At 59.1% G+C, this 54,502-nt stretch carries 55 protein-coding genes and 1 pseudogene; 25 read left to right on the top strand and 31 right to left on the bottom strand.

What is annotated here, in order from left to right; translation table 11 throughout:
• Positions 1-395: 395 nt before the first annotated feature.
• The 4 genes from ACSQ83_RS32620 to ACSQ83_RS32605 all read right to left on the bottom strand — a co-directional run bounded on the left by ACSQ83_RS32620 (position 396) and on the right by ACSQ83_RS32605 (position 3,609).
• Positions 396-713 carry an AzlD domain-containing protein gene (locus tag ACSQ83_RS32620; RefSeq protein ID WP_414949816.1) on the bottom strand — a complete coding sequence of 106 codons (318 nt, stop codon included), beginning with the start codon at positions 711-713 and terminating at the stop codon, positions 396-398.
• On the bottom strand, positions 710-1,408 hold the full coding sequence (locus ACSQ83_RS32615) for an AzlC family ABC transporter permease (RefSeq protein WP_436230953.1): 699 nt from the start codon (positions 1,406-1,408) through the stop codon (positions 710-712). Before ACSQ83_RS32615 ends, ACSQ83_RS32620 begins: the two co-directional genes overlap by 4 nt.
• Positions 1,409-1,608: 200 nt before the next feature.
• Positions 1,609-2,430 (bottom strand): helix-turn-helix transcriptional regulator, encoded by an 822-nt coding sequence (locus ACSQ83_RS32610; protein WP_414949815.1) that lies wholly within the window; start codon positions 2,428-2,430, stop codon positions 1,609-1,611.
• A gap of 105 nt (positions 2,431-2,535) precedes the next feature.
• Positions 2,536-3,609, bottom strand: a complete 1,074-nt coding sequence (locus tag ACSQ83_RS32605; protein ID WP_414970317.1) for an acyltransferase family protein — start codon at positions 3,607-3,609, stop codon at positions 2,536-2,538.
• 251 nt (positions 3,610-3,860) lie between these two features.
• Between ACSQ83_RS32605 and ACSQ83_RS32600 the strand changes: the two genes are divergently transcribed.
• Entirely contained in the window at positions 3,861-4,256 is a 396-nt protein-coding gene (locus ACSQ83_RS32600) for a GFA family protein (RefSeq protein ID WP_436230951.1), read from the top strand.
• 48 nt (positions 4,257-4,304) lie between these two features.
• Here ACSQ83_RS32600 and ACSQ83_RS32595 read toward each other — a convergent pair whose 3' ends face one another.
• A complete protein-coding gene (locus ACSQ83_RS32595) occupies positions 4,305-4,481 on the bottom strand; it encodes a hypothetical protein (RefSeq protein ID WP_436230950.1) in 177 nt (58 codons plus the stop codon).
• Here ACSQ83_RS32595 and ACSQ83_RS32590 point away from each other — a divergent pair.
• Both ACSQ83_RS32590 and ACSQ83_RS32585 read left to right on the top strand, forming a co-directional pair.
• A complete protein-coding gene (locus ACSQ83_RS32590; protein WP_414970315.1) occupies positions 4,480-5,292 on the top strand; it encodes a transporter substrate-binding domain-containing protein in 813 nt (270 codons plus the stop codon). The two genes, ACSQ83_RS32595 and ACSQ83_RS32590, sit on opposite strands and share 2 nt — an antisense overlap.
• A 108-nt stretch (positions 5,293-5,400) precedes the next feature.
• Positions 5,401-5,862, top strand: coding sequence for a RidA family protein (locus ACSQ83_RS32585; protein ID WP_414949967.1), 462 nt, complete (start codon positions 5,401-5,403; stop codon positions 5,860-5,862).
• A 421-nt stretch (positions 5,863-6,283) separates the two neighbouring features.
• On the opposite strand, the gene ACSQ83_RS32580 is transcribed toward ACSQ83_RS32585, so the two are convergent.
• From ACSQ83_RS32580 to ACSQ83_RS32565, 4 genes are all read right to left on the bottom strand, one after another.
• Complete coding sequence (locus tag ACSQ83_RS32580; RefSeq protein WP_414949811.1) at positions 6,284-7,888, bottom strand: peptide chain release factor 3; 1,605 nt, start codon at positions 7,886-7,888, stop codon at positions 6,284-6,286.
• A 246-nt stretch (positions 7,889-8,134) separates the two neighbouring features.
• The gene (locus tag ACSQ83_RS32575) at positions 8,135-8,359 is read right to left on the bottom strand and encodes a hypothetical protein (protein ID WP_414949809.1); all 225 of its coding nucleotides are present in this window, start codon (positions 8,357-8,359) and stop codon (positions 8,135-8,137) included.
• Positions 8,360-8,636: 277 nt separating this feature from the next.
• Positions 8,637-9,884: a multidrug effflux MFS transporter gene (locus tag ACSQ83_RS32570; RefSeq protein WP_436230949.1), complete on the bottom strand. Its 1,248-nt coding sequence runs from the start codon at positions 9,882-9,884 to the stop codon at positions 8,637-8,639.
• A gap of 4 nt (positions 9,885-9,888) precedes the next feature.
• A complete protein-coding gene (locus ACSQ83_RS32565; RefSeq protein ID WP_436230948.1) occupies positions 9,889-10,854 on the bottom strand; it encodes a quinone oxidoreductase family protein in 966 nt (321 codons plus the stop codon).
• A 137-nt stretch (positions 10,855-10,991) separates the two neighbouring features.
• Here ACSQ83_RS32565 and ACSQ83_RS32560 point away from each other — a divergent pair, with 137 nt between their 5' ends.
• Positions 10,992-11,906 carry a LysR family transcriptional regulator gene (locus ACSQ83_RS32560; protein WP_436230947.1) on the top strand — a complete coding sequence of 305 codons (915 nt, stop codon included), beginning with the start codon at positions 10,992-10,994 and terminating at the stop codon, positions 11,904-11,906.
• A 7-nt stretch (positions 11,907-11,913) separates the two neighbouring features.
• Here ACSQ83_RS32560 and ACSQ83_RS32555 read toward each other — a convergent pair whose 3' ends face one another.
• Positions 11,914-12,117: a hypothetical protein gene (locus tag ACSQ83_RS32555; protein WP_414949805.1), complete on the bottom strand. Its 204-nt coding sequence runs from the start codon at positions 12,115-12,117 to the stop codon at positions 11,914-11,916.
• A 164-nt stretch (positions 12,118-12,281) separates the two neighbouring features.
• On the opposite strand from ACSQ83_RS32555, the gene ACSQ83_RS32550 reads away from it, so the two are divergent.
• Together ACSQ83_RS32550 and ACSQ83_RS32545 are read left to right on the top strand one after the other, a co-directional pair.
• On the top strand, positions 12,282-12,929 hold the full coding sequence (locus tag ACSQ83_RS32550) for a GNAT family N-acetyltransferase (protein WP_436230946.1): 648 nt from the start codon (positions 12,282-12,284) through the stop codon (positions 12,927-12,929).
• A gap of 45 nt (positions 12,930-12,974) precedes the next feature.
• Positions 12,975-13,151: a hypothetical protein gene (locus tag ACSQ83_RS32545; protein WP_436230945.1), complete on the top strand. Its 177-nt coding sequence runs from the start codon at positions 12,975-12,977 to the stop codon at positions 13,149-13,151.
• 64 nt (positions 13,152-13,215) lie between these two features.
• Here ACSQ83_RS32545 and ACSQ83_RS32540 read toward each other — a convergent pair whose 3' ends face one another.
• From ACSQ83_RS32540 to ACSQ83_RS32520, 5 genes are all read right to left on the bottom strand, one after another.
• Positions 13,216-14,247, bottom strand: a complete 1,032-nt coding sequence (locus ACSQ83_RS32540) for an NADP-dependent oxidoreductase (protein WP_436230944.1) — start codon at positions 14,245-14,247, stop codon at positions 13,216-13,218.
• 1,127 nt (positions 14,248-15,374) lie between these two features.
• Positions 15,375-16,031: an acetyltransferase gene (locus tag ACSQ83_RS32535; protein WP_436230943.1), complete on the bottom strand. Its 657-nt coding sequence runs from the start codon at positions 16,029-16,031 to the stop codon at positions 15,375-15,377.
• Positions 16,032-16,129: 98 nt separating this feature from the next.
• Positions 16,130-16,930 (bottom strand): phosphonate ABC transporter, permease protein PhnE, encoded by an 801-nt coding sequence (gene phnE, locus ACSQ83_RS32530; protein ID WP_414949797.1) that lies wholly within the window; start codon positions 16,928-16,930, stop codon positions 16,130-16,132.
• Entirely contained in the window at positions 16,927-17,772 is an 846-nt protein-coding gene (locus ACSQ83_RS32525; RefSeq protein ID WP_436230942.1) for a phosphonate ABC transporter ATP-binding protein, read from the bottom strand. Before ACSQ83_RS32525 ends, phnE begins: the two co-directional genes overlap by 4 nt.
• Entirely contained in the window at positions 17,769-18,668 is a 900-nt protein-coding gene (locus tag ACSQ83_RS32520) for a phosphate/phosphite/phosphonate ABC transporter substrate-binding protein (RefSeq protein ID WP_436230941.1), read from the bottom strand. Before ACSQ83_RS32520 ends, ACSQ83_RS32525 begins: the two co-directional genes overlap by 4 nt.
• Before the next feature lie 355 nt (positions 18,669-19,023).
• On the opposite strand from ACSQ83_RS32520, the pseudogene phnF reads away from it, so the two are divergent.
• The 5 genes and pseudogenes from phnF to ACSQ83_RS32495 all read left to right on the top strand — a co-directional run bounded on the left by phnF (position 19,024) and on the right by ACSQ83_RS32495 (position 23,817).
• Positions 19,024-19,781: pseudogene (gene phnF / locus ACSQ83_RS32515) on the top strand (phosphonate metabolism transcriptional regulator PhnF).
• Positions 19,782-19,992: 211 nt separating this feature from the next.
• Complete coding sequence (locus ACSQ83_RS32510; RefSeq protein ID WP_414949792.1) at positions 19,993-20,583, top strand: RNA polymerase sigma factor; 591 nt, start codon at positions 19,993-19,995, stop codon at positions 20,581-20,583.
• 12 nt (positions 20,584-20,595) lie between these two features.
• Positions 20,596-20,910, top strand: a complete 315-nt coding sequence (locus ACSQ83_RS32505; protein ID WP_414949790.1) for a hypothetical protein — start codon at positions 20,596-20,598, stop codon at positions 20,908-20,910.
• Positions 20,907-21,203, top strand: coding sequence for a 4Fe-4S dicluster domain-containing protein (locus ACSQ83_RS32500; protein ID WP_414968763.1), 297 nt, complete (start codon positions 20,907-20,909; stop codon positions 21,201-21,203). The genes ACSQ83_RS32505 and ACSQ83_RS32500 overlap by 4 nt, the downstream gene beginning before the upstream one ends.
• Before the next feature lie 376 nt (positions 21,204-21,579).
• Entirely contained in the window at positions 21,580-23,817 is a 2,238-nt protein-coding gene (locus ACSQ83_RS32495) for an NADP-dependent isocitrate dehydrogenase (RefSeq protein ID WP_414949786.1), read from the top strand.
• Between the two features lie 160 nt (positions 23,818-23,977).
• On the opposite strand, the gene ACSQ83_RS32490 is transcribed toward ACSQ83_RS32495, so the two are convergent.
• A complete protein-coding gene (locus tag ACSQ83_RS32490; RefSeq protein ID WP_436230952.1) occupies positions 23,978-24,673 on the bottom strand; it encodes a mobilization protein in 696 nt (231 codons plus the stop codon).
• A 703-nt stretch (positions 24,674-25,376) separates the two neighbouring features.
• Here ACSQ83_RS32490 and ACSQ83_RS32485 point away from each other — a divergent pair.
• Entirely contained in the window at positions 25,377-26,960 is a 1,584-nt protein-coding gene (locus tag ACSQ83_RS32485) for a GGDEF domain-containing protein (protein WP_436230940.1), read from the top strand.
• A gap of 31 nt (positions 26,961-26,991) precedes the next feature.
• Here ACSQ83_RS32485 and ACSQ83_RS32480 read toward each other — a convergent pair whose 3' ends face one another.
• On the bottom strand, positions 26,992-27,915 hold the full coding sequence (locus tag ACSQ83_RS32480; RefSeq protein WP_414949783.1) for a LysR family transcriptional regulator: 924 nt from the start codon (positions 27,913-27,915) through the stop codon (positions 26,992-26,994).
• A 92-nt stretch (positions 27,916-28,007) separates the two neighbouring features.
• Between ACSQ83_RS32480 and ACSQ83_RS32475 the strand changes: the two genes are divergently transcribed.
• Positions 28,008-28,688 carry a DsbA family oxidoreductase gene (locus tag ACSQ83_RS32475; RefSeq protein ID WP_436230939.1) on the top strand — a complete coding sequence of 227 codons (681 nt, stop codon included), beginning with the start codon at positions 28,008-28,010 and terminating at the stop codon, positions 28,686-28,688.
• Positions 28,689-28,766: 78 nt separating this feature from the next.
• Positions 28,767-29,981 (top strand): MFS transporter, encoded by a 1,215-nt coding sequence (locus tag ACSQ83_RS32470; protein WP_414949781.1) that lies wholly within the window; start codon positions 28,767-28,769, stop codon positions 29,979-29,981.
• 129 nt (positions 29,982-30,110) lie between these two features.
• Here the strand turns inward: ACSQ83_RS32470 and ACSQ83_RS32465 are convergent, their stop codons facing one another.
• From ACSQ83_RS32465 to ACSQ83_RS32445, 5 genes are all read right to left on the bottom strand, one after another.
• The gene (locus ACSQ83_RS32465) at positions 30,111-30,656 is read right to left on the bottom strand and encodes a glutathione peroxidase (RefSeq protein ID WP_414949780.1); all 546 of its coding nucleotides are present in this window, start codon (positions 30,654-30,656) and stop codon (positions 30,111-30,113) included.
• Positions 30,657-30,833: 177 nt separating this feature from the next.
• Complete coding sequence (locus tag ACSQ83_RS32460) at positions 30,834-31,049, bottom strand: hypothetical protein (RefSeq protein ID WP_414949779.1); 216 nt, start codon at positions 31,047-31,049, stop codon at positions 30,834-30,836.
• Positions 31,050-31,082: 33 nt separating this feature from the next.
• A complete protein-coding gene (locus tag ACSQ83_RS32455) occupies positions 31,083-31,373 on the bottom strand; it encodes a hypothetical protein (RefSeq protein WP_414949778.1) in 291 nt (96 codons plus the stop codon).
• 138 nt (positions 31,374-31,511) lie between these two features.
• Positions 31,512-33,269, bottom strand: a complete 1,758-nt coding sequence (locus tag ACSQ83_RS32450) for a serine hydrolase (protein ID WP_436230938.1) — start codon at positions 33,267-33,269, stop codon at positions 31,512-31,514.
• A gap of 230 nt (positions 33,270-33,499) precedes the next feature.
• On the bottom strand, positions 33,500-34,186 hold the full coding sequence (locus ACSQ83_RS32445; protein ID WP_414949775.1) for a TetR/AcrR family transcriptional regulator: 687 nt from the start codon (positions 34,184-34,186) through the stop codon (positions 33,500-33,502).
• A 97-nt stretch (positions 34,187-34,283) separates the two neighbouring features.
• Here ACSQ83_RS32445 and ACSQ83_RS32440 point away from each other — a divergent pair, with 97 nt between their 5' ends.
• Positions 34,284-34,859 (top strand): NnrU family protein, encoded by a 576-nt coding sequence (locus ACSQ83_RS32440; RefSeq protein WP_414949773.1) that lies wholly within the window; start codon positions 34,284-34,286, stop codon positions 34,857-34,859.
• Positions 34,860-34,872: 13 nt separating this feature from the next.
• On the opposite strand, the gene ACSQ83_RS32435 is transcribed toward ACSQ83_RS32440, so the two are convergent.
• From ACSQ83_RS32435 to ACSQ83_RS32420, 4 genes are all read right to left on the bottom strand, one after another.
• Positions 34,873-36,636, bottom strand: coding sequence for an MOSC domain-containing protein (locus ACSQ83_RS32435; protein WP_436230937.1), 1,764 nt, complete (start codon positions 36,634-36,636; stop codon positions 34,873-34,875).
• Positions 36,637-36,695: 59 nt separating this feature from the next.
• A complete protein-coding gene (locus ACSQ83_RS32430) occupies positions 36,696-37,124 on the bottom strand; it encodes a YciI family protein (protein ID WP_414949770.1) in 429 nt (142 codons plus the stop codon).
• 113 nt (positions 37,125-37,237) lie between these two features.
• On the bottom strand, positions 37,238-37,612 hold the full coding sequence (locus tag ACSQ83_RS32425) for an AEC family transporter (RefSeq protein WP_436230936.1): 375 nt from the start codon (positions 37,610-37,612) through the stop codon (positions 37,238-37,240).
• A 129-nt stretch (positions 37,613-37,741) separates the two neighbouring features.
• Positions 37,742-38,476 carry a hypothetical protein gene (locus ACSQ83_RS32420; protein ID WP_414968753.1) on the bottom strand — a complete coding sequence of 245 codons (735 nt, stop codon included), beginning with the start codon at positions 38,474-38,476 and terminating at the stop codon, positions 37,742-37,744.
• Positions 38,477-38,771: 295 nt separating this feature from the next.
• Between ACSQ83_RS32420 and ACSQ83_RS32415 the strand changes: the two genes are divergently transcribed.
• Positions 38,772-39,521: a nicotinamidase gene (locus tag ACSQ83_RS32415; protein ID WP_436230935.1), complete on the top strand. Its 750-nt coding sequence runs from the start codon at positions 38,772-38,774 to the stop codon at positions 39,519-39,521.
• Positions 39,522-39,592: 71 nt separating this feature from the next.
• Here the strand turns inward: ACSQ83_RS32415 and ACSQ83_RS32410 are convergent, their stop codons facing one another.
• Both ACSQ83_RS32410 and ACSQ83_RS32405 read right to left on the bottom strand, forming a co-directional pair.
• The gene (locus ACSQ83_RS32410) at positions 39,593-40,948 is read right to left on the bottom strand and encodes an epoxide hydrolase family protein (RefSeq protein WP_436230934.1); all 1,356 of its coding nucleotides are present in this window, start codon (positions 40,946-40,948) and stop codon (positions 39,593-39,595) included.
• 73 nt (positions 40,949-41,021) lie between these two features.
• Positions 41,022-41,603, bottom strand: a complete 582-nt coding sequence (locus ACSQ83_RS32405) for a thioredoxin family protein (RefSeq protein WP_436230933.1) — start codon at positions 41,601-41,603, stop codon at positions 41,022-41,024.
• A 175-nt stretch (positions 41,604-41,778) separates the two neighbouring features.
• Between ACSQ83_RS32405 and ACSQ83_RS32400 the strand changes: the two genes are divergently transcribed.
• From ACSQ83_RS32400 to ACSQ83_RS32385, 4 genes are all read left to right on the top strand, one after another.
• Positions 41,779-42,150, top strand: a complete 372-nt coding sequence (locus ACSQ83_RS32400; RefSeq protein WP_436230932.1) for a GFA family protein — start codon at positions 41,779-41,781, stop codon at positions 42,148-42,150.
• 126 nt (positions 42,151-42,276) lie between these two features.
• Entirely contained in the window at positions 42,277-43,017 is a 741-nt protein-coding gene (locus tag ACSQ83_RS32395; RefSeq protein ID WP_414968748.1) for a response regulator, read from the top strand.
• Entirely contained in the window at positions 43,014-44,333 is a 1,320-nt protein-coding gene (locus ACSQ83_RS32390) for an ATP-binding protein (RefSeq protein WP_436230931.1), read from the top strand. Before ACSQ83_RS32395 ends, ACSQ83_RS32390 begins: the two co-directional genes overlap by 4 nt.
• A gap of 216 nt (positions 44,334-44,549) precedes the next feature.
• Positions 44,550-45,593: an alpha/beta fold hydrolase gene (locus ACSQ83_RS32385; RefSeq protein ID WP_436230930.1), complete on the top strand. Its 1,044-nt coding sequence runs from the start codon at positions 44,550-44,552 to the stop codon at positions 45,591-45,593.
• A 65-nt stretch (positions 45,594-45,658) separates the two neighbouring features.
• On the opposite strand, the gene ACSQ83_RS32380 is transcribed toward ACSQ83_RS32385, so the two are convergent.
• A complete protein-coding gene (locus ACSQ83_RS32380) occupies positions 45,659-46,963 on the bottom strand; it encodes an MFS transporter (RefSeq protein WP_414949756.1) in 1,305 nt (434 codons plus the stop codon).
• 95 nt (positions 46,964-47,058) lie between these two features.
• Positions 47,059-48,438 (bottom strand): NAD(P)H-dependent oxidoreductase, encoded by a 1,380-nt coding sequence (locus ACSQ83_RS32375; RefSeq protein WP_436230929.1) that lies wholly within the window; start codon positions 48,436-48,438, stop codon positions 47,059-47,061.
• Between the two features lie 165 nt (positions 48,439-48,603).
• Here ACSQ83_RS32375 and ACSQ83_RS32370 point away from each other — a divergent pair, with 165 nt between their 5' ends.
• The 3 genes from ACSQ83_RS32370 (at position 48,604) to ACSQ83_RS32360 (ending at position 51,529) form a co-directional block, all read left to right on the top strand.
• Complete coding sequence (locus ACSQ83_RS32370; RefSeq protein WP_414949754.1) at positions 48,604-49,497, top strand: LysR family transcriptional regulator; 894 nt, start codon at positions 48,604-48,606, stop codon at positions 49,495-49,497.
• Between the two features lie 542 nt (positions 49,498-50,039).
• Entirely contained in the window at positions 50,040-50,756 is a 717-nt protein-coding gene (locus tag ACSQ83_RS32365; RefSeq protein WP_436230928.1) for a flagellar brake protein, read from the top strand.
• 158 nt (positions 50,757-50,914) lie between these two features.
• The gene (locus ACSQ83_RS32360) at positions 50,915-51,529 is read left to right on the top strand and encodes an HAD family hydrolase (protein WP_436230927.1); all 615 of its coding nucleotides are present in this window, start codon (positions 50,915-50,917) and stop codon (positions 51,527-51,529) included.
• Between the two features lie 46 nt (positions 51,530-51,575).
• Here ACSQ83_RS32360 and ACSQ83_RS32355 read toward each other — a convergent pair whose 3' ends face one another.
• Entirely contained in the window at positions 51,576-52,433 is an 858-nt protein-coding gene (locus ACSQ83_RS32355) for a LysR family transcriptional regulator (RefSeq protein ID WP_414949965.1), read from the bottom strand.
• A 50-nt stretch (positions 52,434-52,483) separates the two neighbouring features.
• Here ACSQ83_RS32355 and ACSQ83_RS32350 point away from each other — a divergent pair, with 50 nt between their 5' ends.
• Both ACSQ83_RS32350 and ACSQ83_RS32345 read left to right on the top strand, forming a co-directional pair.
• Positions 52,484-53,422, top strand: a complete 939-nt coding sequence (locus ACSQ83_RS32350; protein WP_436230926.1) for an NAD(P)-dependent oxidoreductase — start codon at positions 52,484-52,486, stop codon at positions 53,420-53,422.
• Positions 53,419-54,348, top strand: coding sequence for an AEC family transporter (locus ACSQ83_RS32345; RefSeq protein ID WP_414968741.1), 930 nt, complete (start codon positions 53,419-53,421; stop codon positions 54,346-54,348). The genes ACSQ83_RS32350 and ACSQ83_RS32345 overlap by 4 nt, the downstream gene beginning before the upstream one ends.
• Positions 54,349-54,502: the final 154 nt, after the last annotated feature.

Here is a 54,502-nt window from a genome sequence, read left to right as displayed (position 1 = left end):
GTGCTTGCCCGAGAGCGTACGGGGCGAAGCGTTTTACTGTCAGGATTCGCGAGAAGGAGGGGTTCAAACATCGGTGGTTCTAGCGAGCACCGTGCTTTTCGGGTACCAATGAATCAAAACTGCACGCTGTGGACACTTAATTTTTAGAGAGTTGAAAGCGTTTTCTTTGCTTCGTTTCTTTGTCGCTTTGGACAAAGAAATGACGCGCTGCCACGCGCAGTGGCTAATAGTGATAAAGAAAACATCCAACACTAAACGCGCGAAGACCTGGAAAGCAGCAACCCGGTATAGACTCCGACCGCTAACGCAGAACCCGCACAACCCACCACTTGACCCGGCCCCCTAACGCCAGAAACCCGCGCAACCCCAACCGCTAACCCCGTGCGAACAAAAACCTAACCAATCATTTGCCAGCCAAAGAACACGGCTAACGAAACCGCAATAGTCAGCAGAGGCTTACGCGTAATCCCACACACAACCACAGCGACCAACGCCGCGATCAATTGCGAATTTCGCCAGGTGAGTTCGGCAGCACCGCCATGCGGCGCAATCGTCATCGGCACGATGATTGCCGTCAGCACCGTCACCGGCACGAAGTTAAGCGCCATCCGCACAATGGGTGGAAAGCTCAGGCGCTCGCCAAAAACAAAAACCGCAGAACGGATGCCATAGGTAATCACCGCCATCCCCACGATCAAAAGAACGTATTTCATTCAGCGCGCTCCATTTCCCCGGAACGTTGCTTGGATTCGGTGGAGTTAGCAGAATCTTTTGCACGCATCGACAGCAGCATGCCCACCGCCACGCCCACCACCACTGCCGCAAGCAAACCAAGCTTGTAAGGCCAATCATTCCACGCAAACGACAACACGCCAGCGGCCAGCGCAGCAGCCACAAAACGCAACGCAACAAGCTGCGGCACGATGATCGCAATGAACGTGGCGACCATCGCAAAGTCCAGGCCCTTCGACTGAAGACCCGGAAACGCCGAACCGAACAGCAGTCCGGCGACGGTCCATATCTGCCAGTTCACATACATGGAAACGCCCGAGCCCAGGAAGTAATACGGCCCGGTTTCGCCCGGCGCGCGGCGCTGGTAATGCGCGTAGGAGACGGCAAATACTTCATCGGTCATGAACGCGCCGAGCGTCCAGCGCCAGCGCGCAGGCAAGTGCGCGACGTAGGGCGCAAGCGTCGCTGAGTACAAGACATGACGCAGATTGACGATAAACGTGGTTGCCCAGATCACCGCAAAACTCGCATGACCGGCGATCAACCCAAGCGCGATGAATTGCGCCGAGCCGGCAAATACCGCAAGCGACATGAACTGTACCGACCACGCATGCAGCGGACCGGTGGCGGCGAGCGTGCCGAAGATCACGCCAAACGGCGCGGCGCCGACCATCATGGGAATGGTGTCGCGTGCGCCTGCGCCGAATTCGGCGAGATTACCCGGCCGATGGTCTTGATGAGCCTGATGGCCTTGATGCGTTGAGTTCAATGTCTCCTCCGTTGATAGCGAGGATAGAACGCGCCGCCTAGATACGCTTGTACGTTCTTGCGGTCCGGTTATATGCGGGACCTGCGGCGTGTGGAGACACGCTGGCGCTAGCGCCAGCGTCCGGGCGATACACCGAAGGTCTTCTTGAAGTGCCGCGTGAAATGGCTCTGGTCGGTGAAACCGCTCGCCGCCGCCACGTCCGTGACTGGAACGCCCGCACGCAATGCATCGAGTGCGCGATTGACGCGCATCTGGTTGCGCCACGCGTGAGGGGCGAGCCCGGTCTCGCGCGTGAACAAGCGCGCGGCGTGGAAGGTCGAGAGACCCACGGTCTGCGCCAGCTCGGCAAGCGATAACGGCTCGGTCAGGTCATCGGTCAGGCAGGCTTTCATCGTATTCACGCGCACCGAGTCCTGATGCATGCGCTGCGCGAGCGGCCGTTGTCCGGCGTGACGCGCAAGCAGCGTGGATACCGCGTCGAGCAACGCATGCTCCGCGCCGAGCGCATCCAGGTTGGCTTCCATGGCTTGATGCGCGATCTGCACGCGATGGGCGAGATCGGGGTCGCGGATGACATCGGCGGAAAACCATGGCATTGGCTGGACGCTGCCAGCCACTTCGTCAGCGACAGCCTGCACGAAATCGACCGGCAGATAAAACACGCGATACCGCCAGCCCAGGTCCACCGCCCGCGCGCCGGTATGCAGCTCCCCCGGATTGATCACGGGCACCGAGCCGGCTTCCGCCACGAAATTCGACCCACGGTAGTCGTACTGCTCCGCGCCCGCTTCAATGACCGGAATGGTGTACGCGTCGTGCCAATGGGGGGTGAACGTATGGTCGTAATACTCGGCCGTGAGCATTTCCGCGCCGGGCACGAGCGGCGAGCGCCAATAGCGCGCGGAATTGCTGAAACGGGAGGCGATCATGGCTTTACGATGCCGTGGAAGGAAACCGCAAGTTTAGCCCGGGCCACGTTTTCAGCGGATCTTGAATAATCTGCTGATTTTTCCTCACGCTTAAAGACGGCTCGATCAGACCGCGGCGGCCGACGTCTTGGTCTTGATGAAACTCGTCAGCTTCCTCCTGAGCTCCTGATCCGCACGCGCGAGCAACAAGGCCAACACAATCGAGATGCCCGCCACGACCAGCGTCTGGACGACAGGGTTCAGTACCCGGATATCGAACGATTCGAACACCAGGCGATAAATCGGGAAATGGATCACATAGAGCGGATACGAAAGTTCGCCCAGCACCTTGCAGATCCCCTTGCCAATGCCTTCAATTGACACCGAACATAGCAGCGCCACGGACAAAGGAACCAGCGTCAGCGAATTAACGAATGCCACCTTGGGACTGCCAATCGCGAAGCACGCCAGCGCTGCGATCGTGATCACCGCAGTGAATAAGAAGTGCGGCTTTTTAAACTGGAGCCCAGCCGAAAAGATCAATACACCGGCGAAGAATTCGGCAATAACGCGCGGGAATCCCAGCAGGAAACTTTCTGCCCGCCAGCCCGGATTGATTTGCCGAAAGATTACGGTGCAGGCAATAAACGCAATGAATGCAAGCAGCGAATATTTGGCGTTCGGCAGTTTGCGGAATTTGTACAGGTACGCAGCAAAAACGACGTTGACGAATAACTCGAAGAATAACGACCACGACGGATCGTTCAACGGAAACGTCGCACCTACGATTGAGTCCGTGCCAAAAGGCCAGCCGATATTATTGAAGTAAGGCAGCCAAGCCGCGCCCAGCACGGTGGCTGTCGCGAGCTGCGTGCCGGATATTTGCGGCGTGCCGGTTTTTGCCATCGATAGCAACACGGCGCACACGCCGAGCGCCAGCCCCAGCAGGTAGAGAGGCGCTAGCCGGACAAGCCGGACGAAGGCGAACTCGCGAAACGACATGCCGTTCAGGATCTTCTTGCTGTAACTATGCGCGATCACGAAACCGGACAGCACGAAGAACAGGTCGACTGCCACCCATGCCCCGCCGAACCAGTCCCAGCCGGTGTGTTGCGTGTAGTGGTGAAGCATGACGGCGATTGCAGCCACACCTCGCAAGCCGTCGAGCAAATCGAACCGGGTGGATTTTATGGCGCTCATAGTGTCGGACCGTCATTATCGAGCGCTCAGTGTAGGGTGAAAAAAATGCAATCCGGATGAGGAAAAATATCCGTTTGAGTCGTCGAGCCGAGAAAATATTAGAAAATAATTCGTTGGAGGGTTTGTCAACGGGAATGAACGGTTTCAGGTTGTGATAACGCGATTAATTGAATCGATCCACTGGATTCATCCAGTCATTTTCTTTCATTTTCATTACCATACTATCGAGTTAATTCGTTCGCAGAACCACCATGCTTAAAGGCGGTTGCTACTGCGGTAGGGTGCGCTATGAGGTACAGGAACTTCCCTTTTATTCCACACTTTGCCATTGCGCCGACTGCCGGAGTATTGCGGCGGCGCCGGTTGTCGCGTGGTTCAGCACGCCGTCTGCCGGATTTCGTTTTGTAGCGGGAACACCCCGGCGCTTTCCATCCAGCGCAAAGGTCGTCCGAACGTTCTGTCCGAATTGCGGCACTCATTTGACCTACCAGCACGCGGAACTGTCGGACGAGCTCGACATTGCAACCTGCAGCCTGAATGCGCCTGAAACCGTCGGGCCAGACGATCACACGCACACGGCAGAGCAGTTGCCGTGGATTCACTTCGCCGATGGCCTCGATACGTATTCCGGGTCAAAGCCGACCTGAACGAGTAACGGAACGCAGCGCGTACGTGTACGCCGCCCCATTTGAAAGTCACTCACGCCCGTGTTCCTGGATATCGCGCAGCGCGTGAATTTTGAATCGTTTAGAAAACAAAAGACTTGCTAATAGACTTTGCGATGCCGCGCGCCAGCCGCTTTCGCCTCCCGCCGCCGGCAAGTTAAAAAACGATCGACGTTGCCAGACCACACCACGTTTCAGGGGAAACATGAAAACTTCGAAGTTGTTGATGACGTTAGGTCTAGTCGCACTCAGCGCGCTTGCACGTCTGACGCCGGCCCACGCGGAAGCACTGGATGACATCGCGAAGCGCGGTGTACTGCGTGTCGCCGTGCCACAGGATTTCGCGCCGTTTGGATCGGTCGGACCGAGCATGCAACTGGAAGGGCTGGATATCGACGTGTCCGGGCTGCTTGCGAAGAAACTCGGCGCCAAGCTGGAACTCGTGCCGGTCACGAGCGCAAACCGGATTCCGTACCTGCAGACGAACAAGGTCGATCTGGTCATTTCGACGCTGGGCCGCGATGCGGAGCGCGACAAGGTCATCGACTTCTCGCAGTCGTATTCGCCTTACAACAATAGCGTGTACGGTCCCGCGAATATAAAAATCGACGGCCCGGCTGACATGGCTGGGAAGACGGTGGGCGTCGCCCGCGGCACGTTCGAAGACCTGATGCTCACGAAGAGCGTGCCGCCGTCCACCACGATCAAGCGCTTCGAGGACAACAGCGGCATGATCTCCGCCTACCTCGCAGGTCAGGTTCCGTTGGTAGGAACGGGTGATTTCGTGGCGAACAAGATTGCGGCGACTTTGCCGGCGTCGGCGCCGAATAAACCCGCGCTCAAGTATGTGATCCACGAATCGGCATGTCATGTCGGGTTGAACAAGAACGAGCCGAAGCTGATGGCAAAGGTCGATGCAATCCTGACTGAAGCGAAGAAAGACGGTGAGTTGAATGGCATCGTGGAGAAGTGGCTGCATGTGCCACTGCCGCAGAAGATGGTGCAGAGTGTGGATTGAGTTTTTGCTGTCTTGGCTATAGCTGGCAGGTTGTTAAGTGCCGATCATCACGCGGAAATGAAACAGCGTACATACTTGCTGCTTCTCACTAACGTTTTTTTGATTGCCATGGACAACGATATTCAGATCCGCTTAGCGCAGCTTGGCCTTCAATTGCCCGCGCCAATTAATCCGCTCGGATCGTATCGGACGACCGTGACCCTGGGTGACCAGCTTTTTGTTTCAGGCCTGGGCCCGTTTAAGGACGGTAAACCGGTTGTCGGAATTGTCGGCGATGACTTCTCGATCGCTGACGCGCAGGAAGCAGCGCAGCGGACCATGCTGCTGATTCTTGCTTGTGTCGAGGAAGCTTGCGGGCTGGAGAACGTTGAACGCTGCGCGCGGCTGACGGTTTATGTTCGCGCAGAGAGCGGGTTCACAGCGCATCCTAAGGTCGCCGATGGGGCGAGTGATTTGTTGCTAGCTCTTTTTGGACCGGATCGGCTGCCGGCGAGAAGTGCGATAGGTGTTTTTACTCTGCCGATGGGCATTCCCGTGGAAATCGATAGCGTTTTTCAGCTTAAACGCTAGTGGTTCGAGGTATTAGAGGGGAGCGGTCTGGTTCAGTGCCGGGTTGCTGCTTTCCAGGTCTTCGCGCGTTTAGTGCGCGTTTAGTGTTAGCTATTTTCTTTATCACTATTAGCCACTGTGCGTGGCGGCACGTCATTTCTTTGTCCAAAGCGACAAAGAAACGAAGCAAAGAAAACGCTTTCAACTCTCTAAAAATTAAGTGTCCACAGCGTGCGGTTTTCATTCATTGGTACCCGAAAAGCACGGTGCTCGCCAGAGCCACGGATGTGTGAACCCCTCCTTCTCCGAACACGGATACCCACACGCTTCGCCACAAGCGATTGAACCTGCCCGAAGGGCACACCGCGCTATCCGCGAACAACCTGCCGCTAAATTGGCAGGTCCGCCGCACTTCGTCGCAAACCCTTCCTGGCGCCTGCCCTTATAAGATCGACTTCTGGAACGGCGCGCCCGAGTGCTCACGCAGCTCATTGAAAACGATCTTCGGCCATGCCTTCTTCGCCACATCAATTTCCGATACATGCGAAGCAAGATACGTCGGCGCATTCGACGCATCCAACGCAATACGCGCCGAATATGCATCGGTGAAACGGCGCAGTTCAGCAGCGTCGTCACACGTCACCCATCGCGACATCCGATACCGCGCCGGCATGATCCGCACATCCACCTTGTATTCCGCCGATAACCGGTGCGACACCACCTCGAACTGCAACTGCCCGACCGCGCCCAGAATGGTCGAGCCGCCAAGCACCGGTCGGAACACTTGAATCGCGCCCTCATCGCCAAGTTGCCGCAGCGCTTCACCCAACTGCTTCGCGCGGATCGGGTCCACCACTTCCACCGTCTGGAAAATTTCCGGCGCAAAAAACGGCAAGCCCACGAACTGCAACAGCTCACCTTCCGTCAACGTGTCGCCAAGGCTCAGCGTCCCATGATTCGGAATGCCGATGATATCGCCCGGGAACGCTTCACTCACGGTCTCACGACGTTGCGACAGGAACGTCACCACGTTATTCGCGCGGAAAGTCTTATTGGTGCGCGTCACCTTCAACGCCATGCCGCGCTCGAAGTGTCCCGAGCACACACGAATAAACGCCACGCGGTCACGGTGCGCCAGATCCATGTTCGCCTGCACCTTGAACACCACACCGGTAAAGCGCGGCTCTTCCGGCAACACCGGACGTTGGACAGACATCCGCATCGATGGCGGCGGCGCAAGCTCAACCAGCGCGTCCAGAATTTCCTTCACGCCGAAGTTGTTAATCGCCGATCCAAACAACACCGGCGATTGTTCTCCGGCGAGAAACTTGGCGCGATCAAACGCAGGCGTAGCGCCCGTGATCAAATCGATTTCTTCTTTCGCGCGCGCCCAGCTCGGACCAAAGCGACGTTCACCGTCAGCATCATCGAGCGCACGCACGGTTTCAACCGCACCGCCGGCAGTATCTTGTCCCGCGCGAAATACGCGCACCTGATCGTGCGCAATGTCGTAGACGCCCTGGAATTCCTTGCCCATGCCAATAGGCCAGGTGAACGGCACGGCCGCCACACCCAGGTGCTGTTCAATTTCATCGAGCAGATCAAGCGGTTGACGTACTTCCCGGTCAAGCTTGTTAATGAACGTGAGAATTGGCGTGCGGCGGCTGCGGCAGACCTCAAGCAGCTTGAGCGTCTGCGCTTCAACACCGTTGGCGCCGTCGATCACCATCACGGCAGCATCGACTGCCGTTAACACACGATACGTATCTTCAGAGAAGTCTTCGTGGCCCGGCGTATCGAGCAGGTTAATGACACAATCGCCATATTCAAACTGCATGACCGAACTCGCGACCGAAATACCGCGCTGCTTTTCGATTTCCATCCAGTCCGACGTTGCATAGCGGCTGCTCTTGCGCCCCTTCACGGTGCCTGCAATCTGGATCGCGCCCGAAAATAGCAACAGCTTTTCGGTCAGCGTGGTCTTGCCCGCGTCAGGGTGGGATATGACCGCGAAGGTGCGGCGCCGTTTGAGTTCGGAGAGTGACATCTGTACTGGAAAAGAGCTGTGGGGGTGAGCATTCGGGCGGGACTGGCCCGAAAACGGCCCGAAAAAGCCGCGTGGTGTGGATGATACACGAGGGGGGGTCCACTCGTGGCCGGGCCGGGGCCACGGCCGGGCACGCTTGCACAAACAAGAAAGGCCCCGATTGGATCGGGGCCTTTCTCAAACCGCTAAAACCTGAAGCCGGGCAAGAACCTTAAAGCTTGAAGCTTGAAGCCCAGGGCTTAAAGCTTAGGGCTTCGGTGCCGACGACGGGATCGTCGTAGTCGCGGTCGTGTTCTTGTGATGCTTCTTGTGGTGATGCTTCTTGGCCTTGTGCGTGCCGCTAGCCGGTGTTGCATCGGCAGCCGTAGCAGCCGGAGCCATGGCAGCTGCCGGAGCAGGTGCCGAAGCTTGCGCGAATGCACCAGCGGAGAACAAAGCGACGAGCGTCGCGGCAACGAGTTGCTTTTTCATGGCAGTAAGATCCTTGAGGTTGATGTCGAGGTTTGTTATCGACAACGCGGCGACGACGTCGCGTGTACCCGTTTAACGTCTCATCGCGAAGTGTGTTGACACGAACTCAAAGAAAAACTGACTGCAGCCAAATAATTTTTCGTGCAAAGGATTCCACGCGTTAACGCATTTAGATGCACCCTGTACCCCGTATATTCCACTGCGTGAAATTCAGCGCCAGTACATAACCTTATTTGACAATCATTGGGCCGCTCACTCGACCCGCGTCTCATCACGCTTAAATTGCCGAAGTCGAGTTTGCATCGGCGACATTAGAAGGTGTCTCGACTCCGCCGCGCTGCCCGAGCCAGATCCAGACCATTCCTGCAAGTAACGCGCAGGCGATCATCACGCCGCTCATCGAAAAAATGCCGAGTACCGGAAACAGCAACGCGACGAATGAGCTCGACGCCGCGCCACACAGCATCTGTATGGATGTCAGCAAGCCGCCCGCCACGCCCGCCAACTCGGGAACGGGATCGAGCGCGCCGCGTGCAGCACTGGGAGCCGCGAGCCCGAAGCAAAAAGTACTGGCCACGAGCAAGGGCATGATGGTGAGCAACGACGCGCGATGCAATACGCTCAGCGCAATCAACCCGAGTGTCGCGACGAGTGTCGTGCAAATAGCGGTCGCGAGAATGCGCCGCGATTCAAAACCGCGCGCAGCGATAAAACCATTCACCGTTGCACCCGCGACAATACCGGCGCCGGTCATGGCGAACATCGCGGCATAGATGATTGGCCTGACGTGCAGGATATGCAGCAGCACAAGCGGCGAGCCCGCGACGTACGCGAACATCCAGCCAAACCCAAAACCGTTGATGAGGATGTGCCCCAGCACCGCGCGATGTGTCAGCACGCGCCTGTACCCATCGCGGAGCCCGGACATCGCGAAGCTGCCGCTGCGCTGCGGCGCGGATTCCGTCAGGGCAGCCCACGTAGCGAGTCCGGCCACCAGTCCGCAGACCGCCATGACGCCGTAGATCCCTCGCCACTGAATTGCCGCCAGCAGGCCGACGCCAATAGAAGGTGCCACAATCGGCGCAACGTTCGCCACTACGGTGATGGCCGCGAGACGGTGCTGCATCGCGTTGCCTTCGAACAGGTCGCGCACGATCGCGAGCGCCACCGTCATCCCCGCGCCCGCCCCAATGCCCTGCACTAATCGCGCGCCAAGCAACACGCCAATGCTGGGTGCCGCCGCCGAAACAATCCCGCCGGCCGTGAACAGCGCGAGGCCGAGCAGGAGCGTAGGCTTGCGGCCTTTTGCATCGGAAAGAGGGCCGTAGACGATCGGACCCACCGCGAAACCTGCCGTGAACAGACTCAGCGTGAGCCCGGCCTGACTCGCGCTCGCATGCAACGTGCTCGCAATATCGACGAGCGCGGGCAACGCCATATCGATGGAAATAGGCGGCAATGCAGCCAGCGCGCCGAGAAAAACAGCGAACAGGATGGATTGCGGCGCGAGTCGCCAGCGTTGCATCACGTCAGCTCCGCTTAGCTTGCGGTGTCAGCACCACGCGGCCTTTCGTTCCTGCCGCCACCGCCTGGTAGGCCGCTTGTGCATCTTCCAGCGCGAAGGTCTGCGCGACTACCGGCGCCTTGTAGCTGCCATCTTCGAAACCGGGACGCAGCGCTTCCAGCATTTTCGCGGACGCAACCAGGTCGCGCTTCAAGGTATCGACACCAATCAGACGGCTTTCGTTGTGATAGAAATCCGCGAGGTTGAAGGTGACTTCGCGACGATCCGACGCCGATATCTCCACCAGCCGTCCGCCGACCTTCAGCATATGCAAGGCAGTTTCGAACATCGATCCGCCGACGGTATCGAATACGACCGCCGCGCCGCCGTCCGTCGCTTCACGAATGCGCGCGATGGCATCGGGGGCTTGCGAGTCCACCATTGCATCCACGTAGGGACTCGTCGCGGCCGCTCCGCGCGCCACGCCCACCACCTTCGCGCCGATCCGTTTCGCGATCTGCGATGCCGCTCCGCCCACGCCGCCCACTCCGATGATCACCACGCTCTCGCCGGCCTGCAACTGCGCCGCCTCGACCACGGCGCACCACGCAGTGATGAAATTCACGCCAATCGCCGATGCTTCCTCGAACGTCAGGTTGACCGGCTTGCGGCCCAGGCTCGCAACGGGCACGACCACGTGTTCCGCATGCGTCCCGTCGCGTGTGAAACCCACGTCGCCGCCTGAGCCCCACACTTCGGCGCCCAGCCACTCGGCAGGACCGGCGATGACGACGCCCGCATAGTCGCGACCGGGCGTACGCGGCAGCGTGGTCTGGCTCATGCGCCCTGCCACGTTCTTTACGTCGCTCGGATTGATCGATGCCGCGAATACCTGGACGACGGCTTCATCGCCGGACGGCGCGGGCGTGGGCAAATCGCCGGAGAAGAGAACCGATGGATCGCCGTGCTGATTGAAGCGTAGTGCTTTCATGATTGGATTCCTCCGTTGTCATGTCCGCATTATTGCCGCGTCCGACCTTGGCGAAAAGACATCGATCCACATAGAATCGTTGCGCCAAGTGGAAAGATGAACTGGAAAAATGGACGAATTCAAGAGGGACCCAATCCATGCCCGATGAAGTCAACGACCTGCGCCTGTTCGCACAGATGGTGGACGCCGGCAGCCTTTCGGCGGCCGCGCGCCAGACCGATGGATCGACTGCCGCCATGAGCCGGCGGCTGGCCGCGATGGAGAAGCGGCTGGGCGTGCGCCTTGTCACGCGGACGTCGCGACGCTTCGACCTGACGGTGGAAGGCGCGCTGTTTCACGAGCGCGCGCTCGCCATCTTGCAGGCAGTGGACGACGCCGAGGCCGAGATCAGCGCTCAGGCGCGCGTGCCGCAGGGTTTGTTGTGTATCGGCGCGCCATCGGAGATTGGGCGCAAGCAGATCGCGCCGCTGATCGAAGCGTTCTCGGATCGTTATCCGGAGGTCGAGGTTCGGCTTGTACTGTCCGATATCGGGCTGGATGTGATCGACGACAATCTCGACGTCGCGTTGCGTATCGGCTTGCCGGCGGATACCGGTGTGATAGCGAAGAAACTGCTGTCGAGCCGGCGCATTGTGTGCGCGGCGCCGGCGTATCTGGCGCGGAACGGCATGCCGAAAACGCTTGCCGATCTCGCCATGCACGATTGCCTGCGGCTCGTGCGCGGGCAGCGTGTTTTCGACAAATGGTTATTCGTGGAAGATGGCCGGCGCCGTGAGATCCAGGTCCGCGGCACACTCTCGACCGCGAGCGGCGAAGTGCTCCACGACTGGGCGCTCAAGGGCCGTGGCCTTGCGCTGAAGGCGCTATGGGATATAGAAGACGATTTACTCGCGGGCCGGCTGATTGAGTGCCTCGCCCCTTACCACTGCGATGAAATTGAGTTATATGCGGTGTTTGCGAGCCGGCGGCATTTGTCGCCGCGAGTACGGGTCTTTCTGGATTTCGTACAGGAAACGCTTCGCGTGAAAAGCCCGGCGGCAGGCGTGCGTTAGCTGGAAATCAGTTCGAAGCCAGGGGCATCCACGGGTCATTACCGGTTGCCGGATACATGAGCGAAACCTCTTTGCTTACACGAACGATTTCATGAATGTTATCCCTGAAATTCGGGCTCTTTTCGTAGCTGATAAAGCCAGCGTCCGCAACGGCGGACAGGGTCAGCAACGCAAAAGCGATGCGCTCGGCAATGAAGAAGCGGCGGGACATTTCCAAAGTTTCCTAGAATCTTTAATTTCGCGATTATAAGGGTTTTCACCTACTTTTTGCCAGCCAAAATTGGGCGCCGATGATAGAAAACGACATCCGCCGACGCGCTGATCAGGAAAATATTGCCTCTTTTCATCACACGAAATGCCGGCGTTAATTCGTCGATGTATCGTTGTTGGCTCGTCGTTGTATTCACGTTTCAGGAAGGGGTAATACTGCTGATGGCAATCGAAGCCGAGCATCGCGCGATGGCGCAATTCCCGCCGGAGGGCTTGAAAACGGAGCGTGTGGTGCTGCGACCCGCCGGCAGTCAGTACACCGGCGCGTTGCTGATCTACCGGCTTGCCAATCGCGCGCACCTGGACCGCTGGGAACCGTTGCGCGAAGACGCTTTCTTCACGATACAAGCCGCGAATGAACGCATGGCATTAATGGAAAGTGCGATGACGGCCGGCACCGCATTGCATCTGCTGATTTTTACGAGCGAACGCCGCGACGTGCTGATTGGCGACTGCCATTTCACGAACATCGTGCGGGGATCGTTTCAGGCATGTCATCTCGGCTATTCGATCGATCAGCATTACGAGGGACGCGGGCTGATGCGCGAGGCGCTCGTTGCGGCGCTGGGTTTTATCTTCGATGCATACCGGCTGCATCGGGTCATGGCGAGTTACAGGCCGGAAAATGATCGCAGCGGGCGCCTGTTAACCAGCCTTGGGTTCGAGCATGAAGGACTCGCCAAGGCGTATCTCAAGATCGATGGGCAATGGGCGGATCACGTACTGACCTCGCTGGTGAATCCGAAGGATTGAGCGAGGCAAGTATCACGTCCTGCACACTTTGCGGTCAGCCTGCTCGTGCTCATCGCGAGTGTCGACCGTGAAATCCGGCGCGAATCTCGCGAAATTTTCGAGCACGCCAGCCAGCGATCGCCGCACCGGCAGGATGATCAGTTCGTCACCTTCGCGCTCAATCTCAACGTCCAATCCGGTGCGATCGCGGGCGAGTTCATCGGGGATACGAATAGCGTGTGAGTTGCCGATCCGACAGGTTTTTGTGACCTATCTATTGTTCATGACTTGTTCGTACCCCTGTGAATTATGCGTCCCCGGACACCTGCACCAGCACCTTGCCGAAATTGCGGCCATCGATCATATCGAGGAAAGCCTGCGGTGCGTTCCCTAGCCCTACGGTGACGTCCTCCAGATGCTTTACCTGACCTGCCCGCAAATAACCGCCGACATCGCGCAGGAAAGCATCCCGATAGGCAGGCAAAAACTCGTAGTTGATATAACCGCGCACCGTCAGGCTGCGCGTCAAGATTGCGCGCATGGTTGCGGCGAGGCCATCGTCGGCGCCAGCAGTGTTACCCGATGTTTGCGCCATCAATCCGCAGACCGGAACGCGGCCGTATTGGTTGAGCAGAGGCAGCGCAGCCTTCCACACCGCGCCGCCTATGTTCTCGAAATACACGTCGATACCTTTGGGACACGCGTTCGCCAACTGATCGGCGAAGTCGGGCGCGCGATGGTCGATGGCGGCATCGAAACCGAGTTCATCGACTACATAGGCGCACTTCTTCGCGCCGCCGGCAATGCCGACCACGCGCGCGCCGGCGATCTTGCCGAGCTGACCGACAAGCGATCCCACCGGCCCGCTCGCCGCGCCGACCACTACCGTCTCGCCGGACTTCGGTTTGCCGATTGCCGCCATGCCGGCGTAAGCCGTGAAGCCCGGCATGCCGAGCACACCGAGATAGGCGCGTGTTGCAATGCCGTCTGCGGACAGGGGAGTCAGGTCGTGGGCATCGGCTACTGCATGGCTGACCCAGCCTGCTGTCACGAGCACCCGGGTGCTGGCCGGAAGCGTTGTATTGTTGGATTCGATGACCGTGGCCACGCTCTCGCCGGGCATCGCTTCGCCGATCTGCGCGGGTTTTGCGTAAGACCGTGCGTCGTTCATGCGGCCGCGCATGTACGGATCGAGCGATAGATAGTCGACGCGCAGCAGCACTTGGCCTTTCGTTGGAACCGGCATGGGCACGTCCTCCAAACGGAAATCGGAGAGCGCGGCGCGACCGCCAGTGGGACGTGATGCCAACACGATTTGTCGGGCAGTAGGTGAGGTCATGCGGTTTCTCCTGGATCAATCGCGGGGGAACTCAGCATATACGGGCTTGCGGGATTGCGCTTTGATGTGCGGGCGAGGGGGACGAGGCGATGTCGGTTGGCTAGGTTCTCGCGTTAGCGGTCGGATTCAATGCCGGGTTGCTGCTTTCCAGGTCTTCGCGCGTTTTATATTGCTATTTTCTTTATCACTATTAGCCACTGCGCGTGGCGGCGCGTCATTTCTTGGTCCTTAGCGACAAAGAAACGAAGCAAAGAAAACGCTTTTAACAGCTCTACCCTAAGTGTCCACAGCGTGCAGTCCCATTCATGGGTGCCCCAAAAGAATGGTGCTCGCAAGAGCCACGGATGTGTGAACCCCTCTTTCTCCGAACGCAGATACCCCACGCTTCGCCACCAGTGATTGAACCTGCCCGAAGAGCACCCCGCGCTATCCGCCTAGAACCAGCCGCCAATTGGTACGCACGATGAACCACGCCGCCATCCCTCCTCAAAACGAGGCGACCAAATTGCATAAGACCGTAACCGACGAAATAACGACAGCCGACTAACCGGTTCACCAAAATCTGAAGCGGTAGTACACAAGCGGTGATTCACGGATATGACTGCGCAGACCAGGCAGCTAGCGCACGAAGAACCGAAGCATTAGATGCGCGGGAGGTCGTTAAGGTCCCATGGAAAATCGTGTTTGCCCGAGAGCGCGGGCGGTGCCGTGTCGTGTCGCTGTCTGCCGAGAGTACGCGTGAGGCCGTATAGGTCTGTGGGGCACTGGTGCTTGCCCGAGAGCGTACGGGGCGAAGCGTTTTACTGTCAGGATTCGCGAGAAGGAGGGTTTCACACATCCTCCGCTCTGGCGAGCACCGTGCTTTTGGGGCACCAATGAATGAAAACTGCACGCTGTGGACACTTAGGGTAGAGCGGTGAAAGCGTTTTCTTTGCTTCGTTTCTTTTTCGCTTTGGAAAAAGAAATGACGCGCTGCCACGCGCAGTGGCTAATAGTGATAAAGAAATTAGCCAGAATAAAACCCGCGAAGACCTGGAAAGCAGCAACCCGGCAATGAACCAGACCGCTAACGCAGAACCACCCTCCTCAACCCCAACCGCCCCCGCCCCAAGTGCGAACGAAAACCATCACCCACCATATTTCTCAGCAAACTCATCCGCGCTAAGCGAACGAAAATCGGCCAATGCCGCGTCGATCCGCTCAGCATCCCAATCCCACCACGCGATCTGCTGCAAGCGCTCCGCCGTGCGAGCCTCAACCCGAAACCGCAGCACACGCGCAGGCACGCCAACAACAATCGCGAACGGCGGCACGTCCTTGGTCACGACCGCGCCCGAACCAACGGCCGCCCCCGTGCCAATCTTTACCCCAGGCATGACGATCGCATCGTGGCCAATCCACACATCGTGACCCATCTCCACCCTGTCCTGCGCACGCCATTGGAAAATCTCCGTATCGTCGTCGAGCGAGAGACCGTACGACCATGAACGATAAGTAAAGTGGTGATGCGTCGCGCGCCACGTTGGATGGTTAGGCGGATTGATACGAACACCTGTAGCAATATTCGCGAACTTGCCAATATGTGCATGGGCAATCTGGTTGTCGCCCATCGCATAACCGTAATCGCCAATCACCGATGCAGCCACCTGGCTGCGCGGACCTAAATAGGTATAGCGCCCGAAGTCGCTTGCACGAACCACGGCTGTCGGATGAATCTCGGGCTCTATCGATAAGGTTTGGCCAAGCGTCCACGGATCGACGCCGACGCCATGATTAATCAGCATAAAAAATTCTCAGAGGTTCAATGATGAAAAGCTGACGCGGAACATCGACGCGCATCCACGCATATCAAAGCGCATCGATGTCAACGGACGCCCCACGCTCACAAGAAAAGTTTGCGTAAATAAGCGGAACCGCGTTCGGCACATGTGACCAGTACGAAGGTGGCGATCAACAGGAACGACACGGTCTGATACTGGAACAGGTTCATCGCGGTCAACAACTGGAACCCGATCCCGCCCGCGCCAACGAAGCCTAGAACGAGGGACGAGCGCAGGTTTTCATCGAAGCGGAAAAGACCAATGCCAAGCAGTGAAGGCAACACGCCCGGCACCACCGCGTGAGCCAACACCTGCACGCGGCCGGCGCCGGTCAGCGTCAGCGCTTCGACAGGGCCCATATCCATGTCTTCGATCACTTCTGCAAACAACCGCCCCAGCATGCCGACCGAGTGCACCGCCAGCGCGAGCGCGCCGGGGAACGGCCCCAGTCCAACGGCGGTAACGAACAACAGCGCCCACACCAAATCCGGTACCGCCCGGGTCACGCCAATGATCGATCGCGCGGCGTAGTAAAGCGGCAGCGCCGGAGTAAGATTCGCGGCCGCCAGAATCGCCAGCGGGAACGCAAGCAGTATCCCGAACACGGTGCCGAAAATCGCAAGGTCAATCGTCTCAAGCACGGGCCATAGATTCGGGACGAACTGATCGAACGCGGGCGGCATGGCGCGCGACATGATGTCGGCCATGCCATGCGCGCCGGTAATCAGGTCCTGCGGCCTCGCCTGAACAACAATCCATGCCTGGACAAACAACGCGAGCAAGACGAGAGCGGCAAGCACGGACCAAGCCGTGCGTGCACCCGGCGCACCGGGTGGGGTGCGCATTTCCATGACCTTGCTCATGACGCCTCGGCGAGATAAAGACCCGCGATCTGCTGACTGGAAACATCGGATGCCTGACGGTCGAATTCCAGCAGGCCGCCGCGCAGTCCGACCAAGCGGTCCGCATAACGCGCCGCGAGTTCCGGTTGATGCAGCACACATACGACCGCAAGACCGTCCTCAGTGGCGAGGCGGCGCAGCAACCGCATGACCTCATCGGCGGCTTCGGGATCCAGGCTTGCAACCGGTTCGTCCGCCAGCAAGACGTCCGGGCGCTGCGCCAGCGCACGGGCAACAGCCACGCGCTGCGCCTGTCCGCCCGAGAGCGTGCCGGCTCGCTGGCGAGCCAGATGCAGCAAACCGACTTCGTCCAGATAGCTCATTGCCGGTTCAATCTCGTCACGTGGCAGACGCCCGAACGCGCTCATCAGCGTCCGGTGACGGCCCAGCGCTCCGCAGCAGACGTTCGCCAGGACGCTGCGTCGCTTGACGAGATTCGCGCTCTGCGAAATAAGCGCGAGCGGCAAACGCGCTTCCCTGAGGGACTCGCCCGACAGCGTGGCCAGATCCCGACCGGCGACTTTCACGGAGCCCGCAGTGGGCCGGTTTAGTCCCACCACGCACTTCATAAAGGTCGACTTGCCACTGCCGTTACTGCCGAGCACCACCACCATCTCGCCGGCGCTCACCGACAAATTCAGGCTGCGCAGCGCGGTATGACCGTTCGCGTAGCGCATGGTCAGATCGCGGACAGCCAACCTGACGCCGGCCGCGCGCACGGCAGGCTTGGTCGAACCCATCGATGAAAACGCCCCCGCCGGACCCAGCGGAATATCACGCGATGTACTGAAGGGGGTATTCACAGCTTCGCCAGGTCGATGTGGAGCGTCGAGACCAGGTCGCGAATCTGATCGTAGGCCGCGTCCGTCTGGGGCACCGTCTTCAGTTCGGGGTTTTCATTCGATGCCAGGAACTTCTGATCCACCTCCGGCAACTCGTGGAAATCAAGCGAGCTCAACACGCGGGTGAGCCGAGCCTTGAAATCGGCAGGCAAGTCGGCACGCACGGCCAACGGATCGAGCGGGATGGGTTGCGACTTCCACAACGTTACGTAGGCCGAAGGATCGTACTCATTGTGTAACTTGGCGCTCTCGATTTCCTCGCTGTTCAGTTCGCCCACGTCGACCTTATGGTTGCGCAGCGCTTCGAACGATGCAGTGTGACTGCCTGCATAAAGCCCCTTCACGCCCTTGTCCGGATCAATGCCGTTCTTGCTCAGGCCAAACGCGGGAAACAAGTGCCCGGACGTGGAAGCCGGATCGGCGTAGGCAAACGAACGGCCCTTGACGTCCGCCAGCGTCTTGACACCCGAACCCGGCCACGTGACGATGGAAGCGTAATAGGTAGCCGGCTTGCCTTGCTCGCCCGCGAACGTGGCGACGGCTTGCGCATGCGCGACCTGGTGGGCTAGCACATACCCGAGCGGTCCGAACTGGCCGAACTCAAGCTTGTTGCTCCGCATTGCCTCAATTTCAGCGTTGTAGCTGGTCGCTACATAAAGCTGAACGGTGCAGCCCAGCTTGTCGCCGATCATCTTGGCGAGGTCCGTATAGACCGGCAGCATGCGTTGCGCTGATTCGTAGGGCTCGACGCCGAAGCGCACCACACCGTCATTCGGGCAGGCGCTGGCCGCGTGGGCGGTTGCGGAAACGAGACCTGCTGCCAACGACACAGCAACCAGAACTTTGGATACCTTCATATTTTCCTCAACTGAAATTTCGCGAGTGCCGGGCTAACGGCAATTCAAGGTTTCGATCCCGCTCCGTGCAGGTCATCAGTGCGCGTGGACTTCGTGTGGACTTCTGTCGAGCCACGTCACTCTATAAACCTCGTGTGACACATCGATGTACTTATCGAGACGTCTAGATGAATGCGTTACCGTGGGTGCGACTTAGATCAGCCGATACGTAGAATTCATGCGGACATCTATACGTATATTGGTGTGTTTAACCCTACCCTTACTATCACGCAAGGAAACCCTCATATTTCCATCACGGGTCGCCCCCTACAATTCGCGACGGCAATTCATTTGAACCGAGCGGAATGACGACACAATGACAGCGATGGATAACGCCACGCCGGACACCGCGCTCGCACGCCGCGCGGGCGCTGCAATGTGGAGTCAGATCGAACAGATCCTTGCGGCGGAGATTGGAACAGGCAGGTTTGGCAAGGACGGGCGCATGCCGACCGAAGCCGAACTCGCCAAAAGGTTTGACGTTAATCGCCATACCGTGCGCCGCGCGATGACCGGACTTGCGGCACGCGGCCTTGTCAGCGTCAGGCAGGGACGAGGCACGTTTGCGCAGTTTGGCGCTATCGATTACACGATCGGGCAGCGCACGCGCTTCTCGGAAAATCTGCGTCAGCAGCGTCATACAGCGGCCGCCACCATGCTCCGCGCGCTCAAGGTGCGCGCCGCGCCCAACATTTCAGAGGCGCTTGCCTTGCGCGCGGGCGCGTCCGTCTACCAGATCGAGACCCTGCACGAATCGGACGGCGTGCCACTGACTTTTGCGCGCAACTGGTACCCTGCGACGCGTTTCGCGAATCTGCCGCAAGTGCTGGGGTCCAAGGGCAGTATCACGAGTGCGCTGGCCGAACTCGGCGTGACCGACTATTTGCGCAAGTGGAACCGTATCGGCAGCTATTGCCCGATTCGGAAGTCATGCAAAGACTGAACATCAACCGTCAGCAACCGGTGCTGTGGGTGGAGAACGTCGATGTTGATCTCCAGGGCATGCCGATCAAATACGGTGTGACGCATTTCGCCACGGACCGGGTCCAGCTGATGGTGGGAAACGACACCTGAGCGTGACCGTTTCCCTCATCGGAAAAAATTCCTCGCACGTCCGTCTGCGCCCCTTCCCCGCATAACCGCAGTTTCACCTCCCCGGCCAAAATCGTGGTCTCCTGTTAGTTCGCGTCACGGGAACGCGGGTCAGCCAACGCGTCAGCCAGCCCGGCGCCAGCTTTTTTCCTGCCGCCCACAATATTCCCGATCGTGAAACGTCTTCATCTGTATGGAACAGCCGCCGCCCACGAACCCGATGATCGACAGAGATAGCGACATCACCGCGACCGTCTTGCGTGAGCGTACAAAACTCGGAAACTTCATCCGGCGTCGTGTGCGTGACCCAAGCGACGCCGAAGACATCCTGCAAGACGTCTTGCACGAGTTCGTCCAGGCGTACCGGCTTCCCGAGCCGATTGAACAAGTCAGCGCATGGCTGTTTCGCGTGGCGCGCAATCGCATCATCGACCGCTTTCGCAAGAAGAAAGAGCAGCCCCTGAGCGAGATGGCCGGGACCCATGACAACGCCGATGCCATCGACGATGAATACCGGCTGGATCTGGCCCTCCCTTCCGAAGATGGCGGGCCGGAAGCCGCCTATGCGCGATCGGTTCTTCTGGTGGCGCTGCAAAACGCGCTCGACGAATTGCCGGAAAACCAGCGCGACATTTTCATCGCCCACGAGATCGAGGGCCGCAGTTTCAAGGAGCTGGCGTTAGAGAGCGGCGTAACGCTGAACACGCTGCTGGCACGCAAGCGTTATGCGGTGCTGCATCTGCGCGCCCGCTTGCAAGCCGTGTATGACGAACTGGATATTTAAAGGAGAAGGTAAATGCGTTTCGGACTGAGAGTCGTGGGCAAAGTGCTGTTGGTTATCGTGGGCATTGCGGTGCTCGGATGGATGGTGATGACCCTATGGAATTGGGTTCTGCCGGCGCTGTTTGTCGGGGCTCGCGCGATTGATTTCACTCATGCGCTGGGCCTGTTGATCCTGAGCCGGATCTTGTTCGGCGGATTCCGCGGCCATGGCGGCTGGCGTGGACGCCAGCAGTGGCGCCGGTGGGAACAAATGACACCCGAGGAGCGCGACAAGTTCAAGAAGGTCATGCGCTGCGGCCAACGCAAGCCGCTAGAGGATGCTGTATGAGCAATGCGCCGGCATCCGCATGCAAACAGGCGCCGGGCGTGATCGCGCCCGTCGTGAACTTCGGCCGGTGCGAGGGCAAGGCCGATTGCGCGGTCGTGTGTCCGGAGAACGTCTTCGAGATCCGCCGGATCGACAACGCCGACTATCAGCGCCTGGGGGCATTGCAAAAATTCAAGCTGCGCGTGCACGGCATGCAAGTCGCCTACACGCCGAACGCCGATGCGTGCCGCGCGTGCGGCTTATGCGTGAGCGCGTGTCCGGAGCGGGCCATTACGCTGGCGCGGATGAGTTGACGGCACGCCGGCGCCGGGCATTTTCCGGTCACATGGACGCAGCACTGACATCGGGTCGCGATTTTTCTTTGCTATTGCCGCGAGGGCTGTTATTAACGATGTAAGGCGGCCGCAAGCAGCGGCCCACACAACCCGTATAGCAATTTAGCCTTTAAATTTAGGCGCTTAAGCGCACATGCAGGTTCGGCCGAGGTAGACCCGGAACGCTCCGCCAGCCGCCTGAGACAGCATTAAAAACCCTCAATTTACGGGTTCCGATGCGAATCGCAGGACCGGTTCAGCCCCCTTGAAAGCAAAATCAGGCAAAATTCGATGGTTAACCCCGGTCGTTGACGCAGCCGGAGGCGCCCCCAACCCATTTTTCTTGAGATAAGCGATGAGTACCGAGCAACCTACGATCATCTACACCCTCACCGATGAGGCCCCGCTGCTGGCCACCAGCGCCTTCCTGCCCATCATCCGCACGTTCACCGCGCCGGCCGGAATCCGCGTCACCACCAGCGACATTTCAGTCGCCGGCCGTATCCTCGGCGAGTTCCCGGAATTCCTGACGGAAGAGCAACGGGTGCCGGACAACCTGGCCGAACTCGGCCGCCTGACACTGCTGCCTGAAACCAACATCATCAAGCTGCCAAACATCAGCGCGTCGCAGCACCAGTTGATCGGCGCGATCAAGGAACTGCAGGGCAAAGGCTACAAGGTTCCGGATTTCCCCGAAGAGCCGAAGACCGACGCTGAAAAAGCAATCCGCCAGCGTTATTCCAAGTGCTTGGGCAGCGCCGTGAATCCGGTGCTGCGCGAAGGTAACTCAGACCGCCGCGCGCCTGCCGCCGTCAAGAACTACGCGCGCAAGAATCCGCACAGCATGGGCGAGTGGAGCATGGCTTCGCGCACCCACGTCGCTCACATGCGGCACGGCGACTTCTATCACGGTGAAAAGTCCATGACCGTTGCGAAGGCTCGCGACGTGAAGATGGAACTGGTCACGCAAAGCGGCAAGACCATTGTGCTCAAGCCGAAGGTATCGCTGCTGGACGGCGAGATCATCGACAGCATGTTCATGAGCAAGAAGGCGCTGTGCGACTTCTATGAAGAACAGATGGAAGACGCACGCAAGACCGGCGTGATGTTCTCGCTGCACGTGAAGGCCACCATGATGAAGGTCTCGCATCCTATTGTCTTCGGTCATGCCGTGAAGATCTTCTACAAGGAAGCCTTCGAGAAGCACGGCAAGCTGTTCGACGAGCTGGGCGTGAACGTCAACAACGGCCTCGTCAACCTGTACGACAAGCTGGAAACCCTGCCGACTTCCAAGCACGAAGAAATCATCCGCGACATGCACGCGTGCCACGAGCATCGTCCTGAACTCGCGATGGTCGATTCAGCCAAGGGCATCTCGAACCTGCATGCACCGAATGACATTATCGTGGACGCGTCCATGCCCGCGATGATCCGCATTGGCGGCAAGATGTGGGGCGCCGACGGTCGTCCGAAAGACACGAAGGCCGTGATCCCGGAAAGCACGTTTGCGCGGATCTATCAGGAAATCATCAACTTCTGCAAGACCAACGGCAACTTCGATCCGGTCACCATGGGCACGGTGCCCAACGTCGGCTTGATGGCTCAGCAAGCCGAGGAATACGGCTCGCATGACAAGACGTTTGAAGTGCCGGAAGGCGGCGAAGCGCGCATTGTCGACATTGCGACCGGTGAAGTGCTGCTGACGCAAACGGTGGAAGAAGGCGACATCTGGCGCATGTGCCAGGTCAAGGACGCGCCGATCCGCGACTGGGTCAAGCTGGCTGTCACGCGTGCACGCAATTCCGGTATGCCGGCCATTTTCTGGCTGGACCCGTATCGTCCGCACGAAGCCGAAGTGATCAAGAAGGTCGAGACCTACCTGAAGGATCACGACACGAGCGGCCTGGATATCCAGATCATGTCGCAAGTGCGCGCGATGCGTTATACGCTGGAACGCGTGATCCGCGGCCTGGACACAATCTCGGTGACGGGCAACATTCTGCGTGACTACCTGACCGACCTGTTCCCGATCATGGAACTCGGCACCAGTGCCAAGATGCTCTCCATCGTTCCGTTGATGGCCGGCGGCGGTATGTATGAAACCGGTGCGGGTGGTTCAGCGCCGAAGCATGTGAAGCAGTTGGTGGAAGAGAACCATCTGCGCTGGGATTCGCTGGGCGAATTCCTGGCGCTGGCGGTGTCGCTGGAGGATCTTGGCATCAAGACCGGCAACACGCGGGCCAAGGTCCTGGCAAAGACGCTGGATGCCGCCACGGGACAACTGCTGGAGAACAACAAGAACCCGTCGCCGAAGACTGGACAACTCGACAACCGCGGCAGCCAGTTCTATCTCGCGATGTACTGGGCGCAGGAACTCGCGGCGCAAACCGAGGACGCGGGACTGGCTGCTCAGTTCGCACCGTTGGCAAACCAATTGACGGCGGACGAGAAGACTATCGTGGCGGAGTTGTCAGCGGTCCAGGGTGGCGCAGCGGACATCGGCGGGTATTACAAGCCGGACTTTGCGAAGCTGGAGTCGGTAATGCGCCCCAGCAAGACACTGAACGCTGCACTGGCGGCAGCTCAGGCTTAAGGCGTTTGATTGGCGTGTAGCCAATGATCGCACTCTTCCGGTTTCAGCCGGAAGAGTGCGATGTTTCTCGCAGGCATCAGCGCGGATAGTTCAACAGAACTCTTCGCGCTTATTTTTTCCTCATTTAGTTTGTATAACTACCTAATGTCTGGCGCCCCGCTCACAACGCCAGACTTCCAAGTTCCCCATAGGTCCGGTTCAACCACACCTTGACGCGCTGCCGCTCCAGCAAACCAAGCCCGGAAGCGGCTCGATCCGCGTGATTGACAGCCGCCCAAAAACTGACGCCATGCTGATCGATTTTCTGCATTGTGGTGTCGGGCAAGCGTCGCAGGCTGATCACACTGGCACCCAACGCCTTGGCCCGGACGAGTTCCCCCGATGCTTCCAGAAACTCGAACCGGTCACCACGAACCTCGTTGAGCACGATCACCAGTTTGATGCGTCCACTGAACTGGTCGAGCCACTGCCGCAGCAGGTCGACCGAATCACGCCCGGCGTCCATGACGTGCCACCAGGTCAGCGTCAAACCATGCTCATGCGCGAGACCAATGACATCCGCGTCCTCAAGCCATTTGCCGAGAGACTGCTGCGTCTGCGCGGCGAGATCAACCAGGATGCGCCGCTGAGGATCTTCGAGCGCCTGTTCAATGATGGGGTCGAGGCTATCGTGACGATCAAGCACGGCCGGCGCAGCAAAATCCGCATAGAACCGCAGTAGCGCGCCGTGCGATTTGTCGGTGTCGAAACCTGTAAACGGGATGCTCCGATCAACAAAATACTGGGCCAATACGCGGGCGACGAGCGATTTGCCGACGCCTCCTTTTTCGCCACCGATAAAGTGGATGTAGCTCATTTCTGCGGATCCTTTGTCGAGGAGCGGGATGGGTGGAAAAAAGCGTATCGAGTTTCGATGACGTGACAGCGACTTGGCTAAAAACGGCACAAGTAACAGCGGCTTAGGCTACACGGAAAAGAAATGCGTGACAGCATGCATGCGGCGCTATCGCATGGAATTGTTAAATCGCTTTCTTCGGTCGTTAAGTCGTTAAGTCGGACGGATGCTGCGCTTGGAGCGTCCCGCATGACTGGCGCGTCCGTGGCTTAGCTGACAAGACAGCAAACGATTGCATGCATGCCTCGCCAATAAAGAAAGCGGCTAACGTGCCGTTAACTAAGAGAAATCATCTGCGCTTAAATCTTCCTCGACACCCGCTCCACGGTTCCGGATAGACAACTCGCTGGTTTTATCGAAAGGAAACGGTCTAACGATCGTGTTTTGTCCGAGTAGACGATTCCAATGGGCTGCGGTATGTTGAATCATCGGCTGCATAGTCGCCCTGTTTAAAGAATGTGTCTGGCAAGCGACCTGCTGCGAATTAACAAAAATGCCCACAACCCGGATCTTGCTTGCCAAGCGACTCAAGCTGACAACGGCCGCTCTGTGCGTGCTGGTCCTGAGTCTTGCGACGCCCTTACTCCTGCATCAATCACACACCTATTCCTTAGCGGAGAATGGGGTTCAGTCATTAGACCGTTTTCGCGCCGCATTACTCGCCATGGAAAGCGTATCGGCGGAACGTGGTCCCGCTAACGGTGCGCTAGGTGCAGACGCACAGAATGCGCCGGCGCTGCGGCTTCCCTTAATTAACGCGCGTGCTGAAAGCGACCGGCGCCTGGCCGTGTTGCGCTCGCTGATTGCAAGTGGCGTATGCCCCGGCTGCACGACTGAACGTGCGTCTGTTGATATCGTACAAACACAGCTAGTTGCTGCCCGCAAGCAAGTCGACAGCCTCATCGCTCAGCCCATAGAAAAACGTGACCATGATGCGGTCCTAAGCGCGGTCAACCAGATGATCGCCGTCATTCCCAATTTTGGGCCGCTTGCAAATGCCAGCGCGGCAGGCATTGTGCGCGGCGATCCGAGCGCGCTGAATTGCGTCTTGACCGCTCGGTTGACCGCTCAACTTCGTGAACAGGCCGGGCTTCTGGGGTCGACCTTCACTGCGGCGCTGACCGCTCACCGGCCCTTGAGTGAAACCGAATTATTCGCGCAAGAACGGGCTAAAGGACGTATAGACGAATTGCGCAGCCTGATTAGTGCCCGCGTAGAACATACGCCGATTAGCGCAACCACTTATCAGAGCCTGACCAGCGTCTATTACGACAACGGCCTGAGCTACATAGCGCGTGTCCGCGAGATGGCGACGCGTCCCGAAGGCGCCAATCTCACGGCTGCCGAACTGGCTGCGGAGTATGTGCCGACCATGCGGCCCATCGTGCAATTTCGCGACTACGTGCTGGATCTGGCGGAAGCCGAAGTCAAAGGGTATCGTAATGAATCACTGATGTTGCTGGTTGCAAGCGTCATTGGCTCGGCGGCTGTTCTTTACCTTTTGCTGATTGCGTCCGTGTACTTCAGGCGGCGGTTCGTTCAACCGTTCATTGAAGCAGCGGACATCGTCATGGCGATCGCCGACGGAAAACTCGAGACGCCCATTCCTCACGGTGAACAACCGCTTGAGATCCGCAGCCTGTTTCACGCAATCCTTGTGTTGAAGGAAAACAGCATCGAAAAAATGCGGCTCGAACATGAGCGCAATATCCTGCTGCGCGAACTTGAAACCGTTGCCGACACCGACTTCCTGACCCGTCTGCTTAACCGCCGCGCGTTTGAACGCAAGGCGACTGTTTCGCTAAGCCGCCACACGGAGACAGAAGCCAAGCAGGTCCTCATCATGTTCGACGCAGACCGCTTCAAGCAGATCAACGATACCCTGGGCCACGCCGCCGGTGACCTGGCGCTGCAAACAATTGGAAGATTGTGCAGCGAGATCTGGCGTCAGCCGGACATCGTGGCACGCCTCGGCGGCGAGGAATTCGCCGTGCTGACAAAGGTCGATGACGCCAGCGAAGCCATTGCCACCGCTAACGAATTGCGGCGGCGTCTGGCGGTCACCGCGCTGGAGCTGGATGGTGTCCGCTTTACAGTCACGTTGAGCTTCGGGATCTCGCTGGCTTCGCAAACAGAGCATGAGACGCTCGACGCGCTTCTACTACGCGCCGACAAGCTGCTTTACAGCGCCAAGCTGGGCGGGCGTAACTGCATTGTGTCGGACATCGAAAACTCGACCAGCCACTAGCATCACTAGCTTCACCGGCACCCTGCAGCCGTCATTCCACCGTTGGCGTTTGCACGCGTGCAGCGAGAAACTGCACGAAGGTGCGTACCTTGCTCGAATGCCGGCGATTCGGCAGATAAGCCGCATAGATGACCGAATCGCCCGCATGCGGATTGACCTCGGTATTTTCAAAGAGGCGCAGGAGATGACCGGCGCCAATTTCCTGCGCCACCAGCCACTCGGGCAACAGCGCAATGCCCCTGCCCGCGAGGACGGCTTCGAACAGCACGTCGGGGTTATTGGCAATCAGGTGGCCGCGCACTTCGACGCGTTCTTCCGTCACTCCACGCCGAAACGTCCACACCTGTCTTGTCGCCCGACGCGGACCGCCATACGCGAAGCGCAGGCATTCGTGGTGCGCTAGCGCTTGTGGTTCATCGGGCGTGCCGTGCCGTTCCAGATACTCATGGCTCGCCACGACAAAACGCTTGTTGTCGGCCAGCTTCCTGACGACCAGGCTTTCATCGCGTGCGGGCAAGCCGATTCGAATCGCGACATCAATACGTTCTGTCGCCAGGTCGACATAGTGATCGGCGACCACCACGTCAAGGACCACGCGGGGATACTCGCTCAGGAAGGTGGCAAGGTGAGGCGCCAGGCACAACCGGCTATAAGCAGTTGGCACGGAGATACGCAGCGCGCCAACGGGCGCCGCGCCGCTGTCGAAGATGCTGTCGTCGGCTTCAGCAAGATCGTCCAGCACCTTGCTGATTTGCTCGACGTACGCCGTGCCCGCGTCGGTGAGGCTGACGCGGCGCGTAGTACGCGTCAGCAACGCAGTACCCAGCGACGCTTCGAGCGCATCCATCAGGCGTGTGACTGACGAAGTGGCCACCCCTAGCCGTTGCGCGGCCTTGGAAAAGCCGCCGGCTTCGGCCACTTCCAGCAACGTCGTCAATGCGACCAGTTTGTCCACTTTGATGGCTCCGCTGTGCGAAACGTTGCGTGGCACGCAACGCAAGATTGCTTTGCGAACGTATTCTACTAACGAATTGCAATCGATATCCTGTGCGTACTCATTCTCGGGAGCGCGCCGTGCAGGTCATCGAACTCTCTGTCAGCTACGACTTTATTTGCCCGTGGTGCTGGATCGGGCACCTGAATCTTGCCTCGGGAATTCGTGCGGCCAACCTGCCAGTCCCCGTTTCAATGACGTACGCACCGTTCGAATTGAATCCCACGATGCCCGCGGTCGGAATGGACCGGCGCGGATATCGGACGGCCAAGTTCGGCAGTTGGGTACGCTCGCAAGGAATGGATGCGCAGGTTGCGGCGACCGGTCTGGCTGCCGGCGCGCAATTCAATTTCGAGCGGGTGAGCAGGACGCCGAACACACGTCTCGCTCATCAGCTGATGCAGTACGCGTTAAGCGTGGGCGACGCGCGCAAGACCGAAGCCCTCTATGAGTCGATATTCGCCGCGTACTTCTCCGAGGGCCGCGATATTGGCTTGATCGGCACGTTGGTTGAACTCGCCGCGAAAGCTGGCTTCAATGCCGCCGCTACAGAGGACACCCTCTTGCAAGGCCGAGGTCTTGCAGAAGTGCTCGCAGCGCAGCGGCTGACTCAGCAGCAAGGCGTTCGCTCGGTGCCGACCGTGTTCATCGCAGGCGATGCGATCAGCGGCGCGCAACCGCCGGCGGTATTCGCCAACGCGCTGCGGGCGGCACTCGAACGGAGCACCGCATGAACCCGTCAGTGAAGCCGCGCGGGAACCGCTTGATGAACATCGAACATTAAACAGTTTCGATTACTAAGGATCTATCACATGACGCCTAACGCACCTGCTGCCGGCCAGAACGGCGGCACAGTCAAGCTAACCCAGGGCATGACCGCGCTGTTCGCGTTCTGCTGCGGCGCGATCGTCGCCAACCTCTACTATGCGCAACCGATCACCGAGCTCATCGCACCGGACATTCACATGTCGGGCGGCATGGCGAGCCTGATTGTTTCGCTTACGCAGATCGGCTATGCATTGGGACTGTTCTTCCTGGTTCCGCTTGGCGATCTGCTGGAGAATCGCAAGCTGATGATCACGACAGCCATTGTCTCGATCTTCAGTCTCGCGCTGGCCGCTGTAACGCGTCAGCCGAGCGCGTTCCTGGCGGTGTCGTTGCTGGTCGGTTTCAGTTCGGTCGCCGTGCAGATCCTGATCCCTTTGGCCGCCCATCTTGCACCGGACGAGTCGCGTGGCCGCGTGGTCGGCAACATCATGAGCGGGCTTCTGCTTGGCATATTGTTGTCACGTCCGATCTCAAGCGTGGTCGCCGGTCATTTTGGCTGGCGCACGGTATTCGGCTCGGCGGCGGTGTTGATGGCCATCGTGACGGCGGTCCTGGCGCTGACCATCCCGCGCCGCCAGCCGTCGCATCAAGCGACCTACTTTCAGTTGATTCATTCGCTTGGCGAACTGGTTGCGACCTTGCCGACACTGCGTCATCGCGCGTTGTATCAAGGGTTGATGTTTGCCACGTTCAGCCTCTTCTGGACCGCGGTGCCGATCGAACTGACGCGTCATTACGGCTTGTCGCAGAACGCGATTGCCGTGTTCGCGCTGGTCGGCGCGATAGGCGCCACGTCGGCTCCCGTGGCAGGGCGGCTCGCCGATGCCGGGCATTCAGTTCGCGCGACGTTGATAGCCCTCGTCGTCGGGGCGCTCGCATTCACACCGGGACTGATTCATCCGGCGTGGGGCGTGGGTGGACTCGTTGTGACCGGCGTTGTGCTGGACTTCGCCGTGCAGATGAACATGGTGCTCGGCCAGCGTGAGATCTATGCGTTGCATGCGGCCAGCCGCAATCGTCTGAATGCGCTTTATATGACCAGCATCTTCATTGGCGGCGCAATTGGGTCAGCGCTCGCCAGCAGCTTGTATGACCATGGTGGATGGCCGTTGACCGCCATGGTCGCGAGCGTGTTCCCGATCATCGCGCTGATTCATTACCTGATGGTCGGCAGGTCGGTTGCGACAGCGACCGCTTAAGCGAAATAGAGTTGAGCGTTCCTTGCAATGGCGGGAGCGCTTGGGTGACGTGACGGCCCCAATTTAAGCCCTTGCGTGATGCGATCACCGGTCTTGCCGGCGGTCTCACCGCGCGAAGGCGTCGCTAGCTTAGTTCGCCAGTGCGGTTTGAATAGTCTCAAGCAGGCGTGGATCATCTGCCGTGACATCCGGCGAGAAACGGCCTGCCACGCGCCCGTCCCTGCCAATCACGAACTTCTCGAAGTTCCACAACACGTCAGGCGCGGGGTTAGGTTCAATGCCGTAGCCTTTGAGGCGCTCGCGAAACGGGCCGTCGCCAGTTGCGTCCGGCTGTGTGCTGGTGAGCGTCTGGTACAGCGGATGCTGGTCTGCACCAACTACGGATACTTTCGAAAACATCGGAAATTTCACGCCGTAGGTCGAGCTGCAGAATTCCGCGATCTCGGCATTGCTCCCCGGCTCTTGCCCCTTGAAGTTGTTCGCCGGGAAACCCAGCACTTCAAGGCCCTCGGCTCGTTTGTCTTCATAGAGTTTTTCCAGCGCTTCATATTGCGGTGTAAGCCCGCACTTGGAGGCTACGTTCACGATCAACAAAACCTTGCCTTTAAACGGCTCAAGCGTAAGCGCTGCGCCGTCGATGGAATTCACGGGAATATCGTAGATTGTCTGGCTCATGTTTGGACTCGTTTTGGCTCGTTTGAGCTGGATGGAGAAAGGGGTCAGGCAGAAATGAGGCGCTTCTGCTAATTCACATAAGCGCCGTCTATCCTACTCCGGACCGTTTGTGGCTGCAGAGCATTGCCCTCATGAGCAAACGGAACGCTTGGTTGTACCGGTTAAAGCTGTGAACGCTTAAGCGCCGATCATCTGCCTAGCTGCAGATTCAGCCATCGCCAATGCCGCGTCGGCCTCGCGCACCGGGCGACCACAACCGCGACCCGTCACTCGCTCAATCTTCTTCGTGTCTCGAATGGTAGTCACCCGAATAGCGCCTTTGAACATCTGGCCGGGAGACGGCAGGACGCAAGCCTCAACCGTCATGTTGCCCTTGGTTTGTTTGAAAGCCATCACATTCTCCAGAAAAATTGGCGCAGGCAACGCTCAATGGGACTCGCCATTAATGGCAAGTCCCGCCGGACGCGCTTCAAAACGGTATTGAAGATGCTTGGGGTATTGCGCGTCGATCACGCGAACCAGACGGCTGATTTCGTCCTTCAGTGCATCGACTCTCTCAACGCCCAGCAAGTGCCCCGCCTTTACCAAACCTTCACCGAATTTCTCGGTCATCAACGCGGCCAGTGCCGGCGTTTCCGCGCCGCGCGTCACATCCTGCGCGCGGTTTCTTGCATATCGCTGAATTTCTTCGATCAAAGCCGTAACGTCGTCGGTCATGGTGCTCCCGCTTTCTATAGTGTCGATCATGCGAAAACCTTAGCGTCTTCGGATCGCTTCCTATTGTTGACCTTCCGCAGTAACAGCCGTGTCGAAAGAACGCTTGCCGCCGTAAACGTCCTGTAAAAACGAGGGGCCTCAGGTTGACGCGTCCTCGTCCATGGCATCGATTGATTCGTCATCCTCTATACGTGTCAGGATCATTTCCACTCGCGAGTTCCAGTGCCTCAATGCGGTCACGCAGCCTGATTCCATCACAAATTCAAACGTGGTTTCCGGACTCATCCGGCTTCGGAACTGAAGATCCTTGAGCGGCACGAGGACTTCGGCGGGCGACATCGGAAAGCGCAGCACGAGCTTCTCGTCACGGTTGATCTGGACCGCCGCCTTGATCCCGAACGCCGTCACGTAGGTCCCCACGAGCTTTTCGATCACGCTAGCCGGCAGTGAATCAGGGACACGCACGAATACCGCATCGGCCTCATCCAGCCACAGCACCGCGCGGTCGATGTCGCCTAGCGGGCTCGTCTGGAACGATACGGACCAGGCACCTTCGGCCTCGTCATCGGGGGTGTCGAAACGATCATAGTGAAAGTGATTCAGTGCGAGCCTGGCATGGCGGAATTCAAACTGAAGCTGCTTGTCATGTAGCGCGACAGTCAACGTGCCATAAGCAGGATGGCCGTAATGCCCTGCATATTCCGCAAGGTCGTGCGACGGGCATGTGTTCGGCACGGCATTAGGCGTCACGCGTTGACGCGCCTCGCGCATGGTGCTTCTTATCTTCTTGCTGAAGTCCAGCATGCGTTCGGTCCAGTCCGTAGGAGCCAGTCCCAGCATGCGGTCGCAAATTTCGTAGCCAACGACATTGCGCAGCATCGCGCAATGATCCCCAATAACGAACACACTCACGCCAATTTTCTCGCGTGGCAAGTACGAGATCTGGGAGTGAAAGGCACGCAGGTCGCCCCCGTGACTCGTGAGCAAATGCCCTCGGTACGAAGCGGTTTGCCGGCCCATGCCATAGATGACGTTTAGCTCCGGCGAGAATCCCATGGCCTCGCCCATCGCATCGGGAATTGGCAAGCCGGGTGCCAGCGTCGCTTTCAAAATGCGCTCAGGAATAATCTGTTTCCCATCGAGTCGGCCGCCATTCATCAGCATGACAAGCCAGCGAGACATGTCATCCAGACTGGCAACCATGCTTCCCGCGGGACTCGACTCGTCAGCGTCCATATAGGGCGGCTGCCAGAGTTCACTGCTGTCGCGCTTCTCGAGGAAGGGCACGGCAAATTCCGGCTGCGCAAGCATGCCGGTAATCGAGAAGGCAGTCCGGGTCATGCCCAACGGTGTCAGGATCTCGTCGTGGACGAAGATATCCCAAGGTTTCCCGGTCAACAATTCGATAATGTGACCCACTGCCTCGTACATCATGTTGTTGTAGATGAACTTGGTGCGTAATGGCGCTTCCGGCTTCATGAACCTGATCCGCTCGAACAATTGCTTCGGCGACAGGCGCGCTTCGTACCAGATCATGTCGTGTCGCGGCACGCCAGTCCGGTGACCCAGCATGTCGCGCAGCGTCACCGTTTCATCAAGTGACTTATCGTAGAAACTCAAACTTGGGACGAAATCGCGGATTGGACGGTCAAAGCTCAGCAGACCGCGATCGACCAGCAAGCCGGCCGCAACGGCAGTGAACAGCTTTGTGTTCGACGCAATCGGGAACCCGGTCGCCGGCGTAAATGGCAGCTTCTGTGCATAGTCGCGATACCCATATCCCTTGGCGAGCAGGACCTTGTCGTCTTTAAGAATACTGACGCCAATACCCGGTACGTTCCATTCGCTAACCAGCTTCTCCATCAAAGCATCAAAATCACTCAATTCGTTCAGCATCGATTGTCCTTTAGTGGCAAGAGAAGCGTGTCGGAGAAGCGTCTTGGGTCGTGGCGTTCTTTAAGGGTCGCGGAAGCAAAAAGCGGGTGGAGTTAGAAAGAATCGCGACTCGGGTTAGCGTAACGCGATCGAAATGCTGAAATGCCTTGAATTACACAATGCAAGTTTTCATTTGAACGATAAGGACACGTTGGACCGGAAGAAGTGCAGTTTGTTCTTCTCGTTTTTTCCTAACACGCGAGCGGGTCGCCACTTCTCAGTTGCCCGCCGCCTGACTTGAGAATGACATCAAGCAGTGACATTGCGTCCATGCCTTCAGCCAAGCCGCGGACTATGCCGTCGAGACGCCCGTCGACCTTGAGCATGGCAAATCCATGGACCAGTGCCCAGGCGGTCACCACGCGCGCGGCGCCCTCTGTGGACAGCGGAGCGTCAGGCTCTTGCGGCGCACCGACGGTCGCGCGCAGCACCGACAACGCGCCGCTCATCGCTTCGCGCAAACCCGGTCGTTCGAGGTCAAGCCGCTCGCTGCGGAACATCAGCATGAATAGACCCGGAAACTCTGTCGCGAACTCAACGTAGGCGCGTCCTTGCGCGGCAAGTCGCGCCTCGGGAGCGGCGACCGCCGCAGACGCTTCGAGCAGGCTGCTTTCGAAGCGGCGAAAACCGACGGCTGCTAAATCGCTGAGCAGTCCGGTCACATTGTCGAAGTGGTTCTTGGGGGCGGCGTGAGATGCGCCGGCCTCGCGCGCGGCGGCTCGCAACGTAAGCCCGCCGATGCCCTCGCGGGCCAGGATGCGCTCCGCTGCTTCCAGCATGGCCTCACGCAATGCCCCGTGGTGATACGGACGCCTGGCCTCAGCGGCCAATGGTTGCTTGGATTGTTCGGCTCGCTTACCCGTCTTCTTGATAGTCATCTGTTTCCGCCAATGTTGACGTCGTCAATTTTATCTTGACGAACTAAAGCACAGCATCTATTTTAGATATTGCTATTGTCAACATTCAATTGAACTTATGACAATCTTCGTTGCAGGTCTCCTGGTTTTCCTCGGTATCCATTCCGTCTCCATCGTCGCGCCACTCTGGCGGGATGCGCAAGCCGCGCGCATGGGCAAGAACGGATGGAGAGCACTGTATTCACTGGTGTCGATCGTCACTCTGGTCGCGATGATCTACGGTTACGGCATCGCGCGGCAGACACCGGTCGTGGTCTACGCGCCGCCGCTACCGCTGCGGCACCTCACATTGCTGCTCATGTTGCCGGTATTTCCGCTGCTGGTCGCGGCTTATCTGCCGGGTCGTATCAAGCGCCTGACCCGACATCCGATGCTGCTCGCCGTTATCTTGTGGGCGGTGGCGCATTTGCTCGCCAACGGTACGCTGAACGATCTGCTGCTGTTCGGCGCGTTCCTCCTCTGGGCAGTGGCGGACCTGATCTCGGTTAGCCGGCGCGCCAACGTCCGCCCGGTGCCGGGCGCGCCGCCTTCGGCCATGAACGATGTAATCGTTGTCGTCGTGGGGTTGGGGCTGTACGCGTTCATGCTGCTGTGGGCCCATGCACGCGTGGTGGGAGTGTCTCCGCTCGGCTGATCTGGATTTGCGCTCACAGATCAATAACGATATCCCCACCCGGCTGCGCGCAACAGATAAGAACGTTCCCTTGCGCAGGCATGTCGAGTGGCTCTGGACCATAGCTGACCGTCCCCGAAACCAGTCCGCTTTCGCAGTTATGACACACCCCGGTTCGACACGACCATCGAACCGGTACGTCACACGTTTCGGCCAGATCCAGGATGCTCGGATGCACCGCCGCATTCCAGTGCGCTGCAATACCACTGCGCGCGAATGAAACGAGTGGCCCGGTGTCGGCATCGTCTTCCGGCAGGTGTGGCGCACGCATCGGAGCGCCGACGATTCCAGGTGTCATCGCCTGACCGCCGCCGAAGTTTTCAGCGTGAACCCGCTCCGGTGCGACGCCCAGACCGGCGAGCATCACTTTCATGTCCGCCATGAAACGCGACGGGCCGCAGAGGTAAAAATTCGCGTCTCGCGGCACACCTGCCTCGTCAAGAGCCTGCCGCGACAGATGCCCGGTCGCATCGAAAGCCGTCCCAACGCGCTCTCTCGATTCCGGCTGGCTGTAGCAGATATAGCTGCGCGCATGCGCCAGTGCATGCACAAGACCGCGGGCTTCATCGGCGAATGCGTGGTGCTGTCCATCGTGAGCGCCGTGGAGCCACCAAACCTGCCGCGTCGAGCCCTCTGCGGCCAGCGCGTGCAGCATGGCAAGGACAGGCGTCACGCCTATTCCAGCGCTGAGCAGCACCAGCGCACCGTCTCCCCGCTGCAGGACAAAACTGCCGCGCGGCGCGCTGACATCGAGTGCATCGCCCACATGAAGCTGCGTTCGCAGGTAGGTTCCCGCTGCCCCATTCGGCTCGATCTTGACGCTGATCCGATAGCGTTCCGTCGATGCAGCGCCCGAAAGCGAGTAGCTGCGAAAGAGTGGCGGCCCGTCGTCGGGTCGAGGCAGACGCAACACCACGTACTGGCCCGGCAGTGCCGATTGCAGCAACTGACCGCTCGTGCTCCGCAACGTCAGCGAGAGGACATCGGCGGACGCCGGTTCAATCGCCGTCACCGTGAGCGGTCGAAATCCTGGCGCGACCGGATGCACAGCGACGGCAGGCGCAAGTCCTGCGTTCCCGCTAGCACCACCCGTCGTCTGGTCCCGCAGCAACGCCTCGAACGACCCGCGCCACCCGGGCGAAAGGGCATCGATACGCAACGCCTGCTCCAACCGATCGCGCGGATGATGGGGCGAATACAGAAGCGCGTTGATCTCGGCGACGCTCATGCGCTCTGTTGCCTCACCGACTTTTATGATGTCATCGCCAGCGCCGACGGCACCCTCCTGCAAGACACGGAGATAGAACCCAGGCCGTCCGCCGGAAGTCAACAACGCAGCCATGCGGGGCTCGTTCGTCCGGATGCCGACGCGGTAGCATGTGACCCGCGGTTGCGTCACTTCGAATAACGCGGTACCGATCCGATAGCGATCGCCGATGCACACCGCAGAGTCCGGCATGCCTTCGATCGTGAAGTTCTCGCCGAATTGGCCGTGGACAAAACCGGTGCGCTTCAGTTGCGCCTGCCAATGGCGATACGATTCGATCTGATAGACGAACACGGCCCGCTGCTCGCCCCCGTGTCCGCCCAGGTCACCCTGACCATCGCCGGTGAGGTTCAACCGGCCGGCCCAGCAACGCTCATGCACCGGCTCCTTCCAGATTGCAGTGTGGACCGTGCGGCCTTTCCAGTCGATGTCGCGCGGCAGTCCGACGTTCACCGATAACAGTCGAGCCATGCTTCCCTCCGTGGAAGTCAATTTACGTCAGGCCGCGCGCACTGCGTCGCGTAGCGCCATTAGCGACGTTGCGCGTCGATCTCCTTGCGCAACCGGCTTTCGGTCTCCTGAAGTTCAGGCGTAAACGCTTCGCCGAAATCCGCGGGTTCGAAGAAAGGCCGAATTTCGATTTCCGATTCGCTCGGCATCGGGTTCGGGCAGCGGCGAACCCATTCGATCGCTTCGTCCATCGACTGGACTTGCCAGAGCCAATACCCGGCGATCAGTTCTTTGGTTTCGGAAAAGGGACCGTCAATGACGGTCCGGTCCTTGCCCGAAAACTTGACGCGCACGCCCGCCGAACTCGGTTTCAGTCCATCGCCACTTTGCATGATGCCCGCTTTGACGAGTTCTTCGTTGTATCGGGTCATCGCTTCGATAAGTTCCATGCTCGGCATCTGACCTGCTTCGGATTCGGCGGTCGCCTTGACCATGACCATCACGCGCATTTCGTTTCTCCTGTGCAAAAAGTGATTCACTGATTATCTCGAGAAGACTTGCGAGGTCTTCAGCACAACGACGAGTGAGCGCGCCCAAATTCGACAGCCAATTGCACCGGCGCTTAAAAAACATCGTATTCAACCGCGAGCGCGGCCGCGCACACGACGGCGGCGATGGTCGCGGTCCGGTCGAGTTCCGTTGCAACGCAAAGCGCGTAGACCACGAGCGGCATGACAGCCAGCTTGAGCGCCGTCAGCAGCGCATAAAGACCCAGGCGTTCGCGCAGTTCGGTGAGTGTCAGATCGAGTCCAATGGCGAACAGCGCGCATGGCGTCAAGGCTTCGCCAAGCATCGTGAGAATCGACGCAACCGGCCTGGGCAGCGGCGAACCGAGGATCGACCAAAGCAGCCCGAAAATGGTCGCAAGGATGACGGGGTTGGTGGCGACCTGCCGCACCAGCGGCGCGGTAGATAGCCGGAGGCGCCGGCAAGCCATCCCGTCAGGATGATCTCAAAGATCGGAAGGATGGTGCCGGCGAGATGCATGGTGACCTCTCGTAGCGTGGATCGGGATCGGGATCGGGATCGAACCGCATCCTGTTCACGACCTTGTTTTCCGCCGGCGCTAGGCCCCTAAGCGTGATTCGGCAATCCGCTTCAGATCATCGGGCGTTGATGCAGATTTAGCCAACTGCTCAAGCAAGGCTGCGGCTCTCTTTTCGTCTTTCGGTCCACCATCGCCAAGATCCAGGCTCATCGCGAGGTTGAGTATCGACCGGGGCAGTCCTCGCGAGGCCAACGCCTCGAGGAGATGACGCGCCACTTCGGGTTCCCGGTTTCGGTTGCCGCTTAGCAATTCATCAGTAATCGATTCCGCAAACCTCAGCGAGCTATCGTTTTCGGTCCTGCGTATACCGGTCGTGAGCGCATGTTCGAAGTGGCCAACGGACTGGTTCGCGGCGTGAGCCAACGTGGTTAGCGCTTCCTGGAAACTTAGTTCTTCCTTTGAACCGGCAAACGGCGTGTCGGTTGAGTCGCCGCCCTCTTTTTGCGGATTCGCGGCCGATGGTTGCCACCAATGAACCAAGTCGTCCGCGGCTTCACCTTGAAGATCAACGTGCGATGCGACCAATTGCGATGCCTGATAGACGCGTCTCTCGGTCAGGGCCGTGCTGTCGCACGCCTCGTCGAGCGCAGACGCTGCCTTGCTGCCCAGCTCGCTGTGAAGCTCGGTCCAGTCTTTATAGCCGAAGACTTCGGAGGTCACCTGTCGCGCCTGGGATTCCTTCAGCGATAGGCGGTATTTGAGCCGATCAACGGCCCGCGTCGGGATGGACGCGTTCTGGAAGTAAATGCGCATGACTTCGGTCCAGGTTTCTGTGCAAACGAGCCTCCACAGCCGGCACGGAATCAAAATGGACTGCGAAGCGGCGCAGGGGAAGTAGTACTCCGGCGAAAAAGATACCGCCGGTGCCTCACGCAGTCAATCCCATCGCGGGATTTGCGTCTGGCCCCGGCGACGCGAAGGCCGGTTGTTTGCGTTTTTATGCAACTGCTTATGCCGGGCTCTTCGATAAGACACATGCATCAAAATGGAGCGTGGAATAAATTTGGCGCCTCTATGATCGTGGCTTCAATCAAAAAGGGGAGTCACCGTGGGAGAAAACCATCGCAGGACACTGATCAGGTCGACCGCCGCGCTCGGTCGGGCCCATCTTCTTGGCCTTGGAAGCCTGAGCGTCTTGGCAGCATCCGCAACATCAGGCAAGCACATCAAGCCCGGCAGTCAGTCTGCGTTGATCGTTGTGGACGTGCAAAATTGTTTCATCGATGGCGGAACGTTGCCGGTGAAAGGCGGCGCCGAGGTCGTGCCGCTCATCAACGAGTTGGCCGGCAAGTTCGAGAACATTGTCATCACGCAGGACTGGCACACGGTGGGACACGCGTCGTTCGCCAGTTCCCATCCCGGCAAGAAGCCGTTCGAGACAGCGCAGTTGTCATACGGCACGCAGGTCTTGTGGCCGGACCATTGCATCCAGGGCACAGACGACGCCGCGCTCGACAAGGACCTCAAGCTGCCGACTGCGCAAGTGGTCATACGCAAGGGTTTTCACAAGGACATGGATAGCTATTCCGCGTTCGAGGAAGCCGATCACAAGACAGAAACCGGCCTCGCGGGATACCTGAAGCAGCGGCGTATTAACACCGTGTTCGTGACCGGACTGGCGACTGATTTCTGCGTTGCATGGACAGCAATGGATGCCCGCAAGGCGGGGTTCCAGGCTTATGTGATCGAGGATGCAACGCGTCCGATCGATCTCAACGGCTCGCTTGCGGCCGCGCGCAAAAACATGGATCGCGTGGGCGTAAAGCGGATCCAGTCACAAGATATCTTGTCGACGTGAGCGGATATTGCGCGCGTGTCTGGACCCCTGACGCGCGGAGCATGTGTCCTCCGGCGTTTGGCTGTTTCTTTTCAAGTACGCAGCGGTCTCAAACCCGCGCGAACCTCCTCTGCGAATAGTTGCGGTTGCTCCCACGCGGCGAAGTGCCCGCCTCTATCGACCCGGTTGTAGTAGATGAGAGTGTGATACGCACGCTCTGTCCAGCTCCGCGGAGCCTGATAGTTCTCACGAGGAAACACGCTCACGGCCGCCGGGACTGATACATCGGCTGCGGCCAGAAAGTTGAAGTGAGACTCCCAATAAAAGCGCGCTGCGGAGATTCCTGTATTCGTCAACCAGTAGAGCGTGATGTCGTCGAGCACGTCGTCTCTCGTCAACTCGCCCGCGGACTCTCCATTAACGGGGTGCCCGAATACGGCCGAGGTCAGTGCGGCCGCAGGCTGAACATATCCGTCGCCGTGATCGAGCAGCCAGCTCGCCAGCGCAATGGGCGAGTCCGACAATCCGTAGAGCGTTTGAGGGCGTGTGCCCATCTCCAACGCATAGGCGCGTCGTTTCTTGGCGGCGCTGCTCAGCTGCTCGTAGGCGTGCTTTTCGTCATCCGACAGACCGGGCGGCGGCGGGTCTCCCGCTTGAAGCGCCTTTACAATTTCGGGCGGAACGGTCGCGGGAAAATTAACGTGAATGCCTAGCAATTCCGGTGGCGCCTGCTTAGCCATCACGTTCGCGACAATACCGCCCAGATCGCCGCCTTGCGCCGCGAATTTGGTGTATCCAAGGCGCGTCATTAACACGACCCAAGCACGTGCAGTGCGCTCCGGACCCCAACCGGTCGTGGCCGGTTTGCCGGAAAAACCATAGCCCGGCAAAGATGGAATGACCAGGTGAAAAGCGTCCGATGCACTCGCACCATGCGCCGTTGGATTGGTCAGCGGATCGATAATCTTGAACTGTTCGATGACCGAGCCGGGCCACCCATGCGTGACGATGAGCGGCATCGCATTCTCATGTTTCGAGCGAACATGAATGAAATGAATATCCAGCCCATCGATCTCCGTCACGAACTGCGGCAAGGCGTTCAGTTTCGCCTCGCACTTGCGCCAGTCGTAGTCGGTCGACCAATGACGCGCGAGCTCCTGGATCATCGCGAGCGGCACGCCTTGCGAGTCATCGGTGACTGTTTCCCGTTCGGGCCATCGCGTTGCTTTTATACGTCTTTGCAGATCGATGAGTTGCGCTTCCAACACGTGCACACGAAGCGGACGAATCGCCGTCTTGTCGCCGCTCGTCGATTGTGCAACTTCAGTAATCGTTTGATTAGTTTCCGCGAAAGCGAACTGATTTAATGAGCCCGCAGCCATAGTCGCCGCGGCCACACTAACAAAACGACGGCGAGACGGCGATGGCGGAAGAACGTTATTTAACATAAAACCTCCGTGTGACGATGAAGCGGAATTCCAATCAATGGCACAGTAAGCGCTAAGGACATCGTGCGACGAATCACGAGTTTTCCGCCAGCAAGGACTTGATCTTCGCCTCGGTCTGTTCGTAGTCACCCTCGCCAAAGTGCGTGTAGACCACGTGCCCTTTCTTGTCGACCAGATAGAACGCGGGCCAATACTGGTTGTTGTAGGCGTTCCACGTTGCATAGCGGTTGTCTTGCGCGACCGGATACGTAACGCCAAGCCGCTTGATGGCGGTCTTGACGTTGTCCGTGTTGCGCTCGAATGGATACTCGGGCGTGTGCACGCCGACAACCACCAAGCCCTGATCCTTATATTTCTGATTCCATGCCTTCACATAAGGCAGCACATTGATACAGTTGATACAGGTATAGGTCCAGAAATCGACCAGTACCACCTTGCCGCGCAGCTGCTGCATGGTCAGCGGATCGCTATTGAGCCATTTATCGATACCGGTGAATTCCGGAGCGCTATTGGCGCTGCCAAGCGGACTTCCAGCGCCACTTGCGGCAGCACTGGCCGCGGGAGTCGCAACGAGACTTGTGATGGCCAGCGCGCCGGTTGCAACGGCTGCGGCGAAGAGGGTGACGGTAGCGGCGGTTTTGATTCGGGAGAGCATGACAGTCCTTCGAGTGGTGAGCATGGCTGTATTTGAACGCCCGCTCGTATCTGGCTTGTGTCGCCAACGCCGCCCGGTGCAATGTTTTGTGTCAGGGAAGCGCCCGGATACATTGAGATACAAAGCGTCGCGCGTAGTGGGCTATAAAGCAGCCATGCCTAATGCGGAGAACGCCATGAGTACCGAAGTGCTGAACGGAACCTGTCATTGCGGAAGCGTGAAATTCGAAGTCCGTACCGCCCTCACCCCTGCGACGCGTTGCAACTGCAGCCTGTGCCGGCGCAAGGGCGCGCTGATGACGCCGACGTTCGCGGCCGGCGACCTGAAGATCCTGAGCGGCGAGGATTCGCTGACGCTGTATCAGTTCAATACGCGCGCGGCTAAGCACTACTTCTGCAAGCACTGCGGAATTTATCCGTTCCATCAAACGCGCAAAGATCCGCAGCATTGGCGCGCGAACATCGGTTGCCTTCAAGGTATTGACCCGTATACGCTGGAGGCCGGCGTAGCCAATGGCGCGAGCCTCTCCGTCGTGGAGGATGCATGAGACGGCTAATGGCAATTCTCGCCTTCCTGGCGGGCGGACTCGCAACAGAAATGGCGCACCCCGTGCAGTGTCTGCTGGTCAATGTGAACCGGGTGCGCGTTTATCGTCGGAAGGATTGATTCATCGATGGAAAACACCGACCACGTATTGATCGTCGACGACGATCGCGGTATCCGCGAACTGCTTGCCACTTATCTCGAGAAGAACGGCATGCGCGTGTCGCTCGCTGCAAACGGCCGCCAGATGCGTGCAGTCCTGGAGCTGGGTGCGCCCGACCTGATCGTGCTTGACCTCATGATGCCCGGCGAAGACGGCCTCGTGCTGTGCCGCGAATTACGCGCAGGCAAGTTTCGCTCGGTGCCGGTATTGATGCTGACCGCTCGCAGCGAGGAAGCGGATCGCATCGTCGGGCTGGAAATGGGCGCCGACGATTACCTGTCCAAGCCGTTTGCAGTGCGCGAACTGTTGGCGCGTATCCGCTCCGTGTTGCGCCGCGCCCGCATGTTGCCGCCCGGCATGCAGGTGACGGAATCCGCGCCAATGATCAGCTTTGGCGCCTGGCGGCTCGACACCACAGGGCGCCATCTGCTCGACGCTGAAGGCACCATGGTCGCGCTCAGCGGCGCGGAGTACCGATTGCTGCGCGTGTTCCTCGATCATCCACAGCGCGTACTCACACGGGATCAGTTGCTCAACCTGACCCAGGGCCGCCAGGCCGATGCGTTTGACCGCTCGATCGATCTGCTGGTCAGCCGCTTGCGGCAGCGCTTGCAGGACACCGCGCGCGAGCCTCGTTACATCAAGACGCTGCGCAGTGAAGGTTATGTATTTTCGGCGGCGGTGAACATGATCGAAGGCAACCCATGAAGCTCAATGCATTGCTGCATTGGCCGCGCACGCTGTTCGCGAGGCTTGCCCTGATCCTCTTTGTCGGCCTTGCGCTGGTACAAACGCTGTCGGTGTGGCTCACCATGACAGAACGCGACCAGACCATGAATAACGTGATGATGGGTTACATCGAACGCGAGGTCACCAGCTCCGTCGCGCTTCTGGATCATCTGCCCGCTGACGAACGCGCCGCGTGGCTGCCAAGACTGGCGCGGCGCACCTACACCTTTGTTCTGGGGCCCGGCGTCACCGGCGCGCCGCCGGACGCGAATCTGTCCGCGCGGGTGGCTCAATCGATTGCAGACGGCATCGGAAAACGTTATCCGCTCACGGCCAATGCGGTCCCGGGTGACCCTGAGCGCTTGCAGGTTCATCTGCAACTGAGCGACGGCACGCCGCTGACAATCGATTACCGCCCTATGCCGGGCGCACCGCTGTCGCCGTGGTTATCGTGGCTGCTGGTCCTGCAATTAGTAGTGCTGGCCGCGTGCTGCTGGCTGGCGGTACGGCTGGCTACGCGCCCCTTGAGCCAGTTGGCGAGCGCGGCCGATACGTTAGGCCCGGACCTGAAGGCGGAGCGGCTGCCGGAAGACGGACCGGACGAAGTCGCGCGTGCGGCCCGGGCTTTCAATGCCATGCAGGACCGCATCAAGTCGTACATGACTGAACGCCTGCAGATCCTCGCGGCGATTTCGCACGACCTGCAAACGCCGATTACCCGAATGCGTCTGCGCCTCGACGTGATGGATGAAAGCAACGAGGGAATAAAGCTGCAGCAGGACCTTCATGAAATGGAAACGATGGTCAAGGAAGGCGTGACGTACGCACGCACCATGCACGGCGCCAGCGAAGCGCCGCTGCGTATCGATCCCGATGCGCTGCTCGACAGCCTCGTGCTCGACTATATCGATGCCGGCAAGGACGTCTCGCTGCATGGACACATTGCCACTCCACTGGTGACGCGCCCTCAGGCACTGAGACGGATCGTGGGCAATCTCGTCGATAACGCGCTGAAGTTCGGCGGAGCGGCAGAGATCAAGGTTGCTGCCTTGCAAGGCGGAGAGGTGACGGTCTCAGTGTTTGATCGCGGGCCGGGTATTCCGGCTGAGGCACTGGAAGCGGTATTTGAACCTTTCTACCGGGTGGAAGAGTCACGCAACCGCGGAACCGGTGGTACCGGACTCGGCCTCGCGATCGCGCGGCAACTTGCTCTGGCGATGAACGCAGCGCTGTCGCTGCATAACCGGCCCGACGGCGGCCTGGAAGCCAGGCTGTTGTTGAAATCCGCCAAATAGATTCGGATAACTCAGTGATTACGGGGCATGTCCGTCTTTGTATCTCAATGTATCTACACCGTCATTGAATACATAAGGTTTCACTGGCCCTCTTCGCAGACACAAGCCAGATACATCCACGGGTTCTAATGATTCCAGGCCAGACAGCCTGGCTTCGTTAAGCGAGACGACAGATACATCGCGCTTGGCGTAGCAACTACTCAAGGAGAATCAAGAATGCCGGACCCAATTAATACCCGACGTCGCCGCCTGCTCGGGACAACAGTTGCAGGACTCAGTTTGATGGAGTTGGGACTAAGCGGACTCGCCAAGGCGCAGTCCAACGCACCCGCTGCCGGCACGCAAGCTGCCACGCGTGTTGCTTCGTTCGACACTATTCGCCAGGTCAACGCCGGCGCGCTAAACATTGGCTATGCCGAAGCGGGCTCGCAGAATAAACCGGTCGTGATCCTGTTGCACGGCTGGCCCTACGATATCTACAGTTTCGCCGAAGTCACGCCGTTGCTCGTAGCCGCTGGGTATCGCGTGATCGTGCCGTATCTGCGCGGTTATGGCTCAACACGGTTTCTCTCCGCAGATACACCTCGCAACGGCCAGCAAGCCGTGGTTGCTGTCGACATCATTGCGTTAATGGACGCGTTGAAGATCGACAAGGCAATCTTCGGCGGCTTTGATTGGGGCGCGCGCACGGTGAATATTATTGCGGCGCTGTGGCCGCAGCGATGCGAAGCGATGGTGTCAGTAAGCGGTTATCTGATCGGCAGCCAGGAGGCGAACCGGACGCCGTTGCCGCCTAAGGCCGAGTTTGCCTGGTGGTACCAGTTTTATTTCGCTACGGACCGCGGTCAAGCGGGGTATGCCGCGAACCGTCACGATTTCAACAAGCTGATCTGGCATACCGCGTCGCCTAAATGGAATTTCGACGATGCAACGTTCGAGCGCTCGGCTGAATCGTTCAACAACCCGGACCACGTCGCGGTGGTGATTCACAATTACCGCTGGCGCCTGGCGCTGGTCAAGGGCGAGCCGCAATACGACGAGCTCGAAAAGCGTCTGGCGATGGCGCCGGCTATTTCTGTCCCGACCATCACCATGGAAGGCGACGCCAACGCCGCACCGCATCCCGATCCGGCCGCCTACGCGAAGAAGTTCACTGGCAAATATCAGCATCGGAACATCGACGGCGGCATAGGCCATAACCTGCCGCAGGAAGCGCCGAAAGCATTTGCCGATGCAGTCATTGATGTTGCGCGGCTTTGACCGGGCGAGTTAGTAACGGCATGGGTGACTGACCAGCCACCCATGCCGGTACCCTCAGCTCCCCCTCAACGATCCGCGAGTTTCCCCGATACAGTCCGCACCAGCAACGCGCCGAGCACAAGACACGCGGCCACGAAATACAGGCCCATGCGATTGTCGTGCGTTGTCACGTTAAGCCACCCTACTGCATAGGGCGAGACAAAGCCGGCGAGGTTCCCAACGCAGTTGATGCCAGCAATGCCGACGGCCACTGAAGTCCCGGCAAGGAACGACGACGGAATGCTCCAGAACAACGACAGCGCCGACAATATGCCCGCAGCCGCCACGCTCAGCCAGATCACCGCGAGTGTTGGATGGTGACCTACATAACCGCTCGCAGCGAATCCGATTGCGCCGATCACAGCCAGCACTGAAAAATGCATCCGGCGTGAGCGGAAGCGGTCCGAGCTCATGCCAGTAAGCACGATCGCGGGAATGGCGACAAGGTAAGGAATCGCCGACAACCAGCCGATCGTCGATACATCACTTAAGCCGGAGTCCTTGATAATCGATGGCAGCCAGAAGCTGATGCCGTACAAGCCGATGATCTGGCAGAAGTAGACCGCGCAGAGTTTCCATATGTGCCGATCGGCAAGGATAGCGCCGAGGTTATGGTGCGTTGTCTTCTCTGAATCTTCCCGGTCGATTTCTCCTGTGACTAACGCCTTCTCGTCATCCGTCAACCACTTCGCCTGCGTGGGGCGATCGACCATCAGGGCCAACACGGCAATACCGCAAAGCAGCGCCGGAAGCGCTTCGATCAGGAACAGCCACTGCCATCCCGCCATGACGGTCGAATGACTGAAGCTGCTAAGCACCCAGCCTGATAATGGACCACCGACTACGCCTGACAACGGAATCGCAATGTAGTACACGCCAAGCGCGAAGCCCCGCTTTCTCGCAGGAAACCAATAGGTCAGGTACAACATGATCCCCGGCGAGAAGCCAGCTTCCGCCACGCCCAGAAAAAAACGGGCGGTGTAGAACTGCACCGGGGTTTTCACAAACAGCGTCAACGCGGAAATAATCGCCCACGTGATCATGATCCGGGCAATCCAGATGCGCGCGCCGACCCGATGCAGGATCAGGTTGCTGGGCACCTCGAAAATAAAATAGCCGATGAAGAAGATGCCCGCACCGAGGCCATAGACCGCGTCGCTCATGTGCAGGTCGTTCAGCATCTGCAACTTGGCAAAACCGACGTTCACCCGGTCGAGATAACCGCACAAATAACACAGCACGATAAACGGCATGATGCGCCAGCTGATCTTGCGGTAGACGTCGGTACGCGCCGCCGGCGCCACCAATAGGGTTTCGCTGATATGGCTCATGTCTCCTCCGTCGTCCTTTGCCGGACGTTATAGAGTGCGGCCGGGCGGACGCCCGGCCATCGATCAGGGATGCTTATGATGCACTTGCGGCTCGTTCACGATGCGAGTTTTTCGGCAGCCACCTCTACACCAAGTTCCTTGCGGAACATCGCCTCCATCTCGAGACGCACACGCACGGCTTCCTTGGTGGCGTCGAAGGCCACGTCGGTCCAGCGGACCGGTTGCCCGGCCGCCACCGGACGTTGCAACACCATGTTGTGCGCGAGGCCAATGGGCAGCGCGCCGTGCAGCAGGGAGTCCACTGCTGGCATCAGCTTGCCGTAGACGGTGTGACCGCCTTCGCCGTCCAGCCGCTCGCCTGCACGCAGATCGCGCTTCGCTGTAGCCGCAACGTCGCCGTGGAACCCCGTGGTCGCGCCCGTGGCCTCGCCACGCACCGCAATGCTCGCAATCGATACCCCGAGTTCGAGGCCGATCAGGTGATACGGCTTGTACATGGCCGCGAAACGTCCGCTCTTGTCAGTCTTCAGGCCGTATTGCGCGAAGCAGTCGCGGACGTAATCGGAGGGCGCTTCAAAAACGGCGTAGACGCCCCAGCGCAAGTCGCGAAACACGGGACGACCATCGCGTTCAAGCGACGACACCACTTCCACGCTGCCGCGATGCGGCAGGATTCCGCCCTCGGAGGCCGGGCGCAGCAACTCAGGCAAGTCGTCGACGCCACAGGCGGGAAACGCCAGGCCGTCGGGCGGCGGACGCAGGTCGCATGCGTTCGATACCGCCGCCATTTCCAACGCGGACTTCGTGCCGTCGAGGAAGGAGTTGAACATCTGCGCGTTGAAGTCGCCGGAACCAACCTGCTCTTCCGTGAAGCCGTAATAACTCCAGACGGTGTCCGGCGTCGACTGGTGATAGACCGGCAAATACTTGGTGCCCTTGCCTGCACAGATGACGTCGAAACCGATCGTGCGCGCCCAGTCCACCAGTTCCGCAATCAACGCGGGCTGATCGCCTGAAGCCATCGAATAGATGATGCCCGCCTCCGCCGCGCGCCGTGCAAGTAGCGGACCGGCAAGCACGTCAGCTTCGACGTTGACCATCACGATGTGTTTCTTGTACTTGCAGCACAGCAACGCGTGGTGGATGCCTGCTGCGGGGCTGCCTGTTGCATCGATGACGATATCGACGTGGTCGCTGGCGATCATCGCGTCGGCGTCGTCAGTGATAAAGGTCGAGCCGCTGCGCAAAGCTTCTGCCCACGAACTCGCCGAATAACGCGCTTCTTCCCAGCCGACACGCTGCATCGCGCTGCGTGCCCGCGCCGGCGAGATATCCGCGATGCCGACGAGATGAATGCCCGGCGTGCGCGGCGCCTGCGACAGATACATGGATCCGAATTTGCCCGCGCCGATCAGTCCTACTCTGACGGGACGTCCTGCCTGGGCACGAGCTTCGAGTTTCGCGATAAGCGACATGCTGTCTCCTTTACTTTATTCATAGGGTTGAATCTCGGTCCGTTGTCGTTGGCTTGATCGGGATCGAACCGCGCCTTCATCGGGGAAGGACATGAAGCCAAAGATAGCAGCCAATTTTTTGCAATAGAATGGGCAATTCCACAACCGCGCTGTGCAAAAATTCCCATGCGAAGATTTGACTGGGATTCCCTGCAAGCCTTCCTCGCCGTCGCTCGCGCGGGACGTCTCACTGTCGCAGCGCAGCAAATGGGCGTAGACCATTCGACGCTTAGCCGGCGCGTTGCTGCGCTTGAAGCAAGCATTGGCGTGCAGCTATTCGAGCGGCGTTCAGTCGGCTTTTTGCTGACGCCCGAAGGGGAACGCTTGATGACCGATGCGGAGGCAATGGAGAGCCTCGCTCTGCGCATCAACGCGCGTTTGGGCGATCCATCAGTTGGATTGACGGGGACGGTAAGGGTTGGTACGCCTGAGGGATTCGGCACCTATTTTCTTGCGCCGAGAATTGCGAAGCTGACCGCCATGCATCCCGACCTGGAGATAGAACTGGTCGCCAATCCGCGCATGTTCAGCTTGTCCAAGCGCGAAGCCGATATTGCAGTCAGCATGACGCGCCCTAGTCAGGGGCGGGTTTACGCCCACAAGCTCAATGATTATTCGCTTGGGGTTTATGCGTCGCCCCGATACCTCGACACGCATGCGCCCATCACCACGTTTGAGGATATCTTCGATCATCCGTGGATTGGCTACGTCGAAGATTTGATGTGGAGTGCGGAGCTCGATTACTTGTCGCAGATCTCCACGTCGCTGACGCCGTCCGTGCGTATTTCGAATGTGATTAGTCAGGCCGCGGCAGTGGGCGGCGGCGCGGGGATTGGTGTGTTGCCGTGCTTTATTGCGCGCACGGATCGTACTCTCGTGCGTCTTCTCCCCGATGAAATTTCGCTCAGCCGTTCCTACTGGCTCGTTACGCATGCGGACTCGCACGATGTAGCGCGGGTCAAGCTCATTGCGGATTTCATTCGCGCCGAATGCAGTGCGTCAGGGTTGTTCTGGGTGTGAAAGCTCCTGCGCGCTCTAACGCTGACGTGCTTGCGATTAACCATACGTCGTGGGGTTCAAGCTGCATGCAAGACCTTGCCAATCGACATCGACATTCCCTCCGCGCCTCGGGTAGGATCCGTGCCGGCAAGTTGATGGCCTATTAGATCGTAAAAATATTAATATATCGGCTACCGGAACCGGTTGGCGATCAGCCATGTCCAGGCGGACCGCCAACGCCCAACGGCGTCACCCTATGGTTCGCGTAGTCAGCTTCGGAGTCGATGAGCAGCGGCCGAGAAGCGGGTTAGACCATCATCGCTGCTTCGACCTTCCGCACTCAGACTATGACCGATGAAGTTTCCGTTTTACCATCACCTTCAGCGTCCAGCCGTCTTTCGCTCAATGACGTTCCCGTTGGAGAGCCGCTAGCATGGTCTATCGTTAGTGCAGATGGTGCTCTGTTAATCGAAGCCGGCTCCACATTACCAAGTCAGGCCGCGCGAACATTCCTGTTCGAAAACTTCGAGCCCTCCAAGTTCGAAGAGGCGTCCGGAGACGGCGTGAATAATTCGGCGCATACCGCCCACGCTGATGCCGATGCGCCCGAGAATGAGTCTGCCGAACATCTAACACTCGACACTATCGGCTTGAAAATCGGTGCGCGCCTGGGCTTGCGAGCGGCCCCCGGGTCCGCCATGTATTCGAGCCGCGTCATTGGTTTCTCCACGCCCGGAGCGCGCCACGCACGCGCAGTTTTCATCACCCAACCCGTGATCTCAGGGCATCAGCCGCTGGACCTCGCACGTGGTGAGAAAGTCGAACTGGTCGCGCTGACAACGCGGTCGGTGTTCCAGTTCGCCTGCACCGTTGAGGCCGTGTGCCATGAACCGTTTCACTATCTGGTGTTGTCGGAGCCTGGCGTTATCCGCCGCTTGCGGGCACGCAAGTTCATACGCGTGACCACGCACATGCCGGCGCATTTTTTCAACGCGGACAGCGGCGAGGGCACGCCTCAACTTGGCCTGATTCGCGATATCAGTCCTTTCGGCATGTCGTTGGCCGTCGCCGAGCCGAACGCGAAGCTCGACGACCGGCTCCATTTGTCGTTTCGTTTCAACACGGACGACACCGACGTCAACATTGATTGCGACGCGATAGTGCGGCATGTCCAGGGAGTCGATGCAAAAGGCAAAAACGGTGCCTACGGACTGGAATTCGAGAAGCTTGAACCGTCGCAGCGCATTGCGTTGAAGTCGCTCATGGCGGAACAGATCTGATTCGGACTTGTTAAGGGGCCGGGAGCCGTCCGCGACGTCAAGGCCTGTTTGACCACGGTGTTTTTCGTCGGGGCACAATAGAATCTTCCAGCGAATCCAGGGCATGTTGCCCCATCTATGGTTCGCCTGCTGAAAGCTTCTTCCGCGAGGCCGACCACATGACCGCATCTCCCGCGCTCGTCCTGTTCGACATGGAAGGCGTCCTGTCCCACTACGACCGCGCCGCCCGGGTCGAGCATTTATCGGCCGTGTCAGGTCAGTCGCCCGACGCCGTGCGTCACGCTATCTGGGGGTCCGGGCTGGAAGCGCGCGCCGACGCCGGAGAGATCAGCGACGACGAGTACTTAAGCGAATTAAGCAACCTGCTGGGCTGCCCCATTCATCGCGACGACTGGCTGGCGGCCCGGCATGCATCGATCACGCCTTACACCGAAGTGCTTGCACTCGCCGCACAAGTGGCCGGCCGTTGCCAGATTGCGGTGCTGACAAACAATTGCCGCCTGGTCACGGATCATATTGGTTATCTGAATCCTCCCGTCGCGCAACTCTTCGGGCCGCACGTGTATGCGTCCGCTTCGTTCGGTGCAGCGAAGCCGGCGGCGCAAACTTATCTTCGATGTCTCGAACAGCTTGGCGTGCTAGCGGACGAAACGCTTTTCATCGACGACACAGACACCAACGTCGCCGGTGCGATCAACGCCGGTTTGCATGGATACAAATTTGTCAGCGTCGATGCATTGGCAGAAGAACTCAAGCGTTGGCAATTGCTTTAGCGCGCGTTGCAGGACCCCGATTTCTTACGATGCAACAGCGCGAAGCTCACGACCATCGCAACACGCCATCGCGAACGTATTGTGCGAATGCCCGCGCCGCCGGTCCGGTGTTGGACGGCAAATGCAGGCTGATTGCAAAGTTCGGCAATGCCGGCATGCCGGTATCTGTATCGAGGATATCCATGTCGGCTGGAACCGTGGACGCCAGCCATGCAGTGATTGCCAGGTCGCTTCTCACCGTCGCCGTGGTCGCCTCGATGTTGCCACTCTCGAACACGCTCCGCCATTCGAGATTCTTCTCGCGGAGCGCTTGTAAAACGACCGGCCTGAACGCGCAGGATTCCGCCACAATCGAAACGGGCAACGGCCGCTTCAGATGCGCCATGCCCCCTCTTGCACCTACCCAGACGAGCCGTTCGACACGCAGGCATTCGCCCGCCGCTTCGCCCGTGGCCGCCTCTATGACCGCGAGGTCGAGCGAACCGCTCGCCAGCGCTTTGGAGAGGTCGGGCGACGTCGTGCACATCAGCGATATCTCCACGTAAGGGCAGGCTTCCGCGAACGCCTTGAAGATGGGCGGGAAGCACGTTCCCACGAGGTCATACGGCACGCCGATGCGTAGCGGCCCCTGTAACGGACGCGTCGCCATATCCGCCCAGATCTCGTCGTTCATCCCGAGAAGGCGTTTGGCCTTGCCCAGAAAACGTTCGCCGATCCGGGTCAGTTCAAGCCGGCGTCCCTCGCGCTCGAACAGACTGCAATCGAACGATTCCTCCAGCCGCTTGATCTGCTGGCTTACTGCGCCTTGCGTCAGATGCAGGCTGTTCGCGGCCACCGTCATGCTGCCGTGGTCCGCCACGGCGACGAAGGTCCGCAGGAGATTGATGTCGAGATTCTGGGTCATGGACATATTATGTATCGTAATGCGTTGCATCAATAAGTATCGATTTTCTAATGCGACCGCGCGGAATACAGTGCCATTCAGCTAAGCAATTCGGGAATGGCATGACAACACAAACGCTCGGTTTTATCGGGCTCGGCGCGATGGGCGAAGCGATGGCGCTAAACCTCGCGAAAGCCGGTACGCCGCTCGTGATCTGGAACCGTACGCTGGCGAAGACCAGGTCCTTGGTCGATGCCGGCGCGCAGCTTGCGCACGATGCGGCTGAGGTGTTTGCGCGCGCCCCGACCGTCATCCTGATGCTGGTCGATGGCGCCGCTATTGACGCGGTCCTCGACCGTGGCGGCCCCAGCTTCGCATCTCGTGTACACGGCCGCACGATCGTCCACATGGGCACGACCTCCCCGGCGTATTCGCGTGGTTTGGAAGCCGAAATCCGCTCGGCTAGCGGGCGCTACGTCGAGGCGCCCGTCTCAGGATCGCGCAAGCCTGCCGAGGCGGGCCAGCTCGTTGCCATGCTGGCGGGCGATGCGGATGCCGTAGAAGCCGTCCGCCCGTTGCTCGCCCCGATGTGCCGCGAGACCATGGTGTGCGGGCCGGTTCCGAACGCCCTGCTGATGAAGTTAGCGATCAATTTGTTCCTGATCGCACTCGTCACGGGGCTGGCCGAAGCCGTGCATTTCGCCCAGCGCAACGCGCTCGACCTCAGCCAGTTCCTGGCCGTGCTGAACGCCGGGCCCATGGCGAGTGATGTATCGCGTGTGAAGGCGCCGAAACTTATCGAGCGGGATTTTTCGGTGCAAGCGGCGATCTCCAACGTACTGGAAAACAACCGCTTGATTGCCGAGGCGGCGCGTGAAAACGGCATCGCCTCACCGCTGCTGGACGTCTGCCACGCGCTCTATGGCGAGGCACTTGGCCTTGGCTTGGGGGATGTGGACATGGCCGCTGTGCTCAAGGCAATTGAAGCGCGCAGCGTCCTCCAGCGATGATCGGATTTTTCCTGCTCAGCCTCCCGGTCTTTGGTGTCATTGGGGTAGGATGGGCGGCCACGCGCGCGCATCTTTTGGCCTCGGGTGCGCTCGATGCGCTCAACGTCTTCTCGTTTCGTTTTGCGCTTCCAGCGCTTGTTTTGCGGCTTATCGCGGGCCAGCCATTGCGACAATCGTTCAATCCCGGCTTCTATGCGGGATACCTTGCATCGGGTGTGGTCGTCTTTGTGCTGGTGCTGGGGGTGTCGCGTTTGATCGCTGCGTCGAGTGTTGCCGCGGCAGGGGCGCACGCGACTACGGCTACGGTGAGCAACCTGGGTTTTCTTGGGCCGCCATTGATGCTCGCTTTCTTTGGCGAGCGCGGAGCGGGTCCGTTGGCCATGGCGATATTGGCGGAGATCATGGTGCTTTTGTCTATCGGCGGCGTGCTGATGGGGGCGAATGGCGATGTCAGGCGCGGCATCGGTTCGCAGATTCTTAGAGGCACCGTGTTCAATCCGGTGGTTGGGGCCATTGTGTTGGGCGCTTTGCTGGCAAGCACGGGGCTCGCACTGCCCGGGCCCGTTGCACGCTTCCTGGCGTTTCTTGGTGGTGCTGCGGGTCCGACGGCGCTCTTTGCACTGGGCGGCGCGCTCGCTTTGCAGCGTCTTGATCGAGGTACCGCTGTTGCTGCATGTCTGATAAGTTTCGTGAAACTTGTTTTGTATCCGGTGTTGGCTTGGTTTGTTCTTAGCCGTGTGATGATGCTGGAATCGTTCTGGGTGCAGGCTGGCGTTCTGATTGCGTGCTTGCCGTCGGCGGGGAATATTTATGTGCTCGCACAGCGGTATGATGCCGATTCGAATCGGGTTTCTGCGTCGATTTTGCTGTCGACTTTTGTCAGTGTTGTGACGTTTCCTTGTGCCGCTTGGTTTGTTCTGCGCTAAGAGGTTTTCGTTCGCATTGGGGGTAAGGTTGGATTGGTGGGATCTGCGTTAGCGGTCTGGTTCATTGCCGGGTTGCACGGGTTCTGCGTTAGCGGTCTGGTTCATCGCCGGGTTGCTGCTTTCCAGGTCTTAGCGGGTTTAGTGCTAGCTGATT

Source organism: Caballeronia sp. LjRoot29, from assembly GCF_964252755.1.
Taxonomy (GTDB): domain Bacteria; phylum Pseudomonadota; class Gammaproteobacteria; order Burkholderiales; family Burkholderiaceae; genus Caballeronia.
The sequence above is the reverse complement of the archived record's forward strand: the minus strand, read 5'-3'. Positions and strand labels throughout refer to the sequence as shown.

Excerpts from the sequence above, each read along its gene's own strand:
- ACSQ83_RS32620 (WP_414949816.1), bottom strand. The coding sequence starts at position 713 with ATGAAATACGTTCTTTTGATCGTGGGGATGGCGGTGATTACCTATGGC.
- ACSQ83_RS32615 (WP_436230953.1), bottom strand. The coding sequence starts at position 1,408 with ATGATGGTCGGCGCCGCGCCGTTTGGCGTGATCTTCGGCACGCTCGCC.
- ACSQ83_RS32610 (WP_414949815.1), bottom strand. The coding sequence starts at position 2,430 with ATGATCGCCTCCCGTTTCAGCAATTCCGCGCGCTATTGGCGCTCGCCG.
- ACSQ83_RS32605 (WP_414970317.1), bottom strand. The coding sequence starts at position 3,609 with ATGAGCGCCATAAAATCCACCCGGTTCGATTTGCTCGACGGCTTGCGA.
- ACSQ83_RS32600 (WP_436230951.1), top strand. The coding sequence starts at position 3,861 with ATGCTTAAAGGCGGTTGCTACTGCGGTAGGGTGCGCTATGAGGTACAG.
- ACSQ83_RS32590 (WP_414970315.1), top strand. The coding sequence starts at position 4,480 with ATGAAAACTTCGAAGTTGTTGATGACGTTAGGTCTAGTCGCACTCAGC.
- ACSQ83_RS32595 (WP_436230950.1), bottom strand. The coding sequence starts at position 4,481 with ATGTTTCCCCTGAAACGTGGTGTGGTCTGGCAACGTCGATCGTTTTTT.
- ACSQ83_RS32585 (WP_414949967.1), top strand. The coding sequence starts at position 5,401 with ATGGACAACGATATTCAGATCCGCTTAGCGCAGCTTGGCCTTCAATTG.
- ACSQ83_RS32580 (WP_414949811.1), bottom strand. The coding sequence starts at position 7,888 with ATGTCACTCTCCGAACTCAAACGGCGCCGCACCTTCGCGGTCATATCC.
- ACSQ83_RS32575 (WP_414949809.1), bottom strand. The coding sequence starts at position 8,359 with ATGAAAAAGCAACTCGTTGCCGCGACGCTCGTCGCTTTGTTCTCCGCT.
- ACSQ83_RS32570 (WP_436230949.1), bottom strand. The coding sequence starts at position 9,884 with ATGCAACGCTGGCGACTCGCGCCGCAATCCATCCTGTTCGCTGTTTTT.
- ACSQ83_RS32565 (WP_436230948.1), bottom strand. The coding sequence starts at position 10,854 with ATGAAAGCACTACGCTTCAATCAGCACGGCGATCCATCGGTTCTCTTC.
- ACSQ83_RS32560 (WP_436230947.1), top strand. The coding sequence starts at position 10,992 with ATGCCCGATGAAGTCAACGACCTGCGCCTGTTCGCACAGATGGTGGAC.
- ACSQ83_RS32555 (WP_414949805.1), bottom strand. The coding sequence starts at position 12,117 with ATGTCCCGCCGCTTCTTCATTGCCGAGCGCATCGCTTTTGCGTTGCTG.
- ACSQ83_RS32550 (WP_436230946.1), top strand. The coding sequence starts at position 12,282 with ATGTATCGTTGTTGGCTCGTCGTTGTATTCACGTTTCAGGAAGGGGTA.
- ACSQ83_RS32540 (WP_436230944.1), bottom strand. The coding sequence starts at position 14,247 with ATGACCTCACCTACTGCCCGACAAATCGTGTTGGCATCACGTCCCACT.
- ACSQ83_RS32535 (WP_436230943.1), bottom strand. The coding sequence starts at position 16,031 with ATGCTGATTAATCATGGCGTCGGCGTCGATCCGTGGACGCTTGGCCAA.
- phnE (WP_414949797.1), bottom strand. The coding sequence starts at position 16,930 with ATGAGCAAGGTCATGGAAATGCGCACCCCACCCGGTGCGCCGGGTGCA.
- ACSQ83_RS32520 (WP_436230941.1), bottom strand. The coding sequence starts at position 18,668 with ATGAAGGTATCCAAAGTTCTGGTTGCTGTGTCGTTGGCAGCAGGTCTC.
- ACSQ83_RS32510 (WP_414949792.1), top strand. The coding sequence starts at position 19,993 with ATGGAACAGCCGCCGCCCACGAACCCGATGATCGACAGAGATAGCGAC.
- ACSQ83_RS32505 (WP_414949790.1), top strand. The coding sequence starts at position 20,596 with ATGCGTTTCGGACTGAGAGTCGTGGGCAAAGTGCTGTTGGTTATCGTG.
- ACSQ83_RS32500 (WP_414968763.1), top strand. The coding sequence starts at position 20,907 with ATGAGCAATGCGCCGGCATCCGCATGCAAACAGGCGCCGGGCGTGATC.
- ACSQ83_RS32495 (WP_414949786.1), top strand. The coding sequence starts at position 21,580 with ATGAGTACCGAGCAACCTACGATCATCTACACCCTCACCGATGAGGCC.
- ACSQ83_RS32490 (WP_436230952.1), bottom strand. The coding sequence starts at position 24,673 with ATGAGCTACATCCACTTTATCGGTGGCGAAAAAGGAGGCGTCGGCAAA.
- ACSQ83_RS32485 (WP_436230940.1), top strand. The coding sequence starts at position 25,377 with ATGGAAAGCGTATCGGCGGAACGTGGTCCCGCTAACGGTGCGCTAGGT.
- ACSQ83_RS32470 (WP_414949781.1), top strand. The coding sequence starts at position 28,767 with ATGACGCCTAACGCACCTGCTGCCGGCCAGAACGGCGGCACAGTCAAG.
- ACSQ83_RS32465 (WP_414949780.1), bottom strand. The coding sequence starts at position 30,656 with ATGAGCCAGACAATCTACGATATTCCCGTGAATTCCATCGACGGCGCA.
- ACSQ83_RS32460 (WP_414949779.1), bottom strand. The coding sequence starts at position 31,049 with ATGGCTTTCAAACAAACCAAGGGCAACATGACGGTTGAGGCTTGCGTC.
- ACSQ83_RS32455 (WP_414949778.1), bottom strand. The coding sequence starts at position 31,373 with ATGACCGACGACGTTACGGCTTTGATCGAAGAAATTCAGCGATATGCA.
- ACSQ83_RS32450 (WP_436230938.1), bottom strand. The coding sequence starts at position 33,269 with ATGCTGAACGAATTGAGTGATTTTGATGCTTTGATGGAGAAGCTGGTT.
- ACSQ83_RS32445 (WP_414949775.1), bottom strand. The coding sequence starts at position 34,186 with ATGACTATCAAGAAGACGGGTAAGCGAGCCGAACAATCCAAGCAACCA.
- ACSQ83_RS32440 (WP_414949773.1), top strand. The coding sequence starts at position 34,284 with ATGACAATCTTCGTTGCAGGTCTCCTGGTTTTCCTCGGTATCCATTCC.
- ACSQ83_RS32435 (WP_436230937.1), bottom strand. The coding sequence starts at position 36,636 with ATGGCTCGACTGTTATCGGTGAACGTCGGACTGCCGCGCGACATCGAC.
- ACSQ83_RS32430 (WP_414949770.1), bottom strand. The coding sequence starts at position 37,124 with ATGCGCGTGATGGTCATGGTCAAGGCGACCGCCGAATCCGAAGCAGGT.
- ACSQ83_RS32425 (WP_436230936.1), bottom strand. The coding sequence starts at position 37,612 with ATGGCTTGCCGGCGCCTCCGGCTATCTACCGCGCCGCTGGTGCGGCAG.
- ACSQ83_RS32420 (WP_414968753.1), bottom strand. The coding sequence starts at position 38,476 with ATGCGCATTTACTTCCAGAACGCGTCCATCCCGACGCGGGCCGTTGAT.
- ACSQ83_RS32410 (WP_436230934.1), bottom strand. The coding sequence starts at position 40,948 with ATGTTAAATAACGTTCTTCCGCCATCGCCGTCTCGCCGTCGTTTTGTT.
- ACSQ83_RS32405 (WP_436230933.1), bottom strand. The coding sequence starts at position 41,603 with ATGCTCTCCCGAATCAAAACCGCCGCTACCGTCACCCTCTTCGCCGCA.
- ACSQ83_RS32400 (WP_436230932.1), top strand. The coding sequence starts at position 41,779 with ATGAGTACCGAAGTGCTGAACGGAACCTGTCATTGCGGAAGCGTGAAA.
- ACSQ83_RS32395 (WP_414968748.1), top strand. The coding sequence starts at position 42,277 with ATGGAAAACACCGACCACGTATTGATCGTCGACGACGATCGCGGTATC.
- ACSQ83_RS32390 (WP_436230931.1), top strand. The coding sequence starts at position 43,014 with ATGAAGCTCAATGCATTGCTGCATTGGCCGCGCACGCTGTTCGCGAGG.
- ACSQ83_RS32385 (WP_436230930.1), top strand. The coding sequence starts at position 44,550 with ATGCCGGACCCAATTAATACCCGACGTCGCCGCCTGCTCGGGACAACA.
- ACSQ83_RS32380 (WP_414949756.1), bottom strand. The coding sequence starts at position 46,963 with ATGAGCCATATCAGCGAAACCCTATTGGTGGCGCCGGCGGCGCGTACC.
- ACSQ83_RS32375 (WP_436230929.1), bottom strand. The coding sequence starts at position 48,438 with ATGTCGCTTATCGCGAAACTCGAAGCTCGTGCCCAGGCAGGACGTCCC.
- ACSQ83_RS32370 (WP_414949754.1), top strand. The coding sequence starts at position 48,604 with ATGCGAAGATTTGACTGGGATTCCCTGCAAGCCTTCCTCGCCGTCGCT.
- ACSQ83_RS32360 (WP_436230927.1), top strand. The coding sequence starts at position 50,915 with ATGACCGCATCTCCCGCGCTCGTCCTGTTCGACATGGAAGGCGTCCTG.
- ACSQ83_RS32355 (WP_414949965.1), bottom strand. The coding sequence starts at position 52,433 with ATGACCCAGAATCTCGACATCAATCTCCTGCGGACCTTCGTCGCCGTG.
- ACSQ83_RS32350 (WP_436230926.1), top strand. The coding sequence starts at position 52,484 with ATGCGACCGCGCGGAATACAGTGCCATTCAGCTAAGCAATTCGGGAAT.
- ACSQ83_RS32345 (WP_414968741.1), top strand. The coding sequence starts at position 53,419 with ATGATCGGATTTTTCCTGCTCAGCCTCCCGGTCTTTGGTGTCATTGGG.